We start from the raw sequence: 57,671 nt of genomic DNA on the forward strand, positions 1-57,671 counted from the left end.
TTCCAACTCTATTTATCGCATTCATACTCATCACGCCCGTTAATATTATAATCACATCAAATGCTGATGGGGTAGATCCAAATATTTCATTTACGTTTTATCAAGTACTCGTACTTATTTTCGTCGCTCTGCCTACACTTTCTTTATACATATCCTCAGAGGTTGATGAATTTATGAAACAAGATTACATCTTAAGTTCACAATTACTGGGGGCTAGTCGTTTTCATATTATTAAAAAACACTTACGAGTCTTATTACTTGACCGCTTATTTGTATTATTTATGGAACATATCGTCCAAACACTCATACTCGTTATCCATTTAGCGTTGCTTAACATTGTAATTGGCGGCATACAAATGCGTGAACTCTATGACGGAGTGCTCAAACCTGTTTCTCTATCTAATGATTGGGCAGGTCTTATTGGATTAAATCGTAATGAAATGAATCTTTCATGGTGGATTATTTTTTATACTCTCGCTTCATTCTTTATTACGATTCTATTTATTAAGCTTATGACCATCGGGATTCAAGATGCACTGAAAGCAAGAGATTCGCAAATTGTAGCAATTCAAAACGTTCCAGATCATAAAAAATTTGTTAAACATAAAGATTCCTTTTCGTTTGCAAATAAAGTAAACCTTTAATCATTTCTCATTAATCAAGTATTAATTGGCATCGATATTAGTAGAAAATAAAGAAGATGATCCCTATTAAATACAGGGATCATCTTCTTATGCTGTTTAACTTTTTTACATGTCCTTTGCTAGACTCATGCTTTTTATATTTAAAGTGAATTATTTGCAATCACAATTATGTTTTTTAAAATCAATTACCATACGCCCTTGAATTCTACCTTGTTCCATTTCTTCGAATACATTTTGTACTTTATCTAGCGAACAAGTTTGAACAACCGGCACTACTTTTCCTTCTGCCCCAAACATAAACGCCTCTTCCAAATCTTTACGAGTACCCACTAGAGAACCAACTACTTCAATTCCATCCAGTACAAGTCGCGGGATGTTTAAGTCCATTGTTTCTACTGGTAGCCCTACTGCAACTACTTTACCGCAAGCACGTACTGCATCAACTGCTGAGTTAAAGGCTACTTTAGAGACTGCTGTTACTACCGCAGCATAAGCGCCACCAAGCTCCTCTTGAACAATTTTATCAGCAGGACCTTGAGAAATTGGATTGATAGTCATATCAGCACCAACTTCTTTCGCTAAGGCTAATTTGTCGTCATTAATGTCTACTGCGATTACCTTTGCACCAAATACATTTTTAGCATATTGGATAGCTAAGTTACCTAATCCACCGCAGCCATAGATTACAATAGGTTGACCAGGTTTAATATCTGATACTTTAATAGCTTTATATGTAGTTACACCAGCACATGTAATTGATGATGCTTGAGCAGGATCTAATCCTTCTGGTACTTTTACCGCATAATCAGCTGTAACGATACATTGTTCAGCCATACCACCATCTACTGAATAACCTGCGTTTTTAACTTCACGGCAAAATGTTTCTCTACCAGTTACGCAATATTCACAACGTCCACAAGATTGGAACATCCATGCAATACTTACACGGTCACCTATCTTTAGCGAATTAACATCATCAGCTATTTTCGTAACAATACCTACACCCTCATGACCAAGAATACGGCCATCAGTGTTACCAAAATCATGATTCGCAACGTGTAAATCAGTGTGGCAAACTCCACAATACTCTACATCTACTAACGCTTCGCCTGAGCGTAACGGACGTAATTCTTTTTCAATCACTTCGATGTTTGCTTTGCTGTTTTTATTAACCACTACTGCTTTCATATGTGATCTCCCCTTTAGTGTTTTAGCGTTTTAATGAGTTTATCTCACAACTACTTTCCTCACTACTTTGGCTAGTTATTGTACCAAATTTAAGTGTTCAATCATCTTTACATCTTCATCATAACATGACACTTCATAAACAATTTGTGAAATTATGAACAATATTTGAATTATTACACAAATCGGTCTTTATTTTAAATTTTTAAAAATGAGAGTTTATCACTGACTATAAGTAAGTCATACATTTCTAAAAGAAAATAAAGTAACAAACTTCTCATCGATAAAAAAGCTCTTCACTCAATATTTTCTATATTTAAACACTTAGTTTCACAGTAATAGCCTTTACCGCCAACATAAACTTTTTCTATTTTATTTTTGCTATTGGTTGCTAATTTAACTAATATTTCGGAAGGCGAGTGTAAAGAATAACCTTGTTCAAATACATAGACTTCTTTTTGCAAATAGTGCTGTTCATAAAGGTAGCAAGCTAATGCACCGTTTGAAGTTCCAGTCGCTGCTTCTTCATTAATGTCGTATAGTGGAGCAAAATTTCTGCATATAATTCGATTGTCATTAAAAGTATATAGATGCATCCCAACAACATTATAATACTTGCTGATTTCTTTAATTTTTTCAAAATTAGGTTGCAGTGCATGTAATTGTGTTTCGCTTTTTATAGGAATTAAAATATCTTTTAAGCCCGTGGAGACAATTTGGATTGGGTATTTATTGTCTATATCTTTAATGTCAAAACAGTCGGTGAACTCATTTGGAGATACAAAATCATAGAATATCGGTTTATTTTGTTCCATGAATATAATGTCATCTGTTATGGTAATAGTAAGAACACCGCTGTTCGTTTCAATCGTATAGCGATTCTTGAAAATTTTATTTAAATGCATCAGTATCGCGAAAGAGCCAATTGTGGCATGACCACATAAATCAACTTCTTCTTTTGGAGTAAAATACTCAAATTTATAATCAGCAATTTCAGATTCTGATATAAATGCGGTTTCCGCATAACCCAGTTGTTTCGCTATTGTCATTTTTTGAGTAGTGGTCAATGTATTTGTATTCTCAATAAATACCACTCCTGCTTTATTTCCGCCTTTATGATCCTTGCTAAATGCACTTGCAACATAAACGGATATTTTCATAAGACACCTTCCTCACTTATAGTAAATTATATATAGAAAGCACTACATATAAATACAATTAGATAAATTATCCATAAAATACGAGACAAACTATTTTTAGCATTTGAACTCTCCAAAAATAGTTTGTCTACAATCTGAAAGCTCTTCATTTGAAGAGCTTTTTTATATTCGCTTCATCGAAATCGTTTCACGTATACTTTGTAAATTTTTTAGTGTTTCTTCTTGTCGCTGCAACGACAACCCTACATACAAAGTATCTAATAAGCTTAACTGTGCTAATCGTGATGAACTTGCTTCTGTACGGAATTCAGTCTCACGTGTTGATGTATATAACGTTATATCAGCAAGCTGACTTAATGCTGATTTCTTATAGCTCGTAATCGCAATAATTTTGGCCCCTCTTGCTTTCGCTACTTCTAACGCTTCAAGTAACCCTTTATTGCTACCAGAATGAGAAATGCCAATAACAACTGAATTTTCCGAGAGTAAACCTGCTCCCATAATTTGAAAATGCGAATCAGTATGAGCGATACAAGAAATACCCGTTCTCATAAACTTATGATACGCATCCATCGCAATAATACCAGAGCCACCATTTCCATAAAACTCAATTCGCCTTGCTTCTTGCAAAGCTCGTACAGCCTGCTCAAGTGCTGTTTCATTTAGCAAATGTAAAGTATCTTGCAGTCCTGTAATATGCGAATGAAAAACTTTTTTAGCAACAGTTACCATACTATCTTCTGCTGATACCTCTTCATGAATATTTTGCATCGGTGTATGTACAATTTCACGAGCTAATGTAATCTTTAAATCTTGAAAACCTTGCAAACCAAGGTGTTTACATAAGCGGAATATCGTCGCTTCGGAACTACTCGTAACTTCAGCTAATTCTGTAATAGATTTATGTACAACATCTTGTGGATGTTTCAAAATATGTTCGGCAATACTTCGCAATTTCGGTGATAAACCATTTAACGAAGCCTGAATCTTTCCAATCCCACTCCTTGTACCAGGCATAGCATATCCTCCTCTTCTATCGTAGCTTTATCCTGTAAAAACCGATTAGTTTAACTTTATTGTACCTAATTATTGAAAGAAGAAAAACCTATATTAGGGATTACTATAAATTTTAATTGCTCCTATGTATTCTGTCATACGATATAACAGAATTATTCATGCTTATGAATAATCCTCCCCATGTTTCACTGCGTATAATGCGGCTTGCGTACGATCATCCACTTCCAATTTAGCTAAAACGTTTGAAACGTGTGTTTTCACAGTTTGTTCTGTAATATGAAGTTCTGCTGCAATCTCCTTGTTGCTTCTTCCTTTCGCAATTTCGCGAAGTACCTCTTGCTCTCTTTTCGTTAACATTGAAAAAGGATTTTCTATTTCCTTCTTTACTGCGGTACGCCCCATTAATGCAGGTGTTACTTTCGGGTGAAAATTCGCATTTCCTTGATGTACTGCAATAATAGAAGCGACAAGTTGCTCAGGTTGTACTTCTTTTAATTGATAACCATCTGCTCCAGCTTCAAGTGCTGGTATAACATAATCTTGCTCTGAAAAACTACTTAATATAAGTACCTTTATCGTCTCATCGTATTGCTTTAGACGTTTTGTTGCCTCAATTCCATCCATTTTCGGCATCGATACATCCATTAGTACGACATCCGGTCTTTCTTTTTGCACGAAATGTAATGCCTCTTCGCCATTTTCCGCTTCCCCAATAATTTCAAATTCTTCTCTCGTTTTCAAAAAGAATACAAGTCCTCTTCGAACGATATGATGATCCTCAACTAGTAGCAATTTAATCTTCAATCTTATTCTCCCCTTCAAATCGGCAATTGAATTTCTATTTTTGTACCCTTTCTCAGCTCTGTTATAATTTGAAACGACCCCTTCATTAACTGAATACGTTCCTTCATACTTTTCAGGCCAAGTGCTGACTCCCTTACTTGCTCTTGTATAAATCCTATTCCATTATCTTCTATGTAAAAATGTAACTGGTTATTTTCTATTTTCAAAAGAACATGTACCTTTTCACACGAAGCATGCTTTTTACAATTATGTAGCGCCTCTTGGCTAATACGCCATAAAACTTCTTCTATTTCATCCCCAATTGAAACCATCCCATCAATTCGAACTTCCACTTGAACTCCTAATAACTTCCCGTAATTTTGAATTGCTTCTGCTAACCCTTTCTCTAATCCTTCAGGTCTTAATTGCCAAATTAATAGAGTCATCTCTTGTAATGCTTCTTGTGATAATTCTCCAATATAACTTAACATCTCTTGCAATTCTCTATCTTGCGTCATATTCAAAGTACCTTTCGCTGTTAGCATAATAGAAAATAACAATTGTTTTACTGAATCATGTAAATCACGTGCAAGTCGATTTCTTTCCGCTACCACTACATATTTACGTTCTTTCTCAACTAACTGAATACGTTGTATTGTTGTTCCAATTTGAAATGCAATTGATTCTAATAATGCTAACTCTTCCTCTGAAAAATGAGTCTTATGAGGCGCAGCCACATTTAGTAGACCAAATTTTTCTGATCCAGACCTAAGCGGAATTGTCGCATGATGTGTAACATCTTCTGTCTCTCCCCAATTACATTCAATTGCATCTTCTATTCGCTTACATTCAATAATATTAGTCGCTTTTTCTAATCTCCCATTCACAAAACGTTCTACACACCAACAGTTTCCTTCACACATCGGCTTCTTCTCTTGCCACGTAAGAGCCTCTGGTAAATTTTCGTCTACAAGCATGCTATGCTTTCCACTTTCATCAATAAAGAATATCCACCCTGTTTGTAAATTCATTACTTGTAACAATGTATGCAACACTTTTTCTAACATATCCTGTAAGTTTGTTGCTTCATTTAATAATTCAGCAATTTCTTTTAATGCTTCTAAACGATGCATCTCTTTTTCTTCAAAGTTCATTCTCATCACCAACTACAATTATAACATTAAGAAATTTCTAAATTCTATAAATAAAAAAAGAACCGAATCCCTTCAGCCCTTTCTTTATATCAATCATTTTATTATTGTTATTCTATCCAATGTTGGAATCAGAATTTTTGTTAACAAACGATTCTACTTTAGCTTTCCGATAAAGATTGTCCACCATGGATATGCTGTAAACCTTCAGTAGTAACAACCATATTCGCTGCTGGCATTTGCACTTGATTCTTATGAAACATAGACATTAATTCAAATCTTACTTGTCTAGAAGTTTCAAAATAATCTTCTGGCTTTATTAAACCTGTAATACAAAATTCATAGCCAACATATTTCAAGTTAGGATTTAAGTCTGTAACACCGACGTATTTAAATGGTTCAACAGCGTCATCCTCTACTCTATAAAGAGTTTGATTCAATTTTTCATTGCATATAACACATACTTCTTCTAACAATTCCTTCACTCTTGTTGGATCTTCCTGATAACTTACCGTGATGCGTTCAATTACACGCATCCATCCTTTATTAAAATTTTGTACCGTTCTAATCTCTCCGTGCGGGATGGTAAGTAGTTTTCCTGACCATTCACGTATTTGCATAAAACGAATACTAATCTCTTCAATAGTTCCTGAATTTGTTCCGTTAAAAGTTACAAAATCACCAACTCGGAACTCTTTGTCCGCTAATCTTGCAAAGCCTAATATAACATCTTTTAGCATCTGTTGTGCTGCAAAACCGATGACAACTCCAGCTATCCCTGCACCTGCAATAATACTTTTTATATCTACAAATTGGCTAATTAAATATATGATAAGACTGATGATAATGATATATCTAAAAATAGATCGAATTACACTTTGAATCGTCTGCTCTACCTCTTCATCAAAAAAGCTTGATTTCCTAAAAAACCAATCAATAATACGATTTATTACAAATGAAATAATGATTAAAACTAAAGCAAATAGTAAAAATCTTAAAAGTAAAAACTCCCTTACATAATTAAAAAATTCTTCAGTATACGTTAATAAGCTCATTCATCCACTTCCTTAACTAATAAAAGTTCTATACAAAGCTACTATATTTTTAAAATTCATTAGACATTCTTCTATAAATATACCCTTTTTCATAACCTAAAGGGAGCTGACAATTGAATTTTTTTATGACTTTACTTTAAGACTACACTACCCATCCAAATAAAAGGAAAACATTTACATAATATCGAATAGTTCATTTGAAAATATTATTACTCACGGAGGTTGCAAGCAATGGGATATATTGAAGAACTAAGAGACGTTGTTGGATCAAGACCGCTTAATTTAGCAGGCGTTGCGGTAGCTGTTTTCAATGAACAAGGACAAATACTACTACAACAAAGGCGAAATGGCATGTGGGGCGTTCCAGGAGGTTTTGTAGAACTTGGTGAATCTATAGAAGCAGCTGGAAAACGAGAAGTACTTGAAGAAACCGGAATCGAAATTGGTACACTTCAGCTAGCAACTGTATTTTCAGGTAAATAATTTTTTGTGAAATTAACGAACGGAGATGAATTTTACCTTATAACAATCGCTTACCTTTGCAAAGATATTACAGGTGGCTTGCTAAAAGCTGATGGAGTCGAATCATTACATGTACAATTTTTTAATTCAAATGAGCTACCACAAAATATTAGCCCATTCATAAAAAAATTAATTGAACAAAATGTCGTCTCAGTTTAAACGCAAAAAAGAGACCTTTTTAAAGGCCTCTTTTTCATTTCACTTCTGCATGTAAACAAGATTTAAAATGTCCAAGTGCAAATTCATGCCCTTGCGCATTAAAAGATGCAACTGCCTTTTCATAAACAACAATTTTAAATCCTTTATTATAAGCGTCTACTGCTGTGTGAAGAACACAAATATCAGTACAAACACCTACAAGATGAACTTCTTCTATTCCTCTTTCTCTTAACTTCATTTCTAAGTCGGTTCCTGCAAATGCACTATATCGTGTTTTATCCATGTAATATACATTTTCAGCATTTTTATATGTTTCGTATACATCTTGTAATTCCCCAAACAAATCTCTTCCACTTGTACCAGCTATATTATGGGGTGGGAATAATTTTGATTCTGGATGATATACATCATTTTTTTCATGTTTATCAATCGCAAAGACAACGTAATCTCCATTTTCAATATATTGCGTCGTTATATGTACAATTTCCTTCTCAATTTCTTGACCTGGTTTTCCGCAAGTTAAAGCACCTTTTTCCGCTACAAAATCATATGTATAATCAATATTAATAAGAGCTCGTTTCATAACTACTATCTCTCCTTCTTCTGTTTCACAGTAAACAATAGAAAATTTGTTATTACGACATCGTATGTACTATTCGACATTTCAAATGAAATACCTACATTTTTCTTGTAAAACTTACCTTAATTCGAGTTTATCATAAAGTGAAACTTTAATCATTGGAGAGTTTGTTCATCTCCAATGATTATTAGTTAAACCAATCGGACAGTTGATCTCCCACCTAATCTCCTCACATATACCGATTTTTAAGGCGAGGTCTTACTGCCCATTAATGCGGGATATAATAGATACACAATGGTAAAACAACTAGCTCCTATTACTAAGTCATGAATTTGGTAATTAAACGTAATTTGAATCACCTCTTGTATCGTAAACCAAATTACTGCCATCATTATACTAATCAAGACGATACGAATACACCGATTCACATCTTCAACCTCTTTCTCTGTCATAGTAGTAGCAAGTGATTTCTTCCTATTTAATCGTATTAGAAAACGAAACAAGTTATTCACTCTTGCACACTCTAGTCCAAATAAAAAAGCACACTACTTTTTTAAGTAATGTACTTTTTATTCTTATTAAGACGCAGGCTTTGTCTCAAATGTTGCTTGATTAAAACTAATAACCTTTCCTTTCGGGTCATTGTTTTCATACTGAACTGCAGTAATCGTATGACTACCTGTTTCAAGCGTCTTTTCTTTTAATTGTACTGTTGTCTGCGTTGTACTAGTTACTTGATGTCTATCGGTATACATTTGATCTACAAATATGAAGGTTTCTTTATCACTTTGAAAATTAGAAAGTTCTAATTCAACTTGCTGAATTAAAGTATCCTTTTTAATGAATACAGTCGGTATATTGCCATTTTCAGAAGTACCATCTGGAGTAATAACTTTTACTTTCCCTTCTCCAATTGACATTGCACCTTCAGGAAATACAACCATATTCTCATCACTTGCGTTTACAACTTGTTCTTCCTGTTTTGATTGCGCGTCCTCTTTTTCCTGTGGAGCACCGCAACCTACTAATAACAATACAGACAATCCAGTGATTATGAATTTTTTCAAAATTCATCCCCCCTGTCATTTGATTATAATTTATTATACAAAAATAACTTTTAAATTTTAAGACAACTTTTAAAACTTTTATGAACATATAGAAGCTTGCTCACGATTAATGTATCATACTTTCCTTAATAGAACATTAATTTTTTTTATGAAATAAATAGTAATTCCTTCTTATTTATCATTTTAGCCCAACAAATCGATATAATACCCCCTCAAAAATAAAAAGACATTGATATGTCCAATGTCTTTTCTATGTAGCACTTTAAAAAACAAATGTTGTGATTTCTTCTACTTCTTTTCTTGGAAGTTTTTTTGGCTTATCTTTCGGAAATCCTAGTGAAATAACCATATTTATTTGTTTTTCAGGCTCAATTTGTAAATATTGGCGCAGTTCATCTTGAGCTAGCAATACTGGCCCTGTCATTGGACAAGTACCAAGTCCCTTTGCATGTGCAGCTAACATTAAGTTTTGTGCCGCTAAACAGCTACTCTTAATCCCTTCTTCTTCCCAAACTGAATCTGGAACAAAAGCAATTGGATCAAATATCTTTTCACGGAACTTTGATTCATATGGTGTTGCCAAACATACGATTAATACTGGTGCCTCCGAGAAAGCTGTTGCATATGGTCCGAAAGAACGTGTAAGTAATTTCCCTGCTTTCTCTTCTCCATTTTCTGCTGCTTTTGCCGCAAGTTTATGTAATGCATCCCATGTCATTTGTTCAATTTCTTTAATCTTCTCTCGATTCATGATAACTAAGAATTCCCACGTTTGTGAATTCGTATCACTCGGTGCGTAACGCGCACAATCAATTATTTCTTTTATATCATTAGTAGATACTTCTTGATCTTTAAACTTTCTAACACTTCGTCTTCCGTGAATTACTTCTTTAAAATCTTCATAATTCATATATTAAATCCCCTTTTTACAGCGTTTTCAAAACTTGTCCTATGCTTGAATTATATCATGAAAAAAAGCCGGAAGAATACCAGCTTTTTTCTTCATGATTAATTTGTCACTTTAAACAAACGAATACTCTCTTCATATGCAGCTTGTAATTTTTTCGTAATTGGTCCTCTTTCACCAGCTCCAAACTGTTCATCACCAATCTGAATGACTGGGAATATTTCAAGTGGCGTCGCTGTAAAGAAGCACTCATCAGCTTCATATACTTCTTGTAACGAAAACTCTCGTTCTTCTACTTCGATATGTAACTCTTTCGCTAATGTAATCACGTAGTGACGTGTAATACCATGTAAAATGAAATGATCCGCTGGATGTGTAATTAACTTATTATTTTTCACAATAAAGAAATTGGAATGACACCCTTCAGTCACAATGCCATCCCGTACTAATATTGCTTCTTGATATCCTTGTTCATTTATTTTGTTTTTGATCATAATATTAGGAAGTAAATTTAAAGATTTTATATGGCAAAACTTCCACCTGATGTCCTCTTCTACTGTTACCTTAATCCCTGCCTCCATTGAAGCAACTGGTCTTGGGAACGAAACAAGATTTGCAAAATATGTCGGTTGTAAATCTGATTCATATACATGATTGCGCGGTTGTGCACCTCTTGATATTTGTAAATATACATTCCCATCTTCTTGAAATTGATTTTTTTCAATCATTTGATATAACTCTTCTACTAATTCTTCCTTCGTAAATGGTGGAATTAGTTTTATTTCTGCCATAGAGTTAAAGAATCGTTCTAAATGTAAATCTAATAAATGAGGCTTGCCATCGTATAGTCTAAATACTTCATAAATACCATCACCAAATTGGAAACCGCGCTCTTCTAATGCGACCATCGGCTGTTCTTCCTTCGTATTAATCATTCTCCCATTAAACAAGATCCAATCTTTATGAGTAGCTTTCATTCTTCCCCACTCCTTTATCACATGATTGATTTTATTGTACAACTTATGTCACCCCGAAAGAAGGAATTTTCTGTATTTTCACAAACAAAAAATACATCACTTCGTAAAAGTGATGTATTTTATCATTTATTTAAGGAAATATTTTTCAATATCATCTAACATAAGGTTCGCAGCTTTAATACCGCCTGCTGTATTCCAGATTACCTCATCTGCTTGGAATACTTTATTATTTTTAGAAGCCTGTAGTTGCTTAAAGAGTGGATCTTCTGTCCATTCCTTTGCTAACGAATTTCCTTCATTATTCTTATCTGCATCTTTATCAGACGTGAAATAGAATAAGTAGTCTCCGTCCATATTTGGAATTTGCTCTTTTGTAATTCCTTTTATCGCAAAATCATCTTTATCTTGTAATGGTGGTCGTTTAAACCCAATATCATTTAACACAACTCCCGAGAATGAGTTTTTTTGATAAATACGAACATCACCTGGCACGAAACGAATAATAGAAACTTTAGAATTCAATTTATCGCCTAACTTCTCTTTCATTCCTTCAATACGTTTTTTATAATCATCAAGAGCTTTTTGCCCTTCTTTTTCTCTATTTACAGCTTTTGTATAAAGCGTAAAGTTTTCTTTCCAATCACCGCGTAATGTTTCTGCATAAACAGTTGGTGCGATTTCTTTTAGCTGATCATATATTTTTTCGTGACGCATTTTATTTCCGATAATTAAATCTGGCTTAAGCTTCATTACTGCTTCTAAATTAATATCACGTTCAGTTCCTACAACTTCCGTATTTTTTAACTCTTTCGCTACATGAGGATACCATTCATCACCAGCACGTGGTTTCGTAGTCCCCACTGGCGTTACGCCCACAGCTAGAAGAGCCTCTGCACCTTCATTTGTTAAAACAACAACTTTTTTAGGTGTACCATTTACTGTCGTTTCGCCCATTGCATGCTTTACCGTATATGAATCTTTTGCTTTCGCTGATATATCATTTTCCTTTTTCTCTTCTTTACTACATCCTGCAATTACAACCATGAGTATCATAATGCAGAACATAATTAGTTTTTTAGTATGTATCATATGTCCTCCCTAGATGAAATCGATTATCATTAACAATTAAAGATTAATGTATCCTACATACATTGTCAATGTATATCAGAAAACTTTTTTAATATATACTATTTAGATTCTATCCGCTTTTCTAATGTTTCTTTTTAAAACATAGTGCATAAGTATGAAAATAAATGTTGTTATTAAAATGCGTATCTTTGTTATACATAACAAAGATACGCATCCATATTGCATTATCATTTTAATTGCTAATATTGAGTATACTTAATATACGATGGATCATTATATACCCACTGATTTCCACCAAGGTTTAACCAACCATTTTCATTTATATATACTAAATAAGATTCTGGAGAATTTAATTGGCGGATAACTGCAGATGTAGTTGATGGACCACTTCTTAAATTTACATTCATCCCTTGTATATATGCAACCCCAATCGGACTTCCATCACTATTACTTGTCTTTACAAAATTAATGTAAGAAGGATCATTATACACCCATTGTCCATTCCCCAAATCTAACCATCCGTTACTTTCCTGATATACAACGTAAGATTCTGGAGAATTTAATTGACGAATAACTGAGGAAGAAGTTGATGGACCATTTCTTAAATTTACATTTTTCCCAAGGATATAAGCTATTCCCTTCGTTTGAGGTGTCGGTTGTGGGTTAGGAGGTTGTGGATTTGGAGCTACTCCAAAAATAGCCGCTATTCCATTCGCATACGCTTGACTTAGATCTTCAATAAATTGTGGATTTTTTAATAAATTTGCATCAAACGTTGTATCAATAAAGGCAGTCTCAGTTAAAATTGCATCCATTGCGGTTTCTCTTAATACCGCATAATTTTCTTTTTTTGCTCCTCGATCACGAAGACCGTATTTTGTTAATACAGGATTTACTGCTGTATGCATCTTTTGTTGCTTTGCATATGCAGTGCTGCTGTTGGATAACGCATTATAAATATAGCTTTCAAAACCTGTACCCCCGCCGCTATTAATATGAAATGAAATAAAATAATCCGCACCAAAAGCATTGGCAATATTAGCACGTTCCGATAAAGAAATAAACACATCACTATCACGTGTCATTTTAATTGTAATTGGGTAATTTACCGTTAAAATGTCTCGAACGCGTCTAGCAATTTGAAGTGTTAAGTTTTTTTCTACTAAACCATTACCAACAGCACCAGAATCATATCCACCGTGCCCTGCGTCTATAACAAGTTTCATTTTATTGCCCCGCCCCTTTCTTGTAATATGTTTGCATTGCTACTCGTCCTATTTTATGTGAAATGTACAAGTTCTGTTACAATTACAAATAAAAAAAACGCCTTATGTAAGGCGTTTTCTATCATCTTGCTTTAACCAATTTAAAATAAATATATACGATTGATAGTGAACATAACGTATGCAAAATAAAATAAATAAAAGTGTTATTCCAGCACCACTATAAAGTAAACCGAACTTTAAAAAAACATTCACAAGTGGTGGAAAGTTCATTAGATTTTGTAATGTACTAAGCATACAAAACATAATGAAAAAGACAGGGACGTATTGTAATTCATACGGCTTTTTTTTCTTACTCATTCTTTTCCGAATGAGTATATGACATAATTCTGCTACTATAAAGCACCCTCCAATTAATACAAGACCAGAAGTCATCGTCATACATCCACCTGCCTTATATTTATTTTATCGCATAAGTAATCATCGTTATATTTTCTTTACATACTCTTCATCTTCTGAAGTAAAACCAAAACTCTCTATGAAAGACTTCGCCTTTTCTGTTAATTCCTCTTGTAGCACTTTTATTTCTTTCACATTTCTTTGTTTCATCATTTCTTCAAATGTAAAATACGTATTTGCACCATAACCGTAACCTTGGTAATCAAAATGAATAATTATCTGTGATAAAACAGCTCGTTCCTCTTGAACACTATAATCTATTACACCAATATATGTATCATCAACTTTCACACAGTACTGTACCTTTTTCTCACCTAAACTATGCGATTTAAACATTTCTTTAACAACGCTTTCATTTTCTACAGTAACTTTCTCAAACGTAATCATATGTCGTCCATCCTTTTACTATTATTGTATCAATAATATTTCCTATTTATGAAAAAAACCTTAAGACCGTATGCGATCTTAAGGTTTTTCTAATTAAACTAAGCTATACGCACGTTTTGTTTCTTCATGGAACTTATTCGTATCGTATTTATGCTCAACATAAATTTGGTGCCATACCATAAACGCAAGGACAGTCCAAATTTTACGGCTATAATCGCCTTTATCTGCACAATGTGCTTCCAGTAAGTTTAATACATACTGTTTGTCGATTAAATGCTCTGTTTTACTCTCGTTTATAATATTGATAGCCCAATCATGCATTTCGTCTTTTAACCAGTGACGAATTGGTACTGGGAATCCAAGTTTTTTACGATCTAATACGTGATCTGGAACGATTCCGCGTGCTGCTTCACGTAAAATAGCTTTCGTAGTTCCGTTAGCAATCTTAAATTCAGTTGGAATTTTAGATGCAACATCGAATACTTCTTTATCTAAGAACGGTACACGAAGTTCTAATGAGTTTGCCATTGTCATTTTATCAGCTTTTAATAAAATGTCACCACGTAACCATGTGAACATGTCAATGTACTGCATTTTGCTTACATCATCATAATCTTTAATCTCGTTATACAATGGTTTCGTGATATCCATATAGTTAACACTTTCATTGTAATACTTCATTAATTCAACTTTCTCTTCTTCACGGAAGATTTTCGCGTTTCCATAGTAACGCTCTTCAATTGGCGTACATCCACGCTCTAGGAAGCTCTTACCTTTAAATCCTTCTTTAAGAGCACCACTTAATGCTTTTAGAACGCTCTTACCTGGGCTAGGAATGTAAGAGAACATTTTTAGTGAGTTTGGCTCACGATAAATGTTATAACCACCAAATAGCTCGTCTGCACCTTCACCTGAAAGAACAACTGTTACATGCTTACGTGCTTCTTTTGCAACGAAGTACAATGGTACAGCTGCTGGATCTGCTAAAGGATCATCCATATGCCAAATGATTTTTGGGAACTCATCCATAAACTCTTTCGCTGAAATGAATACGTTATGGTTTTTAACGCCTAATTTCTCAGCAGTTTCTTTGGCAACATCAACTTCACTGAAACCACGTTGTTCAAAACCAATAGAGAATGTTAAAAGATTTGGATTCATTTCTCTTGCGATAGAAGCGATAATAGATGAATCGATACCACCAGATAAGAATGAACCTACTGGTACATCACTGCGCATATGCACTTTTACTGAATCGTATAACACATCACGAATTGCTTGGATATGCTCCTCTTTCGTTGCGCTTGAAGCATTGAAATAAGGTTTCCAGTAGCGATGGATCTCCATCTCTTTACCGATTTCTTTTACGAAATAATGACCAGGCTCAATTTTATTAACATCAATTGTTAATGTTTCTGGCTCTGGACCGTATTGGTACGTAAAGTAATGTTGTAGTGACGTTGGATTAACTCCTTTATCTTCCATCACATGCATAATACTTTTCTTCTCAGATGCGAAGAATGTAGTATCACCTTGTTGTGCGACGTATAAAGGTTTAATACCGAAGTGGTCACGTGCACCGAAAAGTTTCTTCTCTTCACGATCCCAAATCATAAATGCAAACATACCACGAAGATAGTCTACACATTTTTCTTTCATATGTGCATACAATGCAATGATAACTTCTGTATCAGATTGTGTTGCAAACGTTGCACCTTTTTCAAGTAACATTTCACGTAATTCTACATAGTTGTAAATTTCACCATTAAAAATAATTACATATCGATCATTTTCATAAGTTAGCGGCTGATGTCCTGCCTCTAAGTCAATGATACTTAAACGGCGGAAGCCAAATTGTACATGTTCATCACGAAAATATCCTTCGTCATCTGGACCACGGTGGAAAATCATCGTGTTCATATTTTCAAATTGATGTTTTTCTGTTTCTGAAAACTCTCTAGGGTTTTCACATAAACATCCTACAAAACCACACATACTTCTTACCCTCTTTCGGTTTTCATTCTGTTTCTATACTACTATATCAACCCTATTTATACTAGCATAATCAACTGAATATGGCGACCAAAAACTATAAAAAAATCACTCCATTTCACATTTTTAACAATTTTTTATGAAAACATGAAAACTAGGCACTCACCTTTCTCCGCTTTTGTCATATGATATTGCAAATTGATTTCTAGGAGGGAATACCATGAGTGAAGAAAAAAAAGATTCTTCTCGCCCACCGGTTCGTAATTACTTAAAGCAAATTGATGATTTCTTCGAGCAAACACCTCTTCGCAATGTAATCGCTGATTTAAATCATTTTTTCCAAAAAGGAAACCGTTTATTAACATTCCCTGTAGATTTATATGAAGTTGGTGAAGAACTCGTTGTTACAGCTGAACTACCAGGTATACAAAAAGAGCAAATTCAAATTGAAATACAAAGTGAATACTTAAAAGTCTCTGTAAAAGAAGAGATACTCGAAGAAGAAGAAGAAGAAGAAACATCCCATAACTATTATCGCCGGGAACGTTCCATTTCAGAAGCATCAAGATTGATTAAGTTGCCGTATTCAATTAATAAAAAAGCAGCAAAAGCTTCTTATCAAAACGGCGTATTAGAAATTCGGGCGCCGAAACTTCCCCAACAACATGACATTTTATCCATAGACTAATGCAAAAAAATAAGGGTGCATAGCACCCTTATTTTTAATCCACTAATCGCTTCATATCACGTATAATGTCTTCATATGGCGTATTACTAATTCCACTATACTTTTTCATTACTTTTCCGTTTTGATCAATTAAATAAAATGATGTACCATGCATGACCTGACCATTCTCCGGCTTATCTACAAGTGATTGGAAATTATCTTTTGAAAACTTCGTAATATCTTCTAACGAATATCCCGTTAATAAATTCCAGTTACTAGTATCCTCTGTAAACTTTTGAATAAAAGCTTTCAGATTTTCCGGCTTATCAAGGTCTGGATCTACACTAAATGAAACAAACTGAACGTCTATCTTCTCTTCTTTTGCCATCTTTTGCAGCTTGGCCATATTTGCAGTCATTGGTGGACAAACTGTTTGACAATTTGTGAACATAAAATCTGCAACCCAAACTTTCCCTTTTAAATCTTTTGTACCAAATTGCTTTCCATCTTGATTTGTAAATTGGAAAGTTTCTAAATCCCAATTTAATGGTTTACGAAGCTTTGAACCTGATTCACTACATCCAGCAAGTACAAAGAGACAAAATACAACCATAAGACCAATTATTTTTTGATAACGCTTCATTTATAAACCTCTTTTCTCTATCCTAAATTTAAATAGGTTATGTTTATAATAACAAAAGTTAACACTACGAGAAAATTGTTTACTACATTTGTTCACGAAATCGTACGAATTTACGTATGTTACTTCTTTATTTCAAGCGAATTACTAGACAAAATATATTTTTTTACTATTATTTCTATAAATAGAATTGATAAAACTAATTTTATTGTTACTTTTGTAAATACCTCTCCCTATTTTTTAACAATTCCTTAAACATTAATCCATGTTTTACACTGTATTCCTTAACAACATTTCGGTACAATACAAATACAACGATTGTAAATGAGGTGATGTTCATGGCAAAGCGCTATGAAAATATGGATAATGTTAGTACAAAAAAATCAATTCGCTCTTTTTTACGCTGGCGTAAAGAACGAAAGCAAAACAAAAAAGATTTTTCTTTCTTAGTAGAACAATCACCCGTTAAACAAAGTGCATTTTTGCAAAGTAATGTAAAAAAAACGACTGTCACATGGATTGGGCATTCTACTTTTCTTATCCAAACGAATGGACTTAATATATTAACAGATCCAGTATGGGCCAATAAATTAAAGCTAGTTACAAGACTTACAGAACCTGGACTCTCTATAGAAGCACTGCCTAAAATTGATATTGTCCTTATTTCACATGGTCATTATGATCATTTAGATTTTTCAACTCTTCGTCAGTTGAATGATGATGTTCTATATCTTGTACCTATCGGATTAAAAAAATTATTTACTCGTAAGAAATTTAAACATGTAGAAGAGTATAAATGGTGGGAAAGTACGATAATTAACGAAGTTTCTTTTCACTTCGTACCTGCTCAGCACTGGACGAGAAGATTCTTATTTGATATGAATACGTCTCACTGGGGCGGATGGATTATTGATAATGAAACGACTATGGAAACCATATATTTTTGTGGCGACAGCGGCTATTTCCAAGGTTTCAAAGAAATCGGTGAACGCTTTTTAATTGATATTGCTCTTATGCCCATTGGCGCTTATGAACCAGAATGGTTTATGAAAGTATCTCATGTTTCACCTGAAGAAGCTGTGCAAGCTTATTTAGATTTAAACGCTACGCATTTTATACCGATGCATTACGGAGCTTTTGCACTCGCCGATGAAACACCTCGTGAAGCAATAACTAGACTTCGAAATAATTGGAATTTGCGCATGTTACCATGGGAACAACTGCATGTACTCTTTTTAGGCCAAACTTTTATTTATAGTAACGCAACAAATGATAAGCAAGTAAATGAAAAAATTGAAACTTTACATGTGTAACGTAACGACTGATTTTCTATATCCAACATATAATATAGAAAATCCTATAATGAAATTTTAATCAGTGGGAGTTTCTTTATCCCCACTGATTATTAACCTTCACCAATCGGGCTTTTACGGACAGCCCGCCACCTAACCTCTTTGCTCCAGCTAAATTTTGAGGTGGGAGTTTTACTGTCCGCAAATAGCAGGATAAAGGGTGTTATCTATGAATGAATATTTACAGACTCGCTATATTATTAGCGGTAGTGCCTGTATAGCTCTTCTTATTTCTTACTTTCTATTTACATAAAAAAGCTACTTGAAATATATTTTCAAGTAGCTTTTTTATTACTCTGCTAAATACATAAATCCGATTGCACCTGGACCTGTATGAGTACTAATTATAGGCGTTGTATAGAAAATTTCTGATTGAGCAAACCCACTCACTTTTTCAACCGCCGCTTTCATACTTTCAGCTAAAGGAATTGCTTTCGCATGCGGAATTGCAACAGCCTTTACAACTTTTCCAGCTGTATCTTGCTCAAATAACTTAGCTAATGTTTTTACAATTTGGCCTTGGCTACGAACTTTCGTTACAGGATTATAAACACCATCTTCAAGACTAGCAATTGGCTTTATATTAAGCAGCGAACCGATAAACGCCTTTCCTTTACCGATACGTCCACCCTTCACTAAGTTTTCTAATGTATCTACTACTACATATAAACGAGTATTCTTTCTTACTTCATCTACACGTTTTAAAATTTCTTCTAGTGAGCGTCCTTCATTTGCCATTTTTGCAGCTTCAATCACTTGATATGCTAAAGCATGTGTAATAAATTGAGAATCAACAACTGTTACTTTTGTATCAGTCATTGATGCAGCACTATTTGCAGTTGCTACAGTACCACTCATTCCACTTGTCATATGAATGGAAAGTACTTCACTTCCATCTTCACCTAACTTGTCGTACATTTCTACAAATGTACCCATTGCAGGTTGTGATGTTTTTGGTAGTTCCTCTGATTTAATCATTTCTTCAATAAATTCATCTGGTTGTAGATCAACGCGATCTAAATATGTTTGTCCATTTACAGAGATTGATAATGGTAGAACATGAATGTCATACTTCTCGATTACCTCTTGTGATAAATCTGCCGTTGAATCTGTTACAATTTTAATTTTTTGCATATTATATTCTTCCCTTTCCAATACGCTCTCCTTGTTATTATACTAGTATTCCCACTGCTTTCAACAATTTGGAACGAAATTTCATCAAATTAATTATATTTTTATATCTAAAATGAAAAAGACAGAGCTCCTAACCCTGTCTCTACTCTATATCATGCATTTTTTTCAAGAGTATTTGTTTTATATACATTTAAATAATCATTCCACTTCAAACAATTTTGTAAATATTCACGGAAAGAATATGAAAATCTTGGATGTTTTTGTTTTTGAATTTTTGCAATAAATAATTGAAGACGAGACTGAATTAGAAACGATAATGGATGCTGTGCCTGTAGGACAGGGATTTCGAATATTTTAATACAATCCCCTGTTGAATGAGTGAAATAAAAACTTTTCGTAATCACAATATCAATCCTCTTTTTCATTGGATTTTTGAACTTCCTCTACTTTGCGCTGTAAGACGTTGTTTAAAGTGGAGTAAAATCAGACTTATATGATTTCTGTAGTCCTTATGGCTAGAAGATTTATACTCTATTCATCTCCACCTAATCCATCTTCCCGTCCTAAATATCCCTGAGACGGGAACCTCATTACCCATCAATTGTTTAATACATTTAGTATAAGCTTATAAAAGCGCAAAGTTTGTCTAAATTTTGGAGATTCTATAATTTTTTTCTTCTATATATTGTATACGTTTATAGCTATAGTATAACAAATAAATAAAAAAGTGCCTTTATAACGAGGCACTTTTCGACTGCATTTCTTCTCTTTTCTTTTTCCTCTTACTTACAACCTTTGATAAAGCAATACTTACTTCATAAATACAAATAAGCGGCACCGCAACTAAACTATGAGATAAAAAGTCAGGCGGTGATATACAAGATGCAATGATAATCAATGCTACGTAAGCGTACCTTCTTATTTTTATTAAAAATTCCGCCGTAAGTATTCCAATACTAGTTAAAAACATTACAACAACTGGCAATTCAAAAATCACCGCAAATGGAACTGTTAAATTAAGTACAAAATGAAAATACTTTTCTGTCGTAAACATCGTATTAAACATTTCATTACCTATCGTAGTTAAAAAGTGAAATAGAAACGGCATTACAATAAAGTATCCAAAACATAAACCTGCGATAAATAATATAGACAATACCGGTATATACATTATTGTCATCTTTTGTTCATTTGGATGTAAACCCGGTTTTACAAATAACCAAATTTGTATAGCAGCAAAAGGAATTGTACAAACGATAGCAAATACTGTAGCAATCGAGAAAAAAATCCACAATACATCACTTGGACCGAGAACAGTTAATTTCATTGGTAAATCTTTTACAAGCCAAAAATAAATATCCTTTGTAAAAGTAAATCCAATAATTAAAAATAGTACAAAAGATAACACCGTATATATTACTCTTTTTCGAAGTTCAACAATATGTTCTACTACGCTCATTTCCCGATCTTCCATCTCGTTCACCACACTTTATTTATCCATTACAAGGAAAATACATTACAGTTTTTCTTTCTTTTCCTTTTCTTGAAATGCGTCATCTGTCAATTCTTTCGTTGATTTTTTAAACTCTTTTAACGTTTCCCCTAAAGCCTTCCCGATTTCCGGCAATTTTTTAGGTCCAAATAAAATGAGTACTGCTACTAAAATTAAAATTAACCCTGGAAAGCCAATATTTGAAAACATTTCCCCATCCCCTTTATTAGTAGTTTCCTTGTCCTACTATTACATAATTTTATTTTGTCAAAAAAGTTTGAAAACGTCAACAAATCCATTGCCTTTTGTCAAAAAAATTCAAAAATATAATCAATTATACAAATTTCATTTTCTATTGCTCTTGTGTATGATATGGTAAGGGAAATGACATATTATTTTATGATAGTAGAAAGGATTTGCATTATGACTGAAAAAATGACACGAATGACCCAATTTGTAAAAGAAGAAATTGCAAATGCAATTACACATGGTATCGGTGCCATTTTAAGCATCCCTGCCTTAATCATATTGATTATTCATGCTTCTAAGCACGGTACCGCATCAGCTGTAGTCGCATTTACTGTTTATGGTGTAAGCATGTTCTTACTGTACTTGTTTTCAACATTGCTACATAGCATTCATCATCCTAAAGTAGAAAAAATATTTACTATTTTAGATCATTCAGCCATTTATTTATTGATTGCTGGCACGTATACTCCTTTTCTACTTATTACACTTCGTGGCCCATTAGGATGGACGTTGCTTGCTATAATTTGGACACTTGCAATCGGAGGTATCGTCTTCAAAATCTTCTTTGTACGTCGCTTTATAAAGGCATCAACTTTATGTTACATCATTATGGGCTGGCTCATAATCGTTGCCATTAAACCACTTTATGAAAATCTAACTGGACATGGTTTTTCACTACTTTTAGCAGGTGGAATTTTATATTCTGTCGGAGCTATATTCTTCCTTTGGGAAAAGCTACCTTTCAACCATGCCATATGGCACCTGTTCGTTTTAGGTGGTAGTACGATGATGTTCTTCTGTGTACTCTTTTATGTCTTACCTACAGCATAATAAAAAAGGTTTCAGCTTACTATAAGCTGAAACCTTTTTTATTACTTATGTAATTGTAATGCGATAACTTCCTGTGTATGCTTCGTTAATTCTTTAATATCCATATTCGCATACTCTTCAGGTGTAATCGGCTTAGAAATTGTTACTGTTGCATGAGCTGACTTCATACGATTTCCATTCGCTTCAAACATCTTATATGTACCATCTAACGTTACAGGTAAAATTGCTACACCTGATTTTACTGCAAGATGGAAACTACCAGCCTTAAACTCTCCAACTTCGCCACCTTTACTTCTCGTTCCTTCTGGGAAAATTACGATAGAATGTCCATTCTTTAATAGTTCGATTCCATCTTTAATTGCTTTAAGAGATTGACGACGATCGCTACGATCCATAAATACACAATTCATAAGTTCCATCCAAGTTGGTACAACTGGGAACTTTTTAATCTCTGCCTTTGACACGAATCCAATTGGTTTATTTAAGTAACCTAGTAAAACAGGGATATCCATATTACTTTGGTGATTACTTACAACTAGTACCGGCTTGTCTTTCGGAACATTTTCAAGCCCTTTCACTTCTACTGTCCCTCCAGCTACACGTACCATTTTCTTACCAAACCAATTTGTCGTTTTATACACAGCATTATCTTTTTCTTTTGGCGCCATCGTATTTACTTGTCTTTTAAGACGCCACATTCTCGGTGTAATCGCAATTACAATTAAAATTAAATAAAAGATTTTAAAAAACGTTTGAATCATACAGAACCCCCACCTATTATCATTCCGACCTTCATTATACTAGACAAACGAAGGAAAAAGAAGAAAAAAAGTCCAAACAGCAAGTGTTTGGACTTTTTAAGCATTCTATATTAGAAACGTTTTGCTAATTCACGAGCATTAGCAATTGCCGCTTCTTTAATTTCTTGTGCTTTTTCAGGGTTTGCATTCATACCCTCAACTGCAATATAATCAGTATCATTTACACCGACAAATCCTAATACAGTTTTTAAATGATTGCGTCCGAAGTCTACAGCTGCGTATGCTCCTTCAGAATATACGCCACCTGTTGCTTGAATGTGAAGTGCTTTTTTACCTTCTAATAAGCCGACTGGACCATTTTCAGTATATTTGAATGTTTTACCTGCGATTGCTACGTTATCTAAGTATGCTTTTACTACTGGTGGATAGCTAAAGTTCCACATTGGAGTTACGAATACATAACGATCTGCATGCATAAATGTTTCTAAGTTTGTGTTCATTGCTGCTACTTTTTGTTGTTGAGCTTCCGTTAAAGTTTCAAAGCCTTCACCTGCTGCAAATTTACCCCAAGCGGCAAATACATCTGCATCGATTGCTGGTACAGTAGTATTGAATAGATCAATTGTTACAACTTCGTCTTGTGGATGCTCGTTTTTATAAGCCTCGATGAAAGCTTCCCCTACTGCCATTCCGAAAGAACCTTCTGCTGAATTTGGATTTGCTGTGATAAATAGTACTTTTGTCATTGTATTCTCTCCCTTTTTTCTCTTTATCTTCAATTCAAGATTTGTTTTTTAAAAGTTAATAACTTACCTTATGTAAGTATAATACAAAAAGTTTTATTCAATGTCAATAAAAAATAGCTACTTTTTTTTCGTAAGTTAATGATTTATTTTGTTTCTCTAAAATTTAGTATACAGATATTAAGACTTCTCATACAAAAAGGCTACCTCTATAAATTATAGAGATAGCCTTTTATTACATATTATTTTTGAAAAACATGTTTTACTTTTTCAGCTGGAATGTTACTTCCACCTCTACCTTTTACATCTTCAATCATCATTGTAATGACCATATCTGGCGCATTCAAATCAAATGCAGCGAACCAGCCTAGTTCTTTTCCTTCGGCCTCTTTTGATACTTTTAATTCCGCTGTACCTGTTTTTCCAGCAAGAGTCATTCCATCAATTTTAGCAATTTTCCCTGTACCATCCGGATCATTAATTACTTTCGTCATAGCAGTTTTTAATATATCCTGATTTCCTTTAGAAATTACATTTTCTTTCCAAGCTTTTGGTTGTTTATCTGTTTTAATAATATACGGTGATGGAATCGTTCCATCATTTACAATTGGCGCATACGTTAAAGCTAAATGAAGAGGAGTCATTAATACTTGACCTTGTCCATATCCTGTATCAGCCATTTGAATATCATTTTTAATGCCGTCATTTGCAATTTTAGAAGCAGGGAATCCATATTCAATTGGTAGTTTCTCATCGAATCCGAATTTTTTCGCTTCACTCATAAACTTGTCTTTTCCGATTTTCAAAGCTTCTTGTGCGAAGTAAATATTATCCGAGTATTTCATCGCCTTATCAAAATCAATCGGATTTGCATCTTTCACACGCGTTACATAATAATTACCCCAAGAAGAATCTTTTGTCCATTTTAATCCTTCAATTTTCAACTCTTCTTTTGGATCGATTGTTTTCGTTTCAAGACCAATTGCAGCTGTAATTGGTTTAAATACAGAACCTGGTACCGATAATTGTGTAAAGCGATTCGTCATCGGTTTTTTCGGATCATTATTCCAAGCTTCGCGTTGCGCTTTCGATGTTCCTCGTGCAATTAAATTAGGATCATATGCTGGACTACTTACTAGTGCAATTGTTTCTCCACTTTTCGGATTGATTGCTGCACTTGAACCAGCTTCGCCCTTCATTTCATTATACGTTTTTTCTTGAACAGCACTATCAATAGTTAAAGTTACATTTTCTCCATCAACAGCATCTGTTTTTGCCAAGTTTTTAATTTCTTTTCCTTGCGCATCTTCTACAAAGACACGGCCACCTTTTTTACCGCGTAGCTTTTCCTCTAATACTTGCTCTAAACCAGCTTTACCAACTGGGTCATCAGCTTGATAGCCTTTCTTTTGTAGCGTTTTTAAATCTTCAGCATTTACCTTTCCAATATAACCAGTCAGATGAGCTGCCGCTTCCCCTAACGGATATGTACGAACATTTACAGGTTTTGTTGAAACACCTGGTAAATCAATGTACGTATTTTGCGTTGCCCCTTCAGGCAAAATTCCAATTGGTACGAGATACCCTGGTTTTACCCATTTAGCAGCTAATTTTTGATCAATTTCTTCTACAGACATATTTAATAACTTCGCTACTGTTTCTTTCGTTTGCGGAGCAGTATCGCCTAACTTTTCAGGAATCAATCCGATTTCAGAAGCTTTCCCATTCGTTGCAAGACCTTTTCCATTACGATCGTATATTTCACCACGTTTTGGCTGTGTTGTCTGCATACGCACTTTACTATCTTTCGTCATGCCAGGGAAAATAAAATCAGGAGTCCAATCTATTTTCCAAGATTCTTTATCTCCATCTTTTTCTTTCACCATTTTTGCTTCATGGCCAAAAGTAATTTTACCACCAACTGTATCCATGCTTACTTTAAAAGGAACAGGGCCTTCATCTTTTTTATCTTCTTTTATTTCCCCTGTTTCTACCTTTAAGTCTTTCACTTCGATACCAGAATAAATTTTTTCATATTTCTCAGTAAACTCTTTCTTTGAAATATCTTTTTTTGCATTTTTTGATAGTTGATCATACATATCTGCAAATTTTTGTTTATTCCACGCTTTTACATATGTATCAAACGCTTCTTGTGGTTTTTCTTCTTTACCACATCCAACTAACATGAATGTTAAGCAAAGAAAAAGAATCCCCCATATCTTTCTCAATCGATTCTCCTCCTCTTTCTATATTAGTACTTTTGAAAATTTTAGCATTTTTACATGCTACCTATCATTATAGCACTATCGAATCTCATCTATAAACTTATATTGGTGAATATAAATAAAAAGATTGATGCGAATTCTCACATCAATCTTCTTTATTATTGTTGTTTCTCATATACGTGGTAATAATACGTATACGGGTTTTTTTCATCTGTTAAACCTTTTTCTACAAAAATCTCTTTCCAATTTGTCATATCCATTTCTGGGAAGAATGTATCTCCTTCAAATGCATAATGAATTTTTGTTATATACAACTTGTCTACGTATGGTAAAAAGAGATCGTAAATTTGCGCTCCGCCAAAAATAAAAATCTCTTCTTCATTTTTACATAGTTCGAATACTTCTTCTACAGAATGAACAACTTCACATCCTTCAACGTGATATCCTTCATTACGAGTTACAATAATATTACGTCTTCCAGGCAGCGGTCTACCAATCGCTTCATAGTTCTTTCTTCCCATAATAAGCGGGTGACCCATCGTTGTTTTCTTCACGTATTGTAATTCACTCGGTAAACGCCAAGGTAAATTATTATCTTTACCAATTACTCTATTTTCGTCCATTGCGACCATAAATGAAACAATCATTTTTTCATCTCCTCTACAATTATACTGCAACCGGTGCTTTAATTGCTGGATGCGGATCGTATCCTTCAATCGTTAAATCTTCCATTTCAAAATCGAAAACAGATTTCACATCTGGATTTAATGTAAGTTTCGGGAACGGACGTGGTTCACGTGCCAATTGCTTTTCTACTTGTTCAAAATGATTTGTATAAATGTGTGCATCACCAATTGTATGAACAAATTCCCCTACTTCAAGACCACATTCGTGTGCAATTAAATGTGTTAGTAGTGAATAACTTGCGATGTTAAATGGTATTCCAAGGAATATGTCACCACTTCTTTGATATAGCTGACAAGAAAGCTTTCCGTCCGCTACATAAAACTGGAATAATGTATGACAAGGGGGTAATGCCATACTTGGTACGTCTTCAGGATTCCAAGCAGAAACGATTAAACGACGTGAGTCTGGTGTTTTTTTAATCATTTCAATTACATCTTTTAATTGATCAAGTGTCTCACCAGCTGTCGTTTTCCAAGCTCGCCACTGTTTACCGTAAACGTCTCCTAAATAACCATATTTATTTGAGAAATCATCATCTTCTAAAACGTTCTTTTTAAACAATTCCATCTGCTCATCGTACTGTACTTTAAATTCTTCATCTTGTTGTGAGCGAAGACCAAAATCCGTCATGTCAGGACCAGTATACTCATCACTTTCTACCCAGCTCTTAAACGCCCATTCATTCCAAATATTATTATTATGCTGCAATAAATAGCGAATATTTGTATCACCTTTCATAAACCAAAGTAGTTCACTTGCTACAAGGCGAAATGGTACTCTTTTTGTCGTTAATAAAGGAAATCCTTTACTCAAATCAAAACGCATTTGATATCCAAATACAGATACAGTTCCTGTCCCTGTACGATCTTCTTTCTTCGTACCATGTTCCATTACATGGCGGCATAAATTTAAGTATTCATTTTCAGCATGTTTCATATGTAGGAAAACCTTCTTTCAATCGTATATGCAATTTATCATAACATGAAAAATGGTAAATTTAATAATCCTAATTAATAAAATTTCTTCCGCTAATTCTTACAAAATTATTAACTTTCCAAATTTAAAAAGGTTTTCATTTTCTATTACCGAAAGTATAGTGCGGTAGAACAAAATTTATATTTGGAGGTTAGAAGTATGTCTAAAATTGAAACGCCTGTTATGACTTCTTTACAAACAGCGGTTGAAAAAATGATGAAGGATTTAAATGTTCCTGGTGCTGCTGTCGCTGTTATAAAAGACGGTGAAGTTATTATTTCAGAAGGTTTCGGCTATCGTAATATAGAAACAAAAGAGGCTGTTACACCGAATACTCGATTCGCAATCGGTTCCTCAACGAAAGCATTTGGCACACTTTCATTAAGCTTGTTAGCACAGCAAAAAAAGTTTAATTGGGATACCCCTATCCAGTCTTATATACCTAACTTTACTTTATCTGAACTACTTGCTAGCTCACAAGTTACAGGACGGGATTTAGCTTCTCATCGAACTGGAGTAAGTCGTCATGAGGCTCTTTGGTATAGTTCTTCCTTATCTCGAAAAGATCTCGTTGAAAAAATAAAACATTTACCACTTGATGCACCGTTCCGGACTGCATTTCTATATAACAACTTAATGTATGCAACAATTAGCTACATTGTTGAAAACATTACAAATCAAACGTGGGAGCAATACACTACAGAACATATTTTAGAACCTTTAAATATGAGACATACAAACTTCTCTGTTAACGATTCACAAACTACAGATGATTATGCTTTACCTTACATTGAAAATGACGGTGAAATAAAAGCAGTTCCATTCCGTAACATCGATACAGTTGGCGCTGCTGGGTGTATTAATTCCACAATTGAAGATATGGCAAATTGGGTACTTCTCCACTTAAATGAAGGAAAATTTGGAGATCATGAATTAATCTCCTCTGAATTATTACAACAAATGTATACACCACACAATTCAATTCCAGACCAACCGGTTTTATCACTCCCTGAATCTCCATTAAATAGTTACGGTCTTGGTTGGTTTATTAGCGCTTATCGTGGTAAAAAAGTGATTCATCATGGCGGTAATATCGATGGATTTTCAGCGCTTGTTTCATTTATACCAACAGAAAACATAGGCCTTGTCATTTTAACGAATGCTGGAGGAACATTACTTCCTACTTATCTCGCTAATCAAATTTATGACGAACTACTTGAATTAGAATCCATTGATTGGCATAAACGTGCTGTAGAAGATACTAAAAAAATGAAGGAAATGATGAAAGAAGCAACTGAATCCCTCCCTGAACAAATTAAAGGGACTACACCTTCGCACAAGTTAGAGGATTATACTGGTACTTTTGAACATCCTGCATACGGAACATTACAAGTATACAAACGAGATGATTCGTTATATGTACAATTTATGGAAATGGATATTCAATTAGGGCATCATCATTACGACATCTTCTCTACAAAAGTTGACTTATTCCAAATGAAAATGAGCTTATTATTCGCTTATGAAATGAATGTAAGTGGTGAATTCCCATCCCTTCAGTTACATGTACCTGCTATGTTAAGTACACAGCCGCTTACATTTAAGAAAATTAAATAAGTATTTTGATGGTAAAAAATAAAGGTAGGTGCGAATCACACCTACCTTTTCTATTTCATATCAATCTTATCTGGTTGAAACCAACTTGGTTTTGATAACTCAAAGTTTTTATGATCTTCCAATACAATATGAAGACGCTCTAACATATCATCCAACATATGTGGTGCTGCTCTTAATGTCCAGACAACTGATGAGAAAACTGTCATGCCAACGTAGACCGCATATAATTTCCAGAACTCCTCTGGTATTCTCCTATTAAAGTATCCTTCTATTTGTCCGATTGAATACGGAATACTAATGTCCCTTGCAAATAGTGCAATTTTCACGAAATCATGCAGTGGATCGCCCCAGTCATAACCATTAAAATCAACTACACCTACATATTTCCCATCCCGTACAATTATATTTTCTAAATGAAAATCATCGTGTTGAAATCGATTTGGGCGATCCTTTACATACATTTCATTTTCATCTATAAACTTAATAATCTTATCATCATTTTTTATTTTTATTCCGCATGTTTTGTATGCTTCTAAATATTTACTATGTTTTTTCATTGCTCTTTCATGCCATGGAAGTATATCATTAGGAGCTTCATATGTATGCATTTTTGCTAAATCTTTTCCTGCCTCTATGCCAATATCATATTGTTCTTTTGGTGAATACGTAAGCAATAGCTTCTTCGCATCTTCCCCTTCTAAATATGAAAAAATACTATAGCATACACCTTCTTCTTCCAATATACCTATTTCAATTGGCCTTTGTGCCTGTACGTTACGTTTTACCATTTCATTTAAAATTTGAAACTCTATTTTCTTTCTTTCATACTCTTTTATATCTCCTGTCCGAAATAAATATTTTTCATTATTTGCATTCGTAATTACATATTTCTTATCTGGAGAGAAACCTTTAGAAATTTCTTCAATATTCGCTGCATCTTTTACAATTTGTATATTGTTTTGCCGTGCTGTAATTATCTTCATATCTATTCCCCTTACATTTCTGCATTTGGTGTATAGGCTACTTCTACAATAAATCCATTCGGATCGTAAAAATCAATCGTATAGTACCCTTCTGAATAATGATTCATTTCAATTGGACCACGTATTACCTTCACTTTCGTACTAGAAAGAAAATCTGCTACTTCATCAACTACTTCTCTATGAATAGCTTGATAACAAATATGTCTAGGACCTAACGTCCTTACGATTTCCTCATCTACTTCTTTAAAGTATATTTCACTTTCTCCCGTGCTATATGCTACTTCATTTAACTTTCTCCATCCAATTATCGGAAACAACTTATCATAATAAGAAATGGATTCCTCTAAATTTGCTACTCAAAATTCAATATGATGAATACACTCCTTGTACTACTTGCACAATTTCCATCGGCTTATGAACCATATAATCGGGTGCGTCTTTTTTCACTGTTTCAATAACATCATATCCCCAAGATACCCAAATTACATTCACCCCAGCCTTTTTACAAGCTGCTACATCTCGCTGTTCATCACCAATGTATAACATATCTTGCTCTGTTATCTTTTTCGATTTTAAAAATCTTTTTATCATTTTATCTTTACCAAACAAATTTTTAGAACAATACACTTCTTGAATATTTTCGATACCATTATTGTGCAAAAACGCCCGAATATGCTCTTCTGAGTTAGATGATATGACCGCAATACCGTATCCTGTTTTATGTAGTTCATCTAATACATCCTTCATCCCATGAAATAAAACAAGATTTTTTATAGCAGGCTGATACAATTTATAAAATTCCAAAGCTAATATCGGTAATTTATACAGTGGTACATCGAGTTGTTTACATCTCTCTGTCATCGTTAATTTACGTAAATGTTCAATTTCGTCTTCCTTTACTGCTTTATACCCATGTTTTTCAGCAAGTTGATTATAAATCGGTACAAATATATTTTGTGAATCTACTAATGTGCCATCAAAGTCAAAAACAATATATTTTTGCATCTCCATACTCCTTTTGCTTCTTTTTTCTAAACCTATGTTATTCAACAACATAGTTGTCTGTCCCTTCTATAAAAATAAAAAAGAACAAGATTTTCTCTTGTTCTTTTTAAGACAACCATTTCGGCGGTACATTCGTATTCCAATAAATATTTCCTAACTCATGATGTCCAGAGTATCCATCATCAAAACGGTGATAATGGAAATTAAAATAATAACCATCTTGCGGCGGATGATCTCTTCTTACATGGAAACGCAATAAATCATTTCCTGATTTCGTATCGTAGACGTGAAAAATCTTTTCATTATTTCCACCAGCTGGTTTTTGAGAAATCGCTAATGATTGTAGTGAATCTTCTGGTACATCACTAGCAAGCTCAGCAATTGCCTCTTCAATTTTCGGTAATATTACATCTTTAAACTCATCTTCAATTACTGGACCAATTTTAGTACCAAACTTTTGCATCGACTGCTTTTCTGCTTCTTGCATTGCATAAGTAATAAAAGTATCGGTGGTTAACCTGTCATTCGTTTCTTCATATGTATAGGACGTGCTCTCCAAACTTTGTTGCCCAGCTGTGCTCGTAGGCTTGTCCGCAGCTTTGGCATTATCAAGTAATATGGAAGGAGGCGTCACTAAACCAAATGTAAATACGGTAATTAATGCGACTAAGGTTTTTCTAAACCAATTTGGCATTTATGTTCCCTCCCCTTTCACTCATTATTTTTTTATATAACGGTGGTTTCTTCTATTATACAAAATGATTGTAATTTTTGCACTTTACAATTTTGTTAACGTTCACATATTTTTCACTTGAATATGAAATTGTAAGGTTTCATACAATAAAAATACAACAATAATAAGGAGGCGATCAGATGACTTTAGATGTCATGTATTCCGCCGCAAGCATACTCGTTTTAGTATATTTTATTTATCAATGTGTTACAGACTAGAAAAAGAGCCGTCAATGGCTCTTTTTTAATGGTAAAAATACAATCCATACAATTAATAAAATAAAAATAATGCCACCAATCACAGCTGGCAATAAATAAAACTGGGCAAGTATAACTATTCCATACAAAAGTATTGCTGGTAGTAGTAAATAACGATTTGCCTTCCATCTTAACAAAAGTAAGTTCCCTTCATCACATTATAAATGAAGAAACATCTTATTCGTAAATTCATTCCAATAATCACGTGCATAGCGAGAAATTGCAACTACAGCAAATACGAGAACAATAGCTGCAATCCACCTAGGAGTCATAATTATACTTGCAGTACTGATACATACAATTTGAATATAAAATATTCGTGCAGTACTTGTACGGAAAAACTCTTTCAAAAAAGATTCGACAATACGAGCATCAGCTTTTTTCCCTAATAGTCTTTTAGAACGCGGGAACATCCACGGTTTTTTATTCGAACTACTCGGTTTAGCTGCATGACCACCAACTTGCATAATTCCGCTCGTCCAGCGCATACTTTCCTCTTTTTCTTTCTCAACTTCTTTAAAAAAGGAACTTTTATAATTCATTTTCTCTTTTACTAATACAATACTTAAGAAAATTACTAGACCGATAAATAGAATTGAATAAAATGGATTTTTATAAGCGAAAAATAGACTCATTCCAAAAAAGGATAAGCTCATAGAAAATATTACATTTTTTATAATCCATAAAACCCATCGTTTCCCGACACGTATATGTATAAATCTCGTCAACAACGACAGCATAAATCGAAACACAGTAAAGAATACCCAAAATAATACGACTTGTATCTCTGTTACTCCGATACTTTTCATCAACACTGGTAACATAATAACAACTACTATTACATTCGTTATCGCTATTCGAACAAATGTGTACATCATGCCGTACTGGACTAATTTTCGCATATGATTTGGATATGAAATTAAAAATAAACTATCCGCTTGTTCAAAAAATGAACGAACTCCTCTCGGATATGTTATTAGATAAAATACGAGTAATCCTAATCCGAAATAAATCGTCTCTTCCATTGATAAATTTCCCATCCATAGCGATCGATAATAAATTCCTATAAATATAAGTGCTGGAATAATAATATATAATGCAACTGTCCAATCTGTTACTGAACGTATAGACTTCCATTTCCGCTGGAGTTCATGGCGTAATCTCTTATAAAATTGTTGTTTAATCATGTTGTTCACGCCTTACAATTACATCAAAGCAGTCTAATAATGAACTACCCGGCATTTCCGCTAATATTTGAATAGATTCTAAATGTCCATCTGCGACTAATGTACCTTGTGAAATGAGTAAAAATCTTTCGCAAATTTTTTCAGCAGTATCTAATACGTGCGTACAAAGTAAAATTCCTGCCCCGCGCTCTTTTTCTTTATATAAATAATTTAAAAACTCTTTCGTAGCTACTGGATCTAAACCGATAAAAGGTTCGTCAATGATATAAAAATCTGGCTCAGTTAAAAACGCCAATATTAGCATCGATTTTTGTTTCATGCCTTTTGAAAACTTTGATAAATACTCATGTTTATGCTTATTCATTCGAAAAGTATGTAATAATTGTTCCGCTCGTTCTTCCCAACTTCCCATTTCACTTCCACGAGCTGCCATTAATAATTCAATATGTTCCCAGAGCGTCAAGTAATCATAGTATGTTGGATGTTCTGGCACGTATGCATACGGGTTTTTCTTTTCACCGAATGATATTTCACCGTCCATATTTACAAGTAATCCGAGCATCGTTTTAATCGTCGTACTCTTCCCAGCACCATTTGCACCAATAAGAGCAACTAATTCACCCTTTTCAATGGAAAAAGCAATATCACGAATTGTTTTTTCACCTATTTCATATCCAGCCGAGCGAATATTTACTTCTAACATACATTCCCCTTCTTTCCATTCCCAATACAATCCAGAACAAGAATAACATATAGCTATCTATATATCATTATAAAATATTTATTTTCATAGCAGGAAAAAACACTTTTTAACAGAATATTAAATGTTTGATTACATTTTATTGGAGTGGATAATATGTCTTTTCAAATTCGTGAAGCTACGATAGATGATATAGATGCACTTTGTTCTTTAACGAAAGAATTAAAAGGTTCCTCTATTTCCTATGAAGATATGAACAACCGATTGCAATTCGTACAAATGAGTCCTTTTGATTTTTTATATGTTTACGAGGAAGAAGAAACTATATTTGGATTACTTGGATTTCGTATACGCGAAAATTTAGAAGATGTAACTCGTTATGGAGAGATTTCAATTATTAGCGTTGATTCTACAATACGTCGGAAAGGTATAGGACAAGTGTTAATGGATTATGCAGAACAATTAGCAAAGAAGCATAATTGCATTGGCACATGGCTAGTTAGTGGAACAAAAAGAGTAGAAGCTCATCCTTTTTACAAAAAATTAGGCTATGAAGTAAATGGCTATCGATTTGTAAAACATTTTTAAACTACTTATAAATTGAAGGGACTATAACTATGGCAAACATAAAAGCAATTTTCATTGATCGTGACGGTACAATTGGTGGTGACACTACAATACACTATCCAGGATCTTTTACATTATTTCCTTTTACAAAAGCAGCCTTGCAAAAGCTAAAAGCTAAAAATATAAAAATTTTCTCTTTCACAAATCAACCTGGTATCGCAGATGGAATAGCGACTGAAGCGGATTTTGTACAAGAACTAGAAAGTTTCGGTTTTGATGATATATACGTATGTCCCCACAAACACGGTGATGGTTGTGAATGCCGTAAACCAAATACAGGTATGCTTATGAAAGCAGCAGAAAAACACAGGCTTGATTTAACACAATGTGCTGTAGTTGGTGATCGGTGGACTGATATTGTTGCAGGAGCAAAAGTAAACGCAACAACGATTCTAGTCCGAACAGGCGCTGGGTATGATGCTTTGCATACGTATCGAGACAAATGGGCACATATTGAACCAAACTATATTGCAGATAACTTTGAAGATGCAACAAACTGGGTTTTAAATCAACTATAATACAAATGAAGATTTTGATGCACTCAAAATAATTTAAAACATAGTTAAAATAGCCTTTTTGGCAAATAATTGTCTTCCACAAAACGGATTACCTCAAAAGGTAGCAAGTTCCCTTTTGATAAGCAAACATTGCAATTCAAATTTTATTTTTTATTAGTAACAGCAATTAACGTAAAGAAGGAATAGCTTAGTGGCTATCCCTTCTTTATTGACTTCTATTATTTACATTTGTTATCTTTTTTTATTGAGTATTCTCATCGTTTTTATACTCCAAAATATCCCCTGGCTGACACTCCAAAGCTTTACATATCGCTTCTAATGTTGAAAAACGAACCGCTTTTGCTTTCCCATTTTTCAAAATAGAAAGATTCGCCATCGTAATTCCAACCTTCTCCGAAAGTTCCGTTACACTCATCTTTCGTTTTGCTAACATGACGTCAATATTAATAATAATTGTCATATCCGCCACCTCAGACCGTCAAATCATTTTCTGACTTTATGTTAATTGCTTCTTGTAGAAGGCGTTGAAGAATAGCAGCAAAAACAGCGATAACGAGCGAAGCAAAAACGATAATAAGTCCCACTAACCCAATAGGAGGGTCCATTTTTTTCGCTATAAAATGAAAAAGTGGTAAACCTAATACATACAAACCACTGATTGTAACTGCACAGCGCTTTATATTCTTTAACGCCTTTACAGATAATTCCGAAAACGCTGTGTTCTCATCAATGTACTGTAAAAGATTGAAAGCCTGATAAAGAGCAACGTAAAAAGGCACAGCTGCTCCATACATCACAATGAAAGCAAGATATTTTATCAGAGTAATATTAGGATACAAATTCGCTGCGAAATTCGCCATTTCCGGCACTAAAAATATGCATAAAGCAAGTACTGCAATTCCAACAAGAAAAATAATTACTTTTAAGAACGTTGTTGAACTACGTTTAAGATTCATTTACAATACCTCATTTATTTAATGATAACATAATTTTATCATATCATTTATTGTTTAACAATAAATAAATATCGTTTTTACCATGTTTAATTTAGGCAAAAATAAAAAAGAATTTCTCATTACAAAGAAATTCTTTTTCTTGAAAATGTCTCTTTCAACTTAATTTTTTAAAACGTTAATTCGTAATGGAAATAACGATTATCTCTCAAATAACCATTTTCAGCATATAATCGTTGTGCTGATAAATTATCAATCTCTGTTTGCAATTTTACACCTTTTGCTCCATTCTCTAATGCGTATTCTTTAGCAGCTTCTAATAATTTTTTACCTGTTCCGGCTCCACGCTTCGCCGCTTGTACAAATAAATCATTTAAAATCCATAATTCTTTCATTGAAATGGAAGAAAATGATGGATATAGTTGTGTGAACCCAATATATTCGCCGTCTTCAACTGCTACGAAAATAACGGACTCTTTTTTCTCAATTCGATTTCGTAAAAATACTTTTGCACCTTCTAAATCAGAATCCTGCCTATAAAACATGCGATAGTTATTAAAAACTGATGCTAGTCCATCTAAATCTGCAATTGTTGCCTCATATATTCTCATTTTACTCCATTCCCCTTCCAATACTGTCTCATTATATCCGTTGCCCATTTAGGCTGGTGTATTTCTTCTTTCGGTATAAACTCTTTCATTATTGGTTTTATATCCAATATAGGAGTACCATTAATAGCATCTAATCCCTCAACAATAATTGATTTACCTTCTCTTTTGATCACCTTTACAATTGTTACACCTATGCGATTCGGGCGATTTTTTCCGCGCTGTGCAAAAATACCTACTTCAGGATAATCTTTATTATTTCTAGGATGTCTAGCAAAATACTGAATTTGCTCGTCAGTTACTTTATGAAAATAAAAAACAACTTCAATATGGGAAAAATCTTCAATCCCTTGTATACTTTCTTCTGCATACATTTCAGTTAAAGTTATACGGGATCTTACTTCTCCCCACTCATCATCTTTTATTTCCTTTCTTTCATTATGTACAAATGCGATTGGTTGAACTGAAAACATACGCATTCCCCCTTAAATGTAACCACTTACATTATAAAATATTTTCTGAATGTTTTCCAGATATATGAATTGAGTTTACATAATATAATTATAATCTATCTAGAGCTACCTTGACTGCTTCAATTGCATGTATATGAGTCGTATCAAATATCGGGACAGATACGTTTTCTTGCTTTATTAATAACCCTATTTCTGTACAACCTAATATGATTCCCTGTGCTCCTTTTTGCACTAACTCTTCGATGACTCTTTTATAATATTCTCTAGATTGAGATACTATTTTTCCTAAACATAATTCTGTATATATTACTTTATTTATTTCTTTTCTATTTTTTTCTGATGGTACTATTACTTTTATATTATTTTCTTCTATACGTGACTTATAGAAATCTTGCTCCATTGTATATTTAGTTCCAAGCAGACCAACCTTTTGAATGTCTTTTCTTTTAATTTCTTTTGCAGTTGCATCGGCAATATGTAAGACTGGAATATCAATTTTCTCCTTTATTTTTCCAACTACCTTATGCATTGTATTTGTACAAATGATTATAAAGTCCGCTCCTCCCTTCTGTAATGAATACGCCGCATTCGCTAAAACTTCACCTGCTCCATTCCAATCTCCTCTAGACTGGAATCTTTCAATCTCTTCAAAGTCCACACTATTAATCAAACATTTTGCTGAATGTAGCCCTCCTAATCTCTCTTTTATTTCTTCATTAATAATTCGATAATATTCAGAAGTTGATTCCCAACTCATACCACCTATAAGACCTATCGTTTTCATACAAACCACCTACCTAAACTATTTTTATAAAACTAATAGCAATGTTTTATTATGTATATTATACATAATAAAACAAGACTTTAAGTTTGGAATATAAAGTCTTGTTTTAACGGAAATATGGAAATATTAAAGAATAATTCTACTTTCATTTCCAAGGAAATTTTTATAGAATATTCTGAAATTAACAATCTAATGTTTTTATAAATTCTTTATACTTATAATTAAAACACTCTCGATACAGCTCTTTGATTTCATCATATGATGGAACACGTGGGTTATTAGCTGGGCTACCACTTTCAATTGCATCTGATGCCATTTTAGAAATAGCATTTTCAAATTCAATTTCATCGATTCCGTATTCTTTTAAATTTGGAATACGAAGATCAAAGCAAAGTTTTTTTATTTCACCAAGTGTGTAGTCTGCTACTTCCTCATCAGAATTCGAATACAAATCCTTATTTAAACTACGTCCAATTTTTGCTAACCTTTTCATTGCACTTGTTTTTGTAAACTCTAACACTGTAGGTAATAGTATGGCATTTGATATTCCATGCGGTACATGAAATAATGCTCCCACTGGCCTTGACATTCCATGAACTAATGTAACTGATGCATTAGAAAATGCAATTCCAGCTTGTAAGGAAGCAATCATCATCGCTTCTCTTGCCTCCATATTACGTCCATCTTCATATGCTATACGTAAATATTTCATAATACTTTCAATAGCTGAAAGAGCAAGTACATCTGTAAGTGGTTGTGAAACTTTAGAAATATACGCTTCAATTGCATGACATAACGCATCTATTCCTGTTGCTGCCGTAATTTGTGGTGGTAATGAACTTGTCAAAACTGGATCTATAATTGCTACTTTCGGTATAAAACTAGGATGCTTCATCATCATTTTTACATCTGTTTTTTTATTCGTAATTACTGCTACACTTGTAACTTCCGATCCAGTACCAGAAGTTGTCGGAATTGCAATAAGTGGTAGTGGGTTGTTTTCTATTTCAATATCCTTTTGGACATAATCCTCAACTTCTCCACCATTTGTATATAAAACCGCTACTGCTTTCGCAGCATCAATACAACTTCCACCACCAATACCGATAATAAAATCACACTTTTCCTCTTTACAAAGAGATAACGCTTCTAACACGTGTATATTTGTAGGCTCAGCATCTACTTTATTATATGTACTAACAGTAATACTTTTCTTATTTAGTTGTTTTATACACTTTTCAACATATCCTAATTTCTCCATAATTGTATCAGTAACTATAAAAGCTCTTTTCCCTAACTTTTTTGATTGTTCCCCCAGTTTTTCAAGCGAATTCCTTCCATATAATACCGACTTTGGCATACGAAACTCAGAAACTTCTTGCAAGTACTCCACCCCTTCTTATCCTAATTAATATTTTATGATATAAATTATCGATTTGATGAATCTTTACGATTCGAATGTTTAATAGAGTCCTGTTAAAGTATAGAACGCGATAACTAAAAATACAGCAACCGTTTTCAAAATTGTAATAGCAAATATATCTTTATAGGACTGTTTATGTGTTAATCCTGTTACTGTAAGAATAGTAATAATAGCCCCGTTATGCGGTAGTGTATCCATTCCTCCTGATGCCATTGATACGATACGGTGCATAACTTCTAATGGAATATCAAATTGATTGGCCGCTGCAATAAATTTATCTCCCATTGCACTTAATACTATTCCCATACCTCCTGATGCAGAGCCTGTAATTCCAGCTAAAATATTCGTCGTTACTGCACCATTCACTAACGGATTTGTGAAAGTAGCAGAGATACCATCTCTCATAATTGCGAAGCCTGGAAGTGCTGCAATGACACCACCGAATCCAAACTCAGCTCCTGTATTCATCGTTGCAAGTAGTGCTCCACCAATACTTGTATTCAATCCAGCTTGGAAACCTGTTACTACTCGCTTCCAATATAATAATAACGTTGTTAAGATCCCTATAATAAGTGCCAATTCTACAGACCAGATTCCTACTACTGCACTTAATTCTACTTTTCCAAATGCTTTCATACCAATTGCAGAAAAATCAAAACCGCTTGGATACCACTTCGGTATCATAATAGTAAACACTTTATTCATTACACCTACTAAAATAAGTGGTATAAATGCAATAAGTTGTTGTGCTCTTGTGATTTCAATGTTATTAATTAATGGCATATTTTTTTGTTCTAATTGCAAAGATGCTGCCATTTCAGTATTTCCATTATTAAAACCAAAATACCCTTCACCTGCTGCTTTTGCCTTCTTACGTCTACTCTCTAAATATAGTAAACCTAATGTAAGAACAAAAATTGCTCCTACAATCCCAAGTATCGGTGCAGCATAAATATCCGTTTTAAAAAATGTTGTAGGTATTACATTTTGAATTTGTGGTGATCCAGGTAGTGCATCCATTGTAAACGTTACTGCTCCAAGAACAATCGTTCCAGGGATTAAACGTTTTGGAATATTAGCTTGTCGAAACAACTTAGCTGCGAACGGATAAACAGCAAACACTACTACATACACACTAACACCACTATACGTTAAAATAGCCCCCATTAATACAATCGCTAATATAGTACGTTTTTCACCAACTAACTCAATAATCGTTTTTGCGATAGAATCTGCAATTCCTGACATTTCCACTACTTTTCCAAATATTGCTCCTAATAAAAACACAGGAAAATATAACTTTATAAATCCAACCATTTTCTCCATAAAGATATTAGAAAAGAAAGGTAATACATAACTAGGTTCTGTCAAAAATACTGCAAATAATGCAAATATCGGTGCGAATAGAATAACAGAAAAGCCTCTGTATGCTACGAACATAAGTAAACTTAGTGCTAATAATATAATAACTAACTCCAATTTTACCCCTCCATTAAACAGAATATTCTAAATTTTATTGATAAACTTCTACTAATCTTTTAATTCTGACATCCCTCCTCTTATTCATACAATTTTTTCATGCTAAAAATGTCTAATTATAAATATTCGATTACATATGAAAAATCCCTTTAAACAGAAACGAATTCCTCATCATACGTTATAAAGGGATTGCTAGCATCTATATTTACTAATTTATTAAACTTTTTTCTGCACAAAAATGATACAGTTCTTCAACATCTTTCACTATGTAAGTCGCACTAACTTCAGTCAGTTCTTTCTCACAGCCATAGCCATATAAAACACCAATTGAAGCAATTCCATTCTGATTCGCACCTATTATATCGTGCTTTCTATCACCAATCATTATCATTTCTTCTTTATTTAGTTCTTCATTTGTTTGTAAAATATGAGCAATTATTTCTTCTTTTTTTATTCTCGTACCATCTAAATTACTTCCAATGATATCTTCGAAATAATTCGTTAATTGAAAATGTTCTATAACTTGTTTCGCAAATACAGTGGGCTTTGAAGTAGCTACAAATATGCGATTCCCTGAACTTTTTAATTGTTGCAAGAGCTTCAGAATCCCCTCGTATACATTATTCTCAAACAATCCACGCTGCTTTAAATACTCACGGAAATAAAAAACAGCACGTTCAAGCTCTCCTTCACTCATATTATATCTCTCTATGAATGATTGCTGAATAGGAGGACCTATAAATGAATCTAACTCACTTATATGTACTTCTTCAATTCCTACTTTTTTTAACGCATACAAAACCGAATTTACAATCCCTTCTTTCGGATCCGTTAAAGTTCCATCTAAATCAAATAGAAATGTTTTATACATGTTTCATTCCTCCACTTAATTTGCTGTATAAATAACTGCTAACATCTCTTCCACTTCTCCCTATTATACTATCATTATCTATTTTTTCGAAAAATCAATTTCCATATGTCACATACTTTCAGTTACAAAATACGATAGATATGATAAAGTAAAAAAGTTACAATTATTTTAATAGAAACTGGTGAAACAAATGTCAATTACGTTAATTTTTATAATGGCTTTCACAATTGTAATCCACGCAGTTGAAACAAGCTCTTATAGTATTCGATTAGCGGGGGTTCGTTTAAAGAAGATTGCTGTCGCATTATCCGTCGTAGGAATCGTATTACTCATTTCAAGAACGTCAAACTTACTACAAGCCTTTTTACTTGGCGGGATTGTGGACGAAGCAAAACTAGATCCTTCTATTGATTTAGAGCATATTATACGTCTTGTACTATTATCTGCTTCTATCGGTACGTTGCTTGCGATTATACTGTATCCAACTTTGACAAAACTATTTGGATATGTCATTCAAAACTTTGAAACAGACGGTTCTTTCATTCGAATGATGAAAACGAATAACATTCAAAAATTAAAGTACACAAAAAAATATGTCCGCTTTCCAAAGTTAGAAATGATTCATAGACTGCGTATCGGCGGTATTCCAAAGCGTATAATGCTTATTAACATGTTCGCTACTGCAATTTATACAGCGGGAGTTCTTTCCGCACTATATGCTTCTTTTTTAATTCCAGCTTTCGCAACAAAAGCCACTACAGCTTCTGGTCTTATTAATGGTTTTGCTACTATTTTATTAACAGTGCTACTAGATCCACGTATTGCTCTTTTAACAGAGCGAGCTCTTCAATCAGAAGAAGGTGCTGAAGCAATGAGTAAAATGTATGCTTGGCTAATGATTTCTAGACTTTTTGGTACATTACTAGCTCAACTGTTATTCATACCAGGTGCTTACTGGATTACATGGATTATAAAGCTTATGAATTAAATTTACTCTCTAAAAAAAAGCAGGTGAGATAACAAATGACTATACAAACAGAACAAGATATCATTCGCTTAATAGAAAACGACGAATGGATGATGAATGTATTACAAATGGCAAAATCACTAGAGTTACCTGATTGGTGGGTTTGTGCCGGCTTTGTTCGTTCTAAAATTTGGGATACTTTACATGACTATGAAGCTAAAACGGCTATGCCTGATGTTGATTTAATTTATTATGATAGTCTACATCAAGATGAGATATACGAACAATCATTAGAAACGAAATTAATGAATATGGATGCTACTATCCCTTGGTCTGTAAAAAATCAAGCTCGTATGCATGTAGTGAATAATATGCCACCATATTCTTCTTCTGTTGATGCTATTTCTAAATTTCCTGAAACAGCAACGGCTTTAGGAGTTACACTTGATGAACTAAACAACGTCATATTAACAGCCCCATGTGGTATTGAAGATGTCCTTTCCTTACAAGTGAGACCAACAGCTCATTTTCTTGAATCGAAAGAACGATTACATATGTACAAAAACAGAGTTATAAAAAAGAATTGGCAAAGTAAGTGGCCTAACATCACAATCACATATCCAGAAATATAGAAAGGGTGCCTCTCATTTATAGAAGCACCCTTTTCTTCATTTCAAAAAATGTATGACTGTTTCTGCAAACCTATCTGCTTCCTCATAATGAGGTGAATGACCGCTCTCTTCAAATACGATATACTTGCCGTTTCGGGCATCTTTATTAAATGTTTTAATTTGTTCTTCACACGTTACTACATCATGTTTTCCTACAATTAATAACATTTGATTCTGTACTTCTTTTATTTTATATAATAATGACGTATGACATGAGCCCTCTAATTTTAATCTATCAAAATGAATTTGAGAGCGATTTGAAAATATTTCCCACTCTTCATCACTGTATAAACTCTCATCTGTCCTATCTTCCTTATTATTGTAAATCTCCATTCTTTTTTCTTCTAATTCATTGCTTAGTCTTATATAAGCTTCTAACAACTCTTTTGAACTAGCATTGCTAGATGAATAAGCAAGAGACTCTTCTGCTACTTCTTCTTTTCCATATTTTTTTAATAAATGCCCTGTCTTTTGCAACAAAGCTCTACTTGTTAATGCAAAGTCGAAAGTTGGCCCTTCAAATATTATTTTCTCTATTGAACTTGGATATATCGACGCATATAACAATGCTAAATAGCCACCGAAAGAATGTCCAATTACAGACCACTTTTCAATTTGTAATGCTTTTCTTAGTTCCTCACAGTCTTCAATTAAATCATTTAATCCAAAAGCTTCATCCTCAGTAATTTCTTCTGAGCGACAAACACCCCTTTGATCTATCATCATTACATATAAAGAATCTTTTAAACGTTCCGCTTGATGAAATGAAAAATCATAGCAACTCTCTCCTGGTCCACCATGCAAATATAAGACTGGTTTATCTTTAGGATTTCCATGCGTTTCAACGTATAGCTTTTTCCCTCTAATATTCATGTATCTCCCTGCTTCTATCAAATTTGCCTTTATGATCATCACCTCCCTTTTTTTACTGAATATTATAACATTTAATGTTAAATAATCCCTATTACATTTAAGAAGACTATAATTATTGCAAGTGGTGCTACAAATCGAAGTAAAAATGCCCAACAAGTAAATACTTTCTTTCCATAATTACCACCTACAAAAAACTCTGCTTCTAGTACCTTCTTCTCCATTTTGAATGAAACGAAAATACTAATAAATAGTGCTCCAAGTGGCATTAATATATTACTAGATAAAAAGTCTACCGCATCAAAAATATTCTTTCCAAAAATCGTAATATCACTCCATACTCCAAATGATAACGCAGATGGTATACCTACTAAGAAAATACAGAAACCAATGATCCATGATAGTTTCGTTCTTCTTTCTTGTTCACCATTTGCTAATGCTGAAACAACTGTCTCTAACAGAGAAAATGCCGATGTTAATGTCGCAAATGTAAATAGTGCAAGAAATACTGTTAAGAAAAATCCACCGAATGGAATTTGACTAAATACAGATGGTAATACGATAAATAGTAATCCAGGTCCTTCTGTCGGCTCCATTCCTAATGAAAATACAGCCGGAAAAATAGCAAGACCCGCAAATAAAGAAACAAATAAATTCAATCCAACAATTGTTATTGCTGATTTTGGTAAACTTTCTTTTTTATTTAAATAGGAACTATACGTGACCATAATCGAAATCCCGATACTAATCGCAAAGAATGATTGCCCCATTGCGAACAAAATACTTTCCGAAGTAATCTTTGAGAAATCTGGTTGTAAGAAAAACTTCACACCTTTCATTGCATCATCAAGTGTTAACGAACGAATAATAAGAGCGACAAATAAAACGAACAATGCTGGCAACATATATTTACTTGCTTTTTCAATTCCATTTTGTACACCTTTTGATACAACCCATATCGTAATGAACATAAAAGCGAAATGTCCTATAATCGCCCAAGTGGGATTTCCAATTGTTTCAGTAAATAATGCTCCGTAATTTTGTCCCGGAGTAATAAGTTGTCCCGTTACTCCTCTGAATAAATAAATTAACACCCATCCACCTACAACGCTATAAAACGAAAGTAGTATAAAACATGTTCCAACGCCAAGTCGTCCAATCCAGTGCCATCCTGTATTTGGCGCGATACTTTTAAATGCTCCAACCGCTTGTTTCTGTGTACTGCGACCAATCATAAATTCAGCTATAAGTAGCGGTAGCCCAATTAATACAGTAAATAATATAAAGATTAAAAAGAATGCTCCTCCCCCGCTTTTCCCAGCGATATAAGGAAACTTCCATATCGCACCAAGTCCAATTGCTGATCCGGCTGCTGCCATTATAAAACCTAATTTCGAAGTCCATTGCTCCGTCTGTTTCATCTCATTTTCCTCCTAATTAAATCTTTTTATATAAATAAATAAATTTTATAGACCTATCCAAATAAACCCTCCATTTCTTCTTCCATATAATAAAAAAATGGCCTAGCATCTCTATATAAAGAGACGCTAAGCCATTTACTTAACGCGGTACCACCCTTATTGATTCCATTATGAATCCACCTTAGTAGTAATCGTTTGATTACAAACCTAATATCGAAGGTTAACCGTTAAGATTTACTAAGAATGTGATTCCGTTCCACCTTACTGCTCCTAGGCGAGTTCAGGATGTCATTTGACTATGTCGCACCAACCCATAGCTCTCTGTACAAATACATGACCTTACTACTCCTATTCAACACATTTTAATATTTAGAATATATTTTCTTTTGAAATTAATATGAAGTATATCGGTTATATTTGTAACTGTCAAGGGATATATTATTTTTTTGTCGAAAAAGATTTCTCAAGACGTTAATATCGGTCTAATAGCTCTAACATGCCATTCACCAAAAAGTCATTTGGATCATGTGTAAATACTATAGATTGTTCAATCGCCTTCACATCTACTTCATATTTCTTTAGTTCTCGTTGTATTAATACTTTCGCCATATCGGACAATAGTGCTTGTAGTCCATCACGTACTTGTCCTTCCGTTAAAACGTACTTTACGATGACTTCAAAAAATAATACAACCCTTTATTTTTTCTTCCACTCTCGTTATACACTGTACAACGCCACTAAAATCTATAAAAATTTAATACTTCGTGCACTTATAAAATTATAATGTGTCTACCTATTTCTATCCTAAAACGCAAAAAAACACTTGTTTCCTTTAGTTGACAATCAAGTGCTTTAAGTTCAAATGTTTTTAAGTAACATGTATTTGTAAGTTTTGCAGTAACAGTATGGCACCTTTTATATGCCGTGACAACTACTATGTAAAAACTTACGAGTTTGTACGAGTTCGTTAGTTTTATGTCCGTCCCATGTGTTTATATTCATGACTCAGTAAAATGTCATCTCGCCTAAGCTCATACTTCGTTTTCTGTTCTATCATTGCACACAGTACTCTATGATGGTATAACCATCATGAAGTATGTATTTTCAAACACCCTATTATTTTTTCCTATCCACTTCACATATACTTTGTTTTTCATAGGTTATAGTTAAAGCTTATATCCGTAAAAATATTTTTTTCCCTTTTCCCAGTTTTCACTTGAAAGTTCGTTTATATAGTCAATAAAATCTTTATAATTACTTGCACTAATAATAGTGTTGTAATCCGCAGGTACTCTTTCACCAGTCCAAATTGATAATAAAGATGGTATTAATTCCATTTTTAATTGCTCCTCATTATTAGCAGCAATCATAACCCGCTGAATCAATTTTTTAGCTAAGTCTCCAGGAAAAGCTAAATTCTGTTGAAAATAATAACTATTTGTATCCTTATCCTGACAATACTTAAAATAAAAATTTCCAATTTCATCTATAGTTGCATCTTCACCAATTTGATCTTCAAAATTAATAAAAGAATCAATAGAGTCTCTTATAATAGTAGCTGTATCAATGAATTCCTCCCACTCTTCAAGTAAAGCCAATAAATATGGAATTACCTCAAGAGAAAGTGAGGTTGTGGCTGCTGATGCAAAAGTGTCTACTGTTTCTTCAGTTATCTCACTAAGAAAACGGAGATTATTTGAATCCCTTAAGTCTTCATGTGTTGCGACAGATAAAAATACTCTAATACATAAATTCAGAACCGCTTCATCTTTAGTCTGATTCATTAATTGAACTAATAGTGGTTTTTGAGTAAAATCCCCCGTTTTAAATAATTCTATTAAGTTAAATAAAACTTCCGTTTCCGTTACAGATTTTAAAATTTTTTCTTTTATTTCCGATTTAGCTAAAATTGTTTTTTCTCCAAACCATATACTATTCATAAGATTTCTCGTTTCTCCCATAAATGCACCTACTTTCATTAAATTATCTCTGTCCATTTTCTCGTTGCCATTTCAGAACTTTATTTTGAAAAACAGTAACCTCAGTATGTTGTGGATTATTACCAAATACAATAATCCCCTTTTCATTCTCATGTATTTTTAGTACCTTAGCATTTTCTTTACCATAACCCATTTCATGATAAAAATCCGAATTCAAATCATCAATTTGCTCTCGACGAATAGTCGATTCTCCTGTATTCTTTATATTTGAACTTACATTCTCTTCCCCAAAAGATAAACCTTGTACATGGTGACCTTTTTCAAGTTCCCCTCTTCTAACCAACGCTTGATAGTCTGCTCTTGTTTCCTTTAGTTCTTTACCCTTTACCCTTTACCCTTTACTAGGGTAGATTCATCAGGATTAGGATACCAATCAGGGTTAGTTTCGTGTAATTTTTTTGCCTCATCATAATAAGGTCCATAAACATCCTTACTCGAAGAATTATTACCCGTACCCTTATTTAAAACCAAAAGCGATAATTGGATTACCAATTATCGCTTACTAAGTCAAACCATTTGATGTACTATAAAGTAACACGTATTTTATTATCTATGATAGTTCTAAAATTGGTGTAATTTCTCATCATGTTATTACCATATGCACTAACTGCTTCATTACCATACACCATACTTTCATAGTTATCTTTAAATTCTTTTTTTATTGACTCTTCCAAACTGTCATAGTATCTTTTGATAGCTTCCTCCGCCAATTCACGTGACCCGTGCTTTAATATAAAATTAATATCTACCATATAACCCTTTTGAGGATAAAAACCCCTTTCAACAACCTCTTTTACAAAGTTGTTCAAATCATTCGTGCACCTTTCTACAATTGGCATAAATACACTATTTAACCAATTGTAGAATTCGTTAACTGTCCGCTCCCACTCTTCCTCATTTGCTATGTTCCAATATAACTGATTGCTTGGTACATTGCACTGACGTGTATTAATATGAAATATTTTATCTTTAGATTTTAAAGGAAGAATTGCGCATTCACCATAAAATACTACATTTTTATCAGATATATTATTCCAACTTGTATAAAAGAATACCTTATAAATGAAATTTTTATCTTTTTTACTCATCCAATGACCCGACTTAGAATATTTCCAACCATTATCTAAATACTTTTCAGATATTAGATTACATACGCGCTCAAATGCTTTATTCGCTTTCATTTTACATCTCCAATTCAAACTACCTAAGATTCATATGTTTTAAACTCAATCCTCAAATCTTGAGTATTCTTCCTAAAAACCTCTAATAATTTATTACAATTTTCAGTCGGTTTATATTTAAATCTTAAATCAAATATAAAGCCATCTACTAACTTAGCATCCGGATATACACTATAGATTTGCCCACTTTCAATAAAAGATACATAGGCATTAATTTTATCTTGTAACAATGCTAAGTGCTGAAGTTCATTTTCCCAGTCTAAATGATCTGCAATCATTAATGCTAACTTATTTTCACCCATACTCTTGCCAATTCCATCTATCTTATTTTTGTCTAATATCGACACTTGTCTCTCACCTCATTTATTCACCAAAATAAGTTGTCCCCTCAGGACGAACAATTTGCGGTCGTGTTCCACTAGGCACTTCGTATCCCCCTGAAAAATCTCCCTTTCCTTCACCTACGACTGCCCCACCAGAATTCTTCAATTCAGGGAATCCCTTTTCTTGATTAGTAGTATATGGAGCAGTAGCGGAACTTTTATATTCTTGTATAATAACATTCCCATATTCATCAGATGCAATTGCGTCAACTCTCACCTTGGTCCCTTCATGCGTAACAATGGTTATTTCTCGTTGAGCATTTTCATACTGCTGTGAAAATAGATTAAAACTTTCATCAGAAAATTCTTGCCTCTGCTCTTTAAGTGATGCCCACTTTTCACTTGCTTCTTTCCACTCCAGTGGCTCTTTAGGCGCTTCACCATTCTTGTATTTCCTTTCACAATATACATCATACTTCGTTGGCAACTCAGCATTTTTAAACCTACCGGTATTATCAAGTAGATCAGAATTCCCTTTTCCAACTTTCCCCGTACCCTTATAGTTGTGATCTCACGCTAATTTTTAATTAGGGATTTTTTCAATACACTTAACAAAAGAGACCTCAAATATGAGGTCTCTTTTGTTAAGTCTTCTTCATCTATAACTTCCTCTTTACTTATTCAATATCAGACAATCTCCCTTATTGAAATATAATAAAATCCTAATAAAAACGCGTTTTTCAAAAAGTTCTTTTTCTGCCCTTCGAATCTAGTAAAATGGCTATAAGATATTACAAATTTAAGCTACGCTTAACTTGCACTAATAAATCCATTAATCCATTTCTTTCTGGATTTTTTTCCACTTCTTTTTTCACATGTTCTTCCAAATAATTATAAAAAGTTTCAAAGTCCAAATACACTTGTTGTTCAGACTCAACAGCTGGAGAATCTAATTCAACCAACACATGCTTATCATCTAAAGGTATAGGTAGCTGTGACATATCAAATTCATCTAAATCCGACTGAAAATGAACAAATACTATTTCTTGTCCAAACCCCTCTTTTTTCACAAAAAAACTCAAAGCTCTTTCCAAGTACTTACCGTTTATAAAGTTAAAATATATTGACATTAATTCATCGTTTTTCTCTTTATCTTCAATAAATTCAAAATTACTATTCATTTTATCCTCCTATAAACATTGTATCTTATAATATCAGTCTAGAATTGGGAAAAAGTTAGTTATCTCTCCAGTATCATTTAAATAACCTCTGAACTTCAATCCATTTGAAGCAGTACCTTCAACAAGCCTACCATTTATTGTTCCCTTTTGCATTGCTTCTTTTCCCCACTGATATATCTTATCATCACTAATCATTGCTGGATCGTATATTGTTTTAGGCTCCTTAATATTTTTATACGAAACAGGTTCTGCAATATTTCCAGCCATATCTTTTCTAGGTATTTTGTATTCTATCTCATAAATCCCTTCAATTGAAGAATGTGATTTTTTAGATATAATTAAGTCTTCTACATCAACACCCTGATTTTTCAAAGCATTGTAAAATTCATCCATGTTATGTCCACCACTAACTCCTTTCTTAGTGCTTATATTCTCAACATTTTTCAAATGATTTTTAGCATTATCTCCAAATTTAAAGTTATTAGCTCCAACCGTACCCTTAACAACCTTACTCTCCATATACTGATAAGCATCTTTCAGAGAATGCTGTCCCATCTCTCGGACCATTCCTACTCCAGGCATGACATAGGCTTTTCCCAAACCTGGGATCCATTTGTACTCCAGTAATGTTTTTACTGCGTGCTGGATCTTTTCATTCCCCTGCAAGAAGGTTGTTTTTACAGTTGTAGCACCTTTGTTCCATAGACTTCCGATTTTGTCGGCAAATCCTTTTGCTGTCGAGGCTACAAAGTTTACACCTTCTGTTACTTTGTGGCTGGCTGTTTTTATGCCATCAACAGCTGCTTTTCCAGCTTTTCCGGCTACCATTGTTACGCCTTCGCCTAGTCTTTTTCCTGCTTTTACAATCGTCTTCCCAAAGCTAGAAGCGACATACTTTATTCCTTTTCCAGCAAGACTTGCCACTTTTCCAACAGGAACAAAGTTTAGGAGTGTCCATCCTGCGGCGATGAGTCTTTCTTTTGATGATAATTCTTTCCCTGTAATAGGGTCTTTACCGGTAACTGCACGAATTGCATCATTTACTCCAATGAATTCAGCTGCTCCTTCTACTCCCTTTTCCCACCATGATTTTTCATGTTTCTTTTCTGTTTTATGGGTTTCTTTCAATTTTTCATTTTGTTTCTTTTGATATTCTTCATCTGCTTGACGAAACTTTTGAGCGATACGCCGTAATTCTTTTTCTGTAACTTGTAAGTTACGTATGTAAGATTCCATGAGTCTCATTGATCTCATATATTCCCCATAAAAATGCTGACTCGTTGCTCCTTGCCATTGCATTTGAATACTAAACATAGATTGATTGAGATTTTGTTGTATCGTCTGGCTGTGTGTTTGCATCTCTGATATGTTTTTGGCAATTTGTTCGAGTTGTTCAGGTTTGACCTTAATCTCCAAACCTTCTCCCACCTTCCTCTATTTTATACCAAAAAGAAATAGAACTGCATCAATTTTTACTTATTCCCTTTAGAAAAAACATCAAAAATACTGTTATCACAAACCGCTTCAATTTCTTCCTTTACAAATAATTTTTGAAATTTTGTTCCTGGGTTCAATATGACATTTGCCTCTAAATCTATTGTTTTTAATAATTCAACTGCATTCATAGAGACATACGGACATTCTTCTGGAATAACCATTTCTAGATGCTTTAAATCCGAATAAAGTGGTAACATTAATCCTTCTTCCATTTCAAAATAATGAATTTGTAATTGTGTATTATTAGTAGAAATCAAATTTCCTTCTTCATCTACACTTGTATCCCCTTCGACAGAAGCAACAACGAATAAATTTGATTTCTGTAATATTTCATAAAAATAGCTTCTTTTTTCTTCATTTTGCAACGCTTCCACTAACGCCTCATCTAATGGACTAATTTCTAGTAAACTCATTAACTTTCACTCCTTATTTGGAATAAAGTTCGCCATCTTACTTGAGATAAGATGGCGAACTTATTATCTACTTATTTTTGAGCATCCATAGCTTTTACTTTTTCTAAATTCTCCATTGCTTTTTGGCGCAATTCTCCATCAATCGTTGCTGCATATTGTGGTCGAGTTAAAAACTCAAAACATTTATATGCATTATTGTTGTCATTTTTGTCTAAATACCCTTTACCTGTTTGTAACATTTTTTCAGAGACAACTTTCATAAATTCTTTTGCAGGTGCCTGCTGATATCCTAAGTTCATCGCTTGATGAGTTAGCTCAACTACTGATGCTAAATCTTCAATAGTGTTTATACGAGTAGCCTTTTTATTAGCAGCATCAAATGTACTTAAATATTCAATGGCAACTTTTGCTTTATCTTTCACTCCAGTCATTTCAATCCCCGGTGTTTTATAAAGAATTTGATAGATTTCTAAAGCTGATAGGTAATTACTCTTTTCAATTTTTTCCCCTTCTTTTAATACGCGATTTGCGACATCCGAAAATCCTTTTTTATCATTAACCCCACGATAGGAAGCTTGTCCATAATAGTGTAAAGCTTCGTAAAGCTTTCCGTTCTGATTCGCTTTTGTATTTGCTACTTCTATTAGTTGGATTCCCTCCATCTTTTTCGACGCATTGTCAATAACACTCATACCAACGATTTTTTCAATTGTTTTATCGATATCTTTCAACTGTGCCAATAATGTATACGATGGAAGTACAGTTTTCTCAGCCTTTTCTTGCCAATCTGGTGTTCCATTGATTTGCTCCCATTCGACTTCTGTTTTTTCCCATAGTTTATTTGCATAATTCACCATTTCTTCTCTGGAGCGCTCCAATGGATGGTTTGTGCGAATTGCATTGGCAATATTCAATACAGCTGTATAATATTCTCCTTTATTTGCAGCCTCATTTGCTTTTCTTTCAAACATAAGTGGCATTAACATTTTATTTGCTTCATCTCGAACAGATTGTTCTACCCTTGCCGTACTTGCTAATAGGTTTGCTTTCTTTAAGGCATCTTCCACTGAAAGTTCAGGGTCTTTCATCTGTCCCCTAAGCCCATCTACCGCTATACTAAATTGCTGATTTAATTTTTCTTTTTGCTGGTCTTTTGCGACATCAATCCATTGATTTGCTAATAGTAAAGCATTTTCATAGTTTAGACTTTCAGGGGTTAAATATGTTTCAATTTTCTCAATCGCTTGATTGATCGGATTTGGTTTTTCTGGTTTTTCTGGTTTCATTTGACCATCTGCATCATTGCTATTTGTTTCTTTATGATTTACTTCTTTCGTATTTTCTTTGTTGTTTTTATTAGCTTCAATTAATTGATCTTTTTGCTCTTTCTCACTAGCTATTTCTGACACCCCAGTTTTATTCGTATTATCTTCTTTAACAACCACTTGTCCTCCATTACTGCTAGTTACAGTTTCTTTTTCTGGACTTACGTTTTCTTTTGCATCATTTTTAGATGTCACTACTGGTGTTTCAATGTTAATATTTTTTAATTCTTCTTGTAATAGTTTGTAGAAAATCTTTTCTACACGTTGATTTGCAGCCTCTACTAATTTAGGATCCACACTTTCAAGCACCGAAGTAACTAAGTAATATTTACTTAAAGATTGTTCTAAAGAAACTATATCATTTGGGTTATTTAACCAAATATTCTCCTCTTGTACAGCCTTATCGTAAACTAACTTTGCAACAGATTGAATATACTCTTTCTTATTTTCATTTAAATATGCTTGTAACTCTTGTTGTGTTTTATCCTTTTTCTTAAGTGTATTCATTTGGTTACGTAAATAAAATAATTCACTTTGATTCGAATAATTCTCCTTATTAGCTAAAATTTCTCCCAAATTGTCCAATGTTAATCTATGATCAGCAATTGTCTTTGCATCTGAAGATGTATTCAATTGAGATATAAGTGTTAACTCTTTATTTTCCTTGGAATATTCAGCCCTATTATTCAATGTATCAGAACTTTGTCCTTTATCATAATAATCATTGAAAAATACCGACGAGTACCTTTCTCCATTCCCAGCATACCACTCCACCAAAATATCTCCAGTTATTGGGGATACAGTAATTTGATCGTGTGGAACTGGCGGTTTTGGTTTTTCTGGTTCTTTATCATCTTTGGCTTCTCTGGTTCTTTATCATCACCTGGGTTTGGTTTCTCTGGTTCTTTATCATCACCTGGTTTTGTTTTCTCTGGTTCTTTATCATCACCCGGTTTTCATCTCCTGGTTTTGGTTTCTCTGGTTCTTTATCATCACCCGGTTTTGGTTTCTCTGGTTCTTTATCATCACCCGGTTTTGGTTTCTCTGGTTCTTTATCATCACCTGGTTTTGGCTTCTCTGGTTCTTTATCATCACCCGGTTTTGGTTTCTCTGGTTCTTTATCGCCACCTGGCGTCTTTCCATCGCCAGGTGTTTTCCCCGTATCCACCAAACTATCCGGAAAATTTTTACTCGGCTCCACCACAGGACCACCCATATTAGTTGGCAGTTCCGGCTTTTGTGGCATTGGTGCGTCTGACAATTTAATCTGTGGATCTTTCTTTTCCACCGACACATCATCTGGCTTATACGTCACTGGTGTAATTGGTGATTTATTATTTCCGATTAGGTCTGCTAAATTAACGTTTGGTTTTTCGCCAGGTTTGTCATCTTTTTTTGCAGGATCAGCAACTAAATTTGGGAACATAGATTGTAAATTGCTTCCTGTAATACGATCATCTTTTTTCTCTTCTGTATTACTTGCTAGTTTTACGGTTTCTCTTCCTGCTGTGCTAAATCCTTTGTCATACACAAGATATCCTGATGTTCCAAGTAAAGCTGCTGACATTACTGATATAGCAACTTTTTTCCCTAAATTATTATTGTTCTCTTCCATGCATTTTCCCCTTTTCCCATCTTTATTGAATCCAGCCGTTTGTTTTCATTTCTGTTAGTTTTTCTTGTGCTGCTCTTACTTCAGCTTCATTTTCATTTGCTTGTACTGTTTTTCTTAAGAAGCGGTTCGCTTCTTCATATTTTTTTTGTTTAATTTTGAACATCCCAAATGCAAAATTCACATGTGGATCTTCATCATTTTGCGAATATGCTTCTGCGAAAAATTTCTCGGCTTCATTTCCTTGTCCCACTTTATCGTATAAAATCCCTATATTCACAAGTGTATTTGTATCTCGGGTCCCACTGTTGACAACTCGATTATAAGCTTCTAATGCTTGTTGATACGCAGCATTACTTTTTCCACCATCTCGCGATTCGTAAAATTGACCAGCTTCATAATATACAATTCCTAGTTGATTTAGTAACTCTATATTTTTCATATCCTTTTGGATTGCAGCTTGTAATACTTGAGATGCTTGTTGATAATTCGCCTCTTTTTTCGCACTATCAATTAAATTTGTTTTATTCCAAAGCACATATAAGTTTGAAAGTTCAATTGTATATATAGCGTTCTTTGAATCTTGTGTAATAGCTTCTTTAAAGAACGATTCAGCTTTGTCTAACTGCACAGTTGCCGTAGCTAGTTGTCCTTTTAAATACGAAACAATCGCCTTATCTTCATTTGTTTTCGTGCTCATTTTGACGATAACGTCTTCCGCCTTTTCAAATTCTTTCATCTTCATATGACTTACAGCTAAATCTCTCATTGCATCTTTTTTATACGGTTCAATTCCTTTTGCATTATTCGCTAATGCTTGTTCGAAATTCGGAACTGCTTCTTGATATTTTCCAATGCGGAAATTTGCTGAAGCTAATAAATAGGCAGCTTCATTATTTTCTTTATCAATTTCTCTATCCTTTATTAATTTGGTAATATAGTCGATTGCAATTTTATTCTTTCCTTCAGCAACGTAAATTGTTGCTAATTGAAGATGCGCTTCGTCTTTTCCTTTCACTGCAATTGCATGACCAACAGCCTCTTCTGCAAGTTTATATTTTTTATCATGATAGGCTTGCCTTGCTTGTTCCATAAAGTGTTGATATTTAGCATTCGTTGTATAGAAGTAATACGCCGTAGCACCACCTATAACGACAATTGTAATTGAACCAATGATCAAAATACGTTTTTTATTTTTGCTCCACCATTTTGAAAAGGCAGACGGTTCTTTTTGTTCATGCGTTAATGTAAGAGGTTGATTCGATGCTTTTGCATTTAAAATTTCATCATCTATATCATATTCAACTTGTTTTTTTGTTTGTTTTCGGCTCTGTAGAATGCTATTTGGAACTGTAATTGTAGCTGCTGCTTCTGTAAATGATGTTTCTTGTTCTTCTTTTATCTCCTCAATAATGCTTTCAATTTCCTTTTTTAACGCATGATCAATGTTTGGAAATTGTACGATTCGTGAATAGACGAAACAAGCAAATTCTGCATTGTTTTCTCTCTCCAATTCAGTAGCTAGTTCCAAATAACTTTGTAGCACCTTTTTTGAGTTTATTCCAGGCTCTTGACTCTCTATTGTTTGAATGATATATGCGAGTTCTTGTTTTAGAGCAGTTGATGGATTAAGTGAATTGAAAATTGTTTTATATTCATATAATGCCGCTTGCTTAAATCCTCTCTCTTCTAATAATCTTGCAATTTCCAAACATTTCGATACAAAAAGAGACTGTTCTTGTTCTGACTGCTTTTCTGTATCAATTTTTATTATCTCTCTTGCACTATTAAATGCATCGTGCCATTGTGCAAAGCTTGGACATTCTGCAAAAGTTTTACTATTCCATGCCTGCTTAAATAACTGTGCAATTTCCCCATT

Annotated in this window: 58 protein-coding genes, 5 pseudogenes and 1 other annotated feature (2 of these 64 cut by a window edge); of the genes and pseudogenes, 10 read left to right on the forward strand and 53 right to left on the reverse strand. The window is 33.7% G+C overall.

Going from position 1 to position 57,671, the window contains the following annotated elements; genetic code table 11:
• A protein-coding gene (locus DN400_RS23365; protein ID WP_000836572.1) for an ABC transporter permease crosses the window boundary here: on the forward strand, positions 1-644 show its 3' portion. It extends 376 nt beyond the left edge of the window; only the last 644 of its 1,020 coding nucleotides appear in the window; its start codon lies beyond the left edge, outside the window; it ends in the stop codon at positions 642-644.
• Positions 645-794: 150 nt separating this feature from the next.
• Here the strand turns inward: DN400_RS23365 and adhP are convergent, their stop codons facing one another.
• The 6 genes from adhP to DN400_RS23395 all read right to left on the reverse strand — a co-directional run bounded on the left by adhP (position 795) and on the right by DN400_RS23395 (position 6,995).
• Positions 795-1,832, reverse strand: coding sequence for an alcohol dehydrogenase AdhP (adhP, locus tag DN400_RS23370; protein WP_000649129.1), 1,038 nt, complete (start codon positions 1,830-1,832; stop codon positions 795-797).
• 293 nt (positions 1,833-2,125) lie between these two features.
• Positions 2,126-2,989, reverse strand: coding sequence for a PhzF family phenazine biosynthesis protein (locus DN400_RS23375; RefSeq protein WP_000704324.1), 864 nt, complete (start codon positions 2,987-2,989; stop codon positions 2,126-2,128).
• 162 nt (positions 2,990-3,151) lie between these two features.
• Positions 3,152-4,006: a MurR/RpiR family transcriptional regulator gene (locus DN400_RS23380; RefSeq protein ID WP_001119651.1), complete on the reverse strand. Its 855-nt coding sequence runs from the start codon at positions 4,004-4,006 to the stop codon at positions 3,152-3,154.
• Between the two features lie 162 nt (positions 4,007-4,168).
• Positions 4,169-4,810 carry a two-component system response regulator CasR gene (casR, locus tag DN400_RS23385; RefSeq protein ID WP_000694630.1) on the reverse strand — a complete coding sequence of 214 codons (642 nt, stop codon included), beginning with the start codon at positions 4,808-4,810 and terminating at the stop codon, positions 4,169-4,171.
• Positions 4,811-4,824: 14 nt separating this feature from the next.
• Entirely contained in the window at positions 4,825-5,943 is a 1,119-nt protein-coding gene (casK, locus tag DN400_RS23390; RefSeq protein ID WP_001008460.1) for a two-component system sensor histidine kinase CasK, read from the reverse strand.
• Positions 5,944-6,101: 158 nt separating this feature from the next.
• Positions 6,102-6,995: a mechanosensitive ion channel family protein gene (locus DN400_RS23395; protein WP_000055443.1), complete on the reverse strand. Its 894-nt coding sequence runs from the start codon at positions 6,993-6,995 to the stop codon at positions 6,102-6,104.
• A 231-nt stretch (positions 6,996-7,226) separates the two neighbouring features.
• On the opposite strand from DN400_RS23395, the pseudogene DN400_RS23400 reads away from it, so the two are divergent.
• Positions 7,227-7,676, forward strand: a pseudogene (locus tag DN400_RS23400) (NUDIX hydrolase).
• A gap of 34 nt (positions 7,677-7,710) precedes the next feature.
• On the opposite strand, the gene DN400_RS23405 reads toward DN400_RS23400, so the two are convergent.
• From DN400_RS23405 to asnB, 10 genes are all read right to left on the reverse strand, one after another.
• Positions 7,711-8,259: a cysteine hydrolase family protein gene (locus tag DN400_RS23405; RefSeq protein ID WP_000816771.1), complete on the reverse strand. Its 549-nt coding sequence runs from the start codon at positions 8,257-8,259 to the stop codon at positions 7,711-7,713.
• 242 nt (positions 8,260-8,501) lie between these two features.
• Positions 8,502-8,708, reverse strand: a complete 207-nt coding sequence (locus tag DN400_RS23410) for a hypothetical protein (RefSeq protein WP_015406474.1) — start codon at positions 8,706-8,708, stop codon at positions 8,502-8,504.
• A gap of 126 nt (positions 8,709-8,834) precedes the next feature.
• On the reverse strand, positions 8,835-9,323 hold the full coding sequence (locus DN400_RS23415; protein WP_000713495.1) for a putative periplasmic lipoprotein: 489 nt from the start codon (positions 9,321-9,323) through the stop codon (positions 8,835-8,837).
• Between the two features lie 262 nt (positions 9,324-9,585).
• Positions 9,586-10,233, reverse strand: a complete 648-nt coding sequence (locus tag DN400_RS23420) for a nitroreductase family protein (RefSeq protein WP_001105280.1) — start codon at positions 10,231-10,233, stop codon at positions 9,586-9,588.
• 98 nt (positions 10,234-10,331) lie between these two features.
• On the reverse strand, positions 10,332-11,207 hold the full coding sequence (gene dat, locus DN400_RS23425) for a D-amino-acid transaminase (protein WP_000648384.1): 876 nt from the start codon (positions 11,205-11,207) through the stop codon (positions 10,332-10,334).
• Positions 11,208-11,333: 126 nt separating this feature from the next.
• Positions 11,334-12,296, reverse strand: coding sequence for an ABC transporter substrate-binding protein (locus DN400_RS23430; RefSeq protein WP_000581985.1), 963 nt, complete (start codon positions 12,294-12,296; stop codon positions 11,334-11,336).
• A 239-nt stretch (positions 12,297-12,535) separates the two neighbouring features.
• Complete coding sequence (locus tag DN400_RS23435; protein ID WP_000779885.1) at positions 12,536-13,522, reverse strand: N-acetylmuramoyl-L-alanine amidase; 987 nt, start codon at positions 13,520-13,522, stop codon at positions 12,536-12,538.
• A 102-nt stretch (positions 13,523-13,624) separates the two neighbouring features.
• Entirely contained in the window at positions 13,625-13,954 is a 330-nt protein-coding gene (locus DN400_RS23440; RefSeq protein WP_000200465.1) for a hypothetical protein, read from the reverse strand.
• A gap of 51 nt (positions 13,955-14,005) precedes the next feature.
• Positions 14,006-14,365, reverse strand: coding sequence for a GNAT family N-acetyltransferase (locus DN400_RS23445; protein WP_098353087.1), 360 nt, complete (start codon positions 14,363-14,365; stop codon positions 14,006-14,008).
• A gap of 93 nt (positions 14,366-14,458) precedes the next feature.
• Entirely contained in the window at positions 14,459-16,360 is a 1,902-nt protein-coding gene (gene asnB / locus DN400_RS23450; RefSeq protein WP_000333826.1) for an asparagine synthase (glutamine-hydrolyzing), read from the reverse strand.
• 217 nt (positions 16,361-16,577) lie between these two features.
• Between asnB and DN400_RS23455 the strand changes: the two genes are divergently transcribed.
• A complete protein-coding gene (locus tag DN400_RS23455) occupies positions 16,578-17,045 on the forward strand; it encodes an Hsp20/alpha crystallin family protein (RefSeq protein ID WP_097877419.1) in 468 nt (155 codons plus the stop codon).
• A gap of 34 nt (positions 17,046-17,079) precedes the next feature.
• Here the strand turns inward: DN400_RS23455 and DN400_RS23460 are convergent, their stop codons facing one another.
• On the reverse strand, positions 17,080-17,667 hold the full coding sequence (locus DN400_RS23460; RefSeq protein WP_000833332.1) for an SCO family protein: 588 nt from the start codon (positions 17,665-17,667) through the stop codon (positions 17,080-17,082).
• A gap of 335 nt (positions 17,668-18,002) precedes the next feature.
• Between DN400_RS23460 and DN400_RS23465 the strand changes: the two genes are divergently transcribed.
• Positions 18,003-18,977, forward strand: coding sequence for an MBL fold metallo-hydrolase (locus DN400_RS23465; protein ID WP_001129640.1), 975 nt, complete (start codon positions 18,003-18,005; stop codon positions 18,975-18,977).
• A gap of 330 nt (positions 18,978-19,307) precedes the next feature.
• On the opposite strand, the gene DN400_RS23470 is transcribed toward DN400_RS23465, so the two are convergent.
• From DN400_RS23470 to DN400_RS23485, 4 genes are all read right to left on the reverse strand, one after another.
• Complete coding sequence (locus tag DN400_RS23470; protein ID WP_029948540.1) at positions 19,308-20,150, reverse strand: DegV family protein; 843 nt, start codon at positions 20,148-20,150, stop codon at positions 19,308-19,310.
• A gap of 152 nt (positions 20,151-20,302) precedes the next feature.
• Positions 20,303-20,554: a DUF2535 family protein gene (locus tag DN400_RS23475; protein ID WP_000629012.1), complete on the reverse strand. Its 252-nt coding sequence runs from the start codon at positions 20,552-20,554 to the stop codon at positions 20,303-20,305.
• A gap of 329 nt (positions 20,555-20,883) precedes the next feature.
• The gene (gene tatC, locus DN400_RS23480; protein WP_000390119.1) at positions 20,884-21,624 is read right to left on the reverse strand and encodes a twin-arginine translocase subunit TatC; all 741 of its coding nucleotides are present in this window, start codon (positions 21,622-21,624) and stop codon (positions 20,884-20,886) included.
• 42 nt (positions 21,625-21,666) lie between these two features.
• Positions 21,667-21,852: a twin-arginine translocase TatA/TatE family subunit gene (locus tag DN400_RS23485; RefSeq protein ID WP_000492442.1), complete on the reverse strand. Its 186-nt coding sequence runs from the start codon at positions 21,850-21,852 to the stop codon at positions 21,667-21,669.
• A gap of 213 nt (positions 21,853-22,065) precedes the next feature.
• Between DN400_RS23485 and trhA the strand changes: the two genes are divergently transcribed.
• Entirely contained in the window at positions 22,066-22,722 is a 657-nt protein-coding gene (gene trhA, locus DN400_RS23490; RefSeq protein ID WP_000136890.1) for a PAQR family membrane homeostasis protein TrhA, read from the forward strand.
• 41 nt (positions 22,723-22,763) lie between these two features.
• Here trhA and DN400_RS23495 read toward each other — a convergent pair whose 3' ends face one another.
• The 5 genes from DN400_RS23495 to DN400_RS23515 all read right to left on the reverse strand — a co-directional run bounded on the left by DN400_RS23495 (position 22,764) and on the right by DN400_RS23515 (position 28,074).
• Positions 22,764-23,483, reverse strand: coding sequence for a lysophospholipid acyltransferase family protein (locus DN400_RS23495; protein ID WP_000616580.1), 720 nt, complete (start codon positions 23,481-23,483; stop codon positions 22,764-22,766).
• 110 nt (positions 23,484-23,593) lie between these two features.
• Positions 23,594-24,229, reverse strand: a complete 636-nt coding sequence (locus DN400_RS23500) for an FMN-dependent NADH-azoreductase (protein ID WP_000170028.1) — start codon at positions 24,227-24,229, stop codon at positions 23,594-23,596.
• A 239-nt stretch (positions 24,230-24,468) separates the two neighbouring features.
• Positions 24,469-26,454 carry a penicillin-binding protein 3 gene (gene pbpC, locus DN400_RS23505; protein ID WP_001227231.1) on the reverse strand — a complete coding sequence of 662 codons (1,986 nt, stop codon included), beginning with the start codon at positions 26,452-26,454 and terminating at the stop codon, positions 24,469-24,471.
• Positions 26,455-26,609: 155 nt separating this feature from the next.
• On the reverse strand, positions 26,610-27,098 hold the full coding sequence (locus DN400_RS23510) for a dihydrofolate reductase (protein WP_000637207.1): 489 nt from the start codon (positions 27,096-27,098) through the stop codon (positions 26,610-26,612).
• A 19-nt stretch (positions 27,099-27,117) separates the two neighbouring features.
• Positions 27,118-28,074: a thymidylate synthase gene (locus DN400_RS23515; RefSeq protein WP_000679600.1), complete on the reverse strand. Its 957-nt coding sequence runs from the start codon at positions 28,072-28,074 to the stop codon at positions 27,118-27,120.
• A 198-nt stretch (positions 28,075-28,272) separates the two neighbouring features.
• On the opposite strand from DN400_RS23515, the gene DN400_RS23520 reads away from it, so the two are divergent.
• On the forward strand, positions 28,273-29,730 hold the full coding sequence (locus DN400_RS23520) for a serine hydrolase (protein WP_061660138.1): 1,458 nt from the start codon (positions 28,273-28,275) through the stop codon (positions 29,728-29,730).
• A 50-nt stretch (positions 29,731-29,780) separates the two neighbouring features.
• On the opposite strand, the gene DN400_RS23525 is transcribed toward DN400_RS23520, so the two are convergent.
• The 6 genes and pseudogenes from DN400_RS23525 to DN400_RS23550 form a co-directional block, all read right to left on the reverse strand.
• Positions 29,781-30,713 (reverse strand): aminoglycoside phosphotransferase family protein, encoded by a 933-nt coding sequence (locus tag DN400_RS23525; protein ID WP_147801957.1) that lies wholly within the window; start codon positions 30,711-30,713, stop codon positions 29,781-29,783.
• Positions 30,714-30,724: 11 nt separating this feature from the next.
• Positions 30,725-31,090: pseudogene (locus tag DN400_RS23530) on the reverse strand (VOC family protein).
• Complete coding sequence (locus tag DN400_RS23535) at positions 31,077-31,718, reverse strand: HAD family hydrolase (protein WP_001174995.1); 642 nt, start codon at positions 31,716-31,718, stop codon at positions 31,077-31,079. The pseudogene DN400_RS23530 and the gene DN400_RS23535 overlap by 14 nt, the downstream one beginning before the upstream one ends.
• Positions 31,719-31,824: 106 nt before the next feature.
• Positions 31,825-32,412 carry a YpjP family protein gene (locus tag DN400_RS23540; RefSeq protein WP_001134421.1) on the reverse strand — a complete coding sequence of 196 codons (588 nt, stop codon included), beginning with the start codon at positions 32,410-32,412 and terminating at the stop codon, positions 31,825-31,827.
• A gap of 268 nt (positions 32,413-32,680) precedes the next feature.
• Positions 32,681-33,895, reverse strand: a pseudogene (locus DN400_RS23545) (ABC transporter permease).
• Positions 33,888-34,598: an ABC transporter ATP-binding protein gene (locus tag DN400_RS23550; RefSeq protein WP_065228778.1), complete on the reverse strand. Its 711-nt coding sequence runs from the start codon at positions 34,596-34,598 to the stop codon at positions 33,888-33,890. The pseudogene DN400_RS23545 and the gene DN400_RS23550 overlap by 8 nt, the downstream one beginning before the upstream one ends.
• A 153-nt stretch (positions 34,599-34,751) precedes the next feature.
• Here DN400_RS23550 and DN400_RS23555 point away from each other — a divergent pair, with 153 nt between their 5' ends.
• Positions 34,752-35,183 carry a GNAT family N-acetyltransferase gene (locus DN400_RS23555; protein WP_000009782.1) on the forward strand — a complete coding sequence of 144 codons (432 nt, stop codon included), beginning with the start codon at positions 34,752-34,754 and terminating at the stop codon, positions 35,181-35,183.
• Between the two features lie 29 nt (positions 35,184-35,212).
• On the forward strand, positions 35,213-35,740 hold the full coding sequence (locus DN400_RS23560) for an HAD-IIIA family hydrolase (RefSeq protein WP_065228777.1): 528 nt from the start codon (positions 35,213-35,215) through the stop codon (positions 35,738-35,740).
• Between the two features lie 241 nt (positions 35,741-35,981).
• On the opposite strand, the gene DN400_RS23565 is transcribed toward DN400_RS23560, so the two are convergent.
• From DN400_RS23565 to DN400_RS23600, 8 genes are all read right to left on the reverse strand, one after another.
• Positions 35,982-36,200, reverse strand: coding sequence for a helix-turn-helix domain-containing protein (locus DN400_RS23565; protein WP_000152534.1), 219 nt, complete (start codon positions 36,198-36,200; stop codon positions 35,982-35,984).
• 10 nt (positions 36,201-36,210) lie between these two features.
• The gene (locus DN400_RS23570) at positions 36,211-36,696 is read right to left on the reverse strand and encodes a DUF2975 domain-containing protein (RefSeq protein WP_065228776.1); all 486 of its coding nucleotides are present in this window, start codon (positions 36,694-36,696) and stop codon (positions 36,211-36,213) included.
• Between the two features lie 167 nt (positions 36,697-36,863).
• Positions 36,864-37,304 (reverse strand): GNAT family N-acetyltransferase, encoded by a 441-nt coding sequence (locus DN400_RS23575; protein ID WP_001223866.1) that lies wholly within the window; start codon positions 37,302-37,304, stop codon positions 36,864-36,866.
• On the reverse strand, positions 37,301-37,774 hold the full coding sequence (locus DN400_RS23580; RefSeq protein ID WP_000493251.1) for an SAM-dependent methyltransferase: 474 nt from the start codon (positions 37,772-37,774) through the stop codon (positions 37,301-37,303). The genes DN400_RS23575 and DN400_RS23580 overlap by 4 nt, the downstream gene beginning before the upstream one ends.
• 88 nt (positions 37,775-37,862) lie before the next feature.
• A complete protein-coding gene (locus DN400_RS23585; protein ID WP_065228775.1) occupies positions 37,863-38,558 on the reverse strand; it encodes an aspartate/glutamate racemase family protein in 696 nt (231 codons plus the stop codon).
• 181 nt (positions 38,559-38,739) lie between these two features.
• The gene (locus tag DN400_RS23590; RefSeq protein ID WP_097911828.1) at positions 38,740-39,942 is read right to left on the reverse strand and encodes an iron-containing alcohol dehydrogenase; all 1,203 of its coding nucleotides are present in this window, start codon (positions 39,940-39,942) and stop codon (positions 38,740-38,742) included.
• A 78-nt stretch (positions 39,943-40,020) separates the two neighbouring features.
• The gene (locus DN400_RS23595) at positions 40,021-41,460 is read right to left on the reverse strand and encodes a GntP family permease (protein ID WP_000424331.1); all 1,440 of its coding nucleotides are present in this window, start codon (positions 41,458-41,460) and stop codon (positions 40,021-40,023) included.
• Between the two features lie 208 nt (positions 41,461-41,668).
• Positions 41,669-42,331, reverse strand: coding sequence for an HAD family hydrolase (locus DN400_RS23600; RefSeq protein ID WP_000278475.1), 663 nt, complete (start codon positions 42,329-42,331; stop codon positions 41,669-41,671).
• A gap of 190 nt (positions 42,332-42,521) precedes the next feature.
• Here DN400_RS23600 and DN400_RS23605 point away from each other — a divergent pair, with 190 nt between their 5' ends.
• Together DN400_RS23605 and DN400_RS23610 are read left to right on the forward strand one after the other, a co-directional pair.
• Positions 42,522-43,319 carry a lipid II flippase Amj family protein gene (locus DN400_RS23605; RefSeq protein WP_000028911.1) on the forward strand — a complete coding sequence of 266 codons (798 nt, stop codon included), beginning with the start codon at positions 42,522-42,524 and terminating at the stop codon, positions 43,317-43,319.
• Between the two features lie 35 nt (positions 43,320-43,354).
• The gene (locus DN400_RS23610; RefSeq protein ID WP_000155289.1) at positions 43,355-43,930 is read left to right on the forward strand and encodes a nucleotidyltransferase family protein; all 576 of its coding nucleotides are present in this window, start codon (positions 43,355-43,357) and stop codon (positions 43,928-43,930) included.
• Positions 43,931-43,966: 36 nt separating this feature from the next.
• On the opposite strand, the gene DN400_RS23615 is transcribed toward DN400_RS23610, so the two are convergent.
• From DN400_RS23615 to DN400_RS23690, 13 genes and pseudogenes are all read right to left on the reverse strand, one after another.
• Positions 43,967-44,881 carry an alpha/beta fold hydrolase gene (locus DN400_RS23615; RefSeq protein WP_000584227.1) on the reverse strand — a complete coding sequence of 305 codons (915 nt, stop codon included), beginning with the start codon at positions 44,879-44,881 and terminating at the stop codon, positions 43,967-43,969.
• Between the two features lie 38 nt (positions 44,882-44,919).
• Complete coding sequence (locus DN400_RS23620) at positions 44,920-46,260, reverse strand: sodium-dependent transporter (protein WP_000814553.1); 1,341 nt, start codon at positions 46,258-46,260, stop codon at positions 44,920-44,922.
• Positions 46,261-46,376: 116 nt separating this feature from the next.
• Positions 46,377-46,625, reverse strand: a binding site (T-box leader).
• 109 nt (positions 46,626-46,734) lie between these two features.
• Positions 46,735-46,899, reverse strand: a pseudogene (locus tag DN400_RS23625) (recombinase family protein); the annotation flags it as partial.
• Positions 46,900-47,426: 527 nt separating this feature from the next.
• Positions 47,427-48,239: an Imm47 family immunity protein gene (gene imm47, locus DN400_RS23635; RefSeq protein ID WP_061660132.1), complete on the reverse strand. Its 813-nt coding sequence runs from the start codon at positions 48,237-48,239 to the stop codon at positions 47,427-47,429.
• Between the two features lie 4 nt (positions 48,240-48,243).
• Positions 48,244-48,543, reverse strand: coding sequence for a hypothetical protein (locus DN400_RS23640; protein ID WP_147801959.1), 300 nt, complete (start codon positions 48,541-48,543; stop codon positions 48,244-48,246).
• A gap of 241 nt (positions 48,544-48,784) precedes the next feature.
• Complete coding sequence (locus tag DN400_RS23645; RefSeq protein ID WP_147801960.1) at positions 48,785-49,441, reverse strand: hypothetical protein; 657 nt, start codon at positions 49,439-49,441, stop codon at positions 48,785-48,787.
• A gap of 23 nt (positions 49,442-49,464) precedes the next feature.
• Positions 49,465-49,788: a DUF6572 domain-containing protein gene (locus DN400_RS23650; RefSeq protein WP_000025254.1), complete on the reverse strand. Its 324-nt coding sequence runs from the start codon at positions 49,786-49,788 to the stop codon at positions 49,465-49,467.
• Positions 49,789-49,804: 16 nt separating this feature from the next.
• Positions 49,805-50,251 (reverse strand): hypothetical protein, encoded by a 447-nt coding sequence (locus DN400_RS23655; protein ID WP_001142463.1) that lies wholly within the window; start codon positions 50,249-50,251, stop codon positions 49,805-49,807.
• A gap of 304 nt (positions 50,252-50,555) precedes the next feature.
• The gene (locus DN400_RS23660) at positions 50,556-50,945 is read right to left on the reverse strand and encodes a hypothetical protein (protein ID WP_001087573.1); all 390 of its coding nucleotides are present in this window, start codon (positions 50,943-50,945) and stop codon (positions 50,556-50,558) included.
• Between the two features lie 33 nt (positions 50,946-50,978).
• Positions 50,979-52,361, reverse strand: coding sequence for a WXG100 family type VII secretion target (locus DN400_RS23665; RefSeq protein ID WP_016512880.1), 1,383 nt, complete (start codon positions 52,359-52,361; stop codon positions 50,979-50,981).
• Between the two features lie 56 nt (positions 52,362-52,417).
• Positions 52,418-52,855, reverse strand: coding sequence for an SseB family protein (locus DN400_RS23670; protein ID WP_098255404.1), 438 nt, complete (start codon positions 52,853-52,855; stop codon positions 52,418-52,420).
• Positions 52,856-52,926: 71 nt separating this feature from the next.
• Positions 52,927-55,795 (reverse strand): annotated as a pseudogene (locus DN400_RS23675) (hypothetical protein).
• A gap of 22 nt (positions 55,796-55,817) precedes the next feature.
• Positions 55,818-57,671, reverse strand: the 3' portion of a protein-coding gene (locus DN400_RS23690) for a tetratricopeptide repeat protein (RefSeq protein WP_000506911.1). The gene runs 819 nt beyond the window's last position; the window shows 1,854 of its 2,673 coding nt (coding positions 820-2,673); the start codon falls outside the window, past its right edge — the gene reads right to left on this strand; it ends in the stop codon at positions 55,818-55,820.

Origin of the sequence: Bacillus sp. AR8-1 (assembly GCF_008042345.1) — a bacterium.
In the GTDB taxonomy this organism is placed as follows: Bacteria; Bacillota; Bacilli; order Bacillales; family Bacillaceae_G; genus Bacillus_A; species Bacillus_A cereus.

What these genes read in the sequence shown, in the direction of transcription:
- DN400_RS23615 (WP_000584227.1), bottom strand. Translation starts at nt 44,881, where the DNA reads ATGATCATAAAGGCAAATTTGATAGAAGCAGGGAGATACATGAATATT.
- DN400_RS23510 (WP_000637207.1), bottom strand. Translation starts at nt 27,098, where the DNA reads ATGATTGTTTCATTTATGGTCGCAATGGACGAAAATAGAGTAATTGGT.
- DN400_RS23465 (WP_001129640.1), top strand. Translation starts at nt 18,003, where the DNA reads ATGGCAAAGCGCTATGAAAATATGGATAATGTTAGTACAAAAAAATCA.
- asnB (WP_000333826.1), bottom strand. Translation starts at nt 16,360, where the DNA reads ATGTGTGGTTTTGTAGGATGTTTATGTGAAAACCCTAGAGAGTTTTCA.
- DN400_RS23585 (WP_065228775.1), bottom strand. Translation starts at nt 38,558, where the DNA reads ATGAAAACGATAGGTCTTATAGGTGGTATGAGTTGGGAATCAACTTCT.
- DN400_RS23430 (WP_000581985.1), bottom strand. Translation starts at nt 12,296, where the DNA reads ATGATACATACTAAAAAACTAATTATGTTCTGCATTATGATACTCATG.
- DN400_RS23500 (WP_000170028.1), bottom strand. Translation starts at nt 24,229, where the DNA reads ATGACAAAAGTACTATTTATCACAGCAAATCCAAATTCAGCAGAAGGT.
- DN400_RS23440 (WP_000200465.1), bottom strand. Translation starts at nt 13,954, where the DNA reads ATGACTTCTGGTCTTGTATTAATTGGAGGGTGCTTTATAGTAGCAGAA.
- DN400_RS23380 (WP_001119651.1), bottom strand. Translation starts at nt 4,006, where the DNA reads ATGCCTGGTACAAGGAGTGGGATTGGAAAGATTCAGGCTTCGTTAAAT.
- DN400_RS23435 (WP_000779885.1), bottom strand. Translation starts at nt 13,522, where the DNA reads ATGAAACTTGTTATAGACGCAGGGCACGGTGGATATGATTCTGGTGCT.
- DN400_RS23550 (WP_065228778.1), bottom strand. Translation starts at nt 34,598, where the DNA reads ATGTTAGAAGTAAATATTCGCTCGGCTGGATATGAAATAGGTGAAAAA.
- trhA (WP_000136890.1), top strand. Translation starts at nt 22,066, where the DNA reads ATGACTGAAAAAATGACACGAATGACCCAATTTGTAAAAGAAGAAATT.
- DN400_RS23660 (WP_001087573.1), bottom strand. Translation starts at nt 50,945, where the DNA reads ATGAATAGTAATTTTGAATTTATTGAAGATAAAGAGAAAAACGATGAA.
- dat (WP_000648384.1), bottom strand. Translation starts at nt 11,207, where the DNA reads ATGAAAGCTACTCATAAAGATTGGATCTTGTTTAATGGGAGAATGATT.
- DN400_RS23410 (WP_015406474.1), bottom strand. Translation starts at nt 8,708, where the DNA reads ATGACAGAGAAAGAGGTTGAAGATGTGAATCGGTGTATTCGTATCGTC.
- DN400_RS23580 (WP_000493251.1), bottom strand. Translation starts at nt 37,774, where the DNA reads ATGTTTTCAGTTCAACCAATCGCATTTGTACATAATGAAAGAAAGGAA.
- DN400_RS23460 (WP_000833332.1), bottom strand. Translation starts at nt 17,667, where the DNA reads ATGAAGCGTTATCAAAAAATAATTGGTCTTATGGTTGTATTTTGTCTC.
- DN400_RS23605 (WP_000028911.1), top strand. Translation starts at nt 42,522, where the DNA reads ATGTCAATTACGTTAATTTTTATAATGGCTTTCACAATTGTAATCCAC.
- DN400_RS23515 (WP_000679600.1), bottom strand. Translation starts at nt 28,074, where the DNA reads ATGAAACATGCTGAAAATGAATACTTAAATTTATGCCGCCATGTAATG.
- DN400_RS23470 (WP_029948540.1), bottom strand. Translation starts at nt 20,150, where the DNA reads ATGCAAAAAATTAAAATTGTAACAGATTCAACGGCAGATTTATCACAA.
- DN400_RS23485 (WP_000492442.1), bottom strand. Translation starts at nt 21,852, where the DNA reads ATGTTTTCAAATATTGGCTTTCCAGGGTTAATTTTAATTTTAGTAGCA.
- DN400_RS23555 (WP_000009782.1), top strand. Translation starts at nt 34,752, where the DNA reads ATGTCTTTTCAAATTCGTGAAGCTACGATAGATGATATAGATGCACTT.
- DN400_RS23560 (WP_065228777.1), top strand. Translation starts at nt 35,213, where the DNA reads ATGGCAAACATAAAAGCAATTTTCATTGATCGTGACGGTACAATTGGT.
- DN400_RS23535 (WP_001174995.1), bottom strand. Translation starts at nt 31,718, where the DNA reads ATGCAAAAATATATTGTTTTTGACTTTGATGGCACATTAGTAGATTCA.
- tatC (WP_000390119.1), bottom strand. Translation starts at nt 21,624, where the DNA reads ATGGAAGATCGGGAAATGAGCGTAGTAGAACATATTGTTGAACTTCGA.
- DN400_RS23610 (WP_000155289.1), top strand. Translation starts at nt 43,355, where the DNA reads ATGACTATACAAACAGAACAAGATATCATTCGCTTAATAGAAAACGAC.
- DN400_RS23600 (WP_000278475.1), bottom strand. Translation starts at nt 42,331, where the DNA reads ATGTATAAAACATTTCTATTTGATTTAGATGGAACTTTAACGGATCCG.
- casK (WP_001008460.1), bottom strand. Translation starts at nt 5,943, where the DNA reads ATGAACTTTGAAGAAAAAGAGATGCATCGTTTAGAAGCATTAAAAGAA.
- DN400_RS23575 (WP_001223866.1), bottom strand. Translation starts at nt 37,304, where the DNA reads ATGAGAATATATGAGGCAACAATTGCAGATTTAGATGGACTAGCATCA.
- DN400_RS23405 (WP_000816771.1), bottom strand. Translation starts at nt 8,259, where the DNA reads ATGAAACGAGCTCTTATTAATATTGATTATACATATGATTTTGTAGCG.
- DN400_RS23645 (WP_147801960.1), bottom strand. Translation starts at nt 49,441, where the DNA reads ATGAAAGCGAATAAAGCATTTGAGCGCGTATGTAATCTAATATCTGAA.
- DN400_RS23520 (WP_061660138.1), top strand. Translation starts at nt 28,273, where the DNA reads ATGTCTAAAATTGAAACGCCTGTTATGACTTCTTTACAAACAGCGGTT.
- DN400_RS23495 (WP_000616580.1), bottom strand. Translation starts at nt 23,483, where the DNA reads ATGATTCAAACGTTTTTTAAAATCTTTTATTTAATTTTAATTGTAATT.
- DN400_RS23525 (WP_147801957.1), bottom strand. Translation starts at nt 30,713, where the DNA reads ATGAAGATAATTACAGCACGGCAAAACAATATACAAATTGTAAAAGAT.
- DN400_RS23375 (WP_000704324.1), bottom strand. Translation starts at nt 2,989, where the DNA reads ATGAAAATATCCGTTTATGTTGCAAGTGCATTTAGCAAGGATCATAAA.
- DN400_RS23455 (WP_097877419.1), top strand. Translation starts at nt 16,578, where the DNA reads ATGAGTGAAGAAAAAAAAGATTCTTCTCGCCCACCGGTTCGTAATTAC.
- DN400_RS23420 (WP_001105280.1), bottom strand. Translation starts at nt 10,233, where the DNA reads ATGAATTATGAAGATTTTAAAGAAGTAATTCACGGAAGACGAAGTGTT.
- DN400_RS23570 (WP_065228776.1), bottom strand. Translation starts at nt 36,696, where the DNA reads ATGAATCTTAAACGTAGTTCAACAACGTTCTTAAAAGTAATTATTTTT.
- DN400_RS23565 (WP_000152534.1), bottom strand. Translation starts at nt 36,200, where the DNA reads ATGACAATTATTATTAATATTGACGTCATGTTAGCAAAACGAAAGATG.
- DN400_RS23540 (WP_001134421.1), bottom strand. Translation starts at nt 32,412, where the DNA reads ATGCCAAATTGGTTTAGAAAAACCTTAGTCGCATTAATTACCGTATTT.
- imm47 (WP_061660132.1), bottom strand. Translation starts at nt 48,239, where the DNA reads ATGAAAGTAGGTGCATTTATGGGAGAAACGAGAAATCTTATGAATAGT.
- DN400_RS23445 (WP_098353087.1), bottom strand. Translation starts at nt 14,365, where the DNA reads ATGATTACGTTTGAGAAAGTTACTGTAGAAAATGAAAGCGTTGTTAAA.
- DN400_RS23395 (WP_000055443.1), bottom strand. Translation starts at nt 6,995, where the DNA reads ATGAGCTTATTAACGTATACTGAAGAATTTTTTAATTATGTAAGGGAG.
- DN400_RS23620 (WP_000814553.1), bottom strand. Translation starts at nt 46,260, where the DNA reads ATGAAACAGACGGAGCAATGGACTTCGAAATTAGGTTTTATAATGGCA.
- DN400_RS23670 (WP_098255404.1), bottom strand. Translation starts at nt 52,855, where the DNA reads ATGAGTTTACTAGAAATTAGTCCATTAGATGAGGCGTTAGTGGAAGCG.
- adhP (WP_000649129.1), bottom strand. Translation starts at nt 1,832, where the DNA reads ATGAAAGCAGTAGTGGTTAATAAAAACAGCAAAGCAAACATCGAAGTG.